This is a genomic window from Lysobacter sp. Root916, from assembly GCF_001429785.1.
GTDB lineage: Bacteria > Pseudomonadota > Gammaproteobacteria > Xanthomonadales > Xanthomonadaceae > Lysobacter.
This window is the reverse complement of sequence record NZ_LMJF01000001.1, coordinates 1,488,112-1,543,972: the sequence shown is the minus strand read 5'-3', so window position 1 is coordinate 1,543,972 and position 55,861 is coordinate 1,488,112. Positions and strand designations below refer to the sequence as shown.

Annotated in this window: 57 protein-coding genes, 1 tRNA gene and 1 pseudogene (1 of these 59 cut by a window edge); 42 read left to right on the top strand and 17 right to left on the bottom strand. The window is 68.6% G+C overall.

The annotated features are described in order from the left end of the window. The 8 genes from ASE35_RS06985 to ASE35_RS06950 all read right to left on the bottom strand — a co-directional run. Positions 1-229, bottom strand: the 5' end (the start) of a protein-coding gene (locus ASE35_RS06985) for a DUF969 domain-containing protein (protein ID WP_057163313.1). The gene continues 470 nt to the left of window position 1, outside the view; the window shows 229 of its 699 coding nt (coding positions 1-229); it begins with the start codon at positions 227-229; its stop codon lies off the left edge, out of view. 124 nt (positions 230-353) lie between these two features. Continuing rightward, positions 354-1,118, bottom strand: coding sequence for a 5-oxoprolinase subunit PxpA (locus tag ASE35_RS06980; RefSeq protein WP_200956994.1), 765 nt, complete (start codon positions 1,116-1,118; stop codon positions 354-356). A gap of 37 nt (positions 1,119-1,155) precedes the next feature. Then, entirely contained in the window at positions 1,156-1,338 is a 183-nt protein-coding gene (locus ASE35_RS06975; protein WP_056175562.1) for a DUF5668 domain-containing protein, read from the bottom strand. 92 nt (positions 1,339-1,430) lie between these two features. Continuing rightward, complete coding sequence (locus tag ASE35_RS06970; protein ID WP_057159540.1) at positions 1,431-3,257, bottom strand: DUF885 domain-containing protein; 1,827 nt, start codon at positions 3,255-3,257, stop codon at positions 1,431-1,433. Between the two features lie 275 nt (positions 3,258-3,532). Further along, the gene (locus ASE35_RS06965; RefSeq protein ID WP_057163312.1) at positions 3,533-4,498 is read right to left on the bottom strand and encodes a biotin-dependent carboxyltransferase family protein; all 966 of its coding nucleotides are present in this window, start codon (positions 4,496-4,498) and stop codon (positions 3,533-3,535) included. Next, entirely contained in the window at positions 4,495-5,205 is a 711-nt protein-coding gene (gene pxpB / locus ASE35_RS06960) for a 5-oxoprolinase subunit PxpB (RefSeq protein ID WP_057163311.1), read from the bottom strand. The genes ASE35_RS06965 and pxpB overlap by 4 nt, the downstream gene beginning before the upstream one ends. Further along, positions 5,202-5,612, bottom strand: coding sequence for an HIT family protein (locus ASE35_RS06955; RefSeq protein WP_057163310.1), 411 nt, complete (start codon positions 5,610-5,612; stop codon positions 5,202-5,204). Before ASE35_RS06955 ends, pxpB begins: the two co-directional genes overlap by 4 nt. Further along, entirely contained in the window at positions 5,609-6,271 is a 663-nt protein-coding gene (locus ASE35_RS06950; RefSeq protein WP_057163309.1) for a dienelactone hydrolase family protein, read from the bottom strand. The genes ASE35_RS06955 and ASE35_RS06950 overlap by 4 nt, the downstream gene beginning before the upstream one ends. 193 nt (positions 6,272-6,464) lie before the next feature. Here ASE35_RS06950 and rimO point away from each other — a divergent pair, with 193 nt between their 5' ends. Then, positions 6,465-7,838, top strand: a complete 1,374-nt coding sequence (gene rimO / locus ASE35_RS06945) for a 30S ribosomal protein S12 methylthiotransferase RimO (RefSeq protein WP_057163308.1) — start codon at positions 6,465-6,467, stop codon at positions 7,836-7,838. A gap of 6 nt (positions 7,839-7,844) precedes the next feature. Here rimO and ASE35_RS06940 read toward each other — a convergent pair whose 3' ends face one another. Beyond that, positions 7,845-9,080 carry a DUF4010 domain-containing protein gene (locus tag ASE35_RS06940; protein WP_162259026.1) on the bottom strand — a complete coding sequence of 412 codons (1,236 nt, stop codon included), beginning with the start codon at positions 9,078-9,080 and terminating at the stop codon, positions 7,845-7,847. A 160-nt stretch (positions 9,081-9,240) separates the two neighbouring features. On the opposite strand from ASE35_RS06940, the gene ASE35_RS06935 reads away from it, so the two are divergent. Beyond that, positions 9,241-9,909, top strand: a complete 669-nt coding sequence (locus ASE35_RS06935) for a hypothetical protein (RefSeq protein ID WP_157489302.1) — start codon at positions 9,241-9,243, stop codon at positions 9,907-9,909. 25 nt (positions 9,910-9,934) lie between these two features. Here the strand turns inward: ASE35_RS06935 and greB are convergent, their stop codons facing one another. From greB to ASE35_RS06920, 3 genes are all read right to left on the bottom strand, one after another. Beyond that, complete coding sequence (gene greB, locus ASE35_RS06930) at positions 9,935-10,438, bottom strand: transcription elongation factor GreB (RefSeq protein WP_056175529.1); 504 nt, start codon at positions 10,436-10,438, stop codon at positions 9,935-9,937. Positions 10,439-10,444: 6 nt separating this feature from the next. Next, positions 10,445-10,936 carry a copper resistance protein NlpE gene (locus ASE35_RS06925; protein ID WP_057163305.1) on the bottom strand — a complete coding sequence of 164 codons (492 nt, stop codon included), beginning with the start codon at positions 10,934-10,936 and terminating at the stop codon, positions 10,445-10,447. 111 nt (positions 10,937-11,047) lie between these two features. After that, positions 11,048-12,571, bottom strand: coding sequence for a helicase HerA-like domain-containing protein (locus ASE35_RS06920; protein WP_056175523.1), 1,524 nt, complete (start codon positions 12,569-12,571; stop codon positions 11,048-11,050). Positions 12,572-12,736: 165 nt separating this feature from the next. Between ASE35_RS06920 and ASE35_RS06915 the strand changes: the two genes are divergently transcribed. The 9 genes from ASE35_RS06915 (at position 12,737) to ASE35_RS06880 (ending at position 22,195) form a co-directional block, all read left to right on the top strand. Then, on the top strand, positions 12,737-14,290 hold the full coding sequence (locus tag ASE35_RS06915; protein WP_057163304.1) for a transglycosylase SLT domain-containing protein: 1,554 nt from the start codon (positions 12,737-12,739) through the stop codon (positions 14,288-14,290). Between the two features lie 11 nt (positions 14,291-14,301). Continuing rightward, positions 14,302-15,492 (top strand): M50 family metallopeptidase, encoded by a 1,191-nt coding sequence (locus tag ASE35_RS06910; RefSeq protein WP_057159531.1) that lies wholly within the window; start codon positions 14,302-14,304, stop codon positions 15,490-15,492. Between the two features lie 15 nt (positions 15,493-15,507). Next, on the top strand, positions 15,508-16,191 hold the full coding sequence (locus ASE35_RS06905) for a lysoplasmalogenase (protein ID WP_235570007.1): 684 nt from the start codon (positions 15,508-15,510) through the stop codon (positions 16,189-16,191). A gap of 203 nt (positions 16,192-16,394) precedes the next feature. Beyond that, a complete protein-coding gene (locus tag ASE35_RS06900) occupies positions 16,395-16,973 on the top strand; it encodes a TlpA disulfide reductase family protein (RefSeq protein WP_057163301.1) in 579 nt (192 codons plus the stop codon). Between the two features lie 84 nt (positions 16,974-17,057). Beyond that, entirely contained in the window at positions 17,058-17,258 is a 201-nt protein-coding gene (locus ASE35_RS21080) for a hypothetical protein (RefSeq protein ID WP_157489300.1), read from the top strand. 137 nt (positions 17,259-17,395) lie between these two features. Beyond that, entirely contained in the window at positions 17,396-18,070 is a 675-nt protein-coding gene (locus ASE35_RS06895) for a hypothetical protein (RefSeq protein ID WP_056175507.1), read from the top strand. Between the two features lie 221 nt (positions 18,071-18,291). Next, positions 18,292-18,885 (top strand): hypothetical protein, encoded by a 594-nt coding sequence (locus ASE35_RS06890; protein WP_157489299.1) that lies wholly within the window; start codon positions 18,292-18,294, stop codon positions 18,883-18,885. Between the two features lie 27 nt (positions 18,886-18,912). Further along, positions 18,913-20,523 carry an XVIPCD domain-containing protein gene (locus tag ASE35_RS06885; RefSeq protein WP_057163299.1) on the top strand — a complete coding sequence of 537 codons (1,611 nt, stop codon included), beginning with the start codon at positions 18,913-18,915 and terminating at the stop codon, positions 20,521-20,523. Positions 20,524-20,998: 475 nt separating this feature from the next. Next, on the top strand, positions 20,999-22,195 hold the full coding sequence (locus tag ASE35_RS06880; RefSeq protein ID WP_057163298.1) for a hypothetical protein: 1,197 nt from the start codon (positions 20,999-21,001) through the stop codon (positions 22,193-22,195). Positions 22,196-22,255: 60 nt separating this feature from the next. Here ASE35_RS06880 and asd read toward each other — a convergent pair whose 3' ends face one another. Together asd and ASE35_RS06870 are read right to left on the bottom strand one after the other, a co-directional pair. Next, positions 22,256-23,101 carry an archaetidylserine decarboxylase gene (gene asd, locus ASE35_RS06875; RefSeq protein ID WP_057163297.1) on the bottom strand — a complete coding sequence of 282 codons (846 nt, stop codon included), beginning with the start codon at positions 23,099-23,101 and terminating at the stop codon, positions 22,256-22,258. Next, the gene (locus tag ASE35_RS06870) at positions 23,098-23,742 is read right to left on the bottom strand and encodes an SCO family protein (protein ID WP_056175493.1); all 645 of its coding nucleotides are present in this window, start codon (positions 23,740-23,742) and stop codon (positions 23,098-23,100) included. The genes asd and ASE35_RS06870 overlap by 4 nt, the downstream gene beginning before the upstream one ends. Positions 23,743-24,226: 484 nt before the next feature. Here ASE35_RS06870 and ASE35_RS06865 point away from each other — a divergent pair, with 484 nt between their 5' ends. The 12 genes and pseudogenes from ASE35_RS06865 (at position 24,227) to ASE35_RS06815 (ending at position 36,077) form a co-directional block, all read left to right on the top strand. Then, positions 24,227-25,027: a DUF4141 domain-containing protein gene (locus ASE35_RS06865; RefSeq protein WP_235570006.1), complete on the top strand. Its 801-nt coding sequence runs from the start codon at positions 24,227-24,229 to the stop codon at positions 25,025-25,027. Between the two features lie 66 nt (positions 25,028-25,093). Continuing rightward, positions 25,094-26,215 (top strand): type IV secretion system protein, encoded by a 1,122-nt coding sequence (locus tag ASE35_RS06860; RefSeq protein WP_157489298.1) that lies wholly within the window; start codon positions 25,094-25,096, stop codon positions 26,213-26,215. Next, a complete protein-coding gene (locus ASE35_RS20650) occupies positions 26,212-26,718 on the top strand; it encodes a DUF4189 domain-containing protein (protein WP_082611144.1) in 507 nt (168 codons plus the stop codon). Before ASE35_RS06860 ends, ASE35_RS20650 begins: the two co-directional genes overlap by 4 nt. Positions 26,719-26,803: 85 nt before the next feature. Continuing rightward, positions 26,804-27,334 carry a hypothetical protein gene (locus ASE35_RS06855; protein WP_057163295.1) on the top strand — a complete coding sequence of 177 codons (531 nt, stop codon included), beginning with the start codon at positions 26,804-26,806 and terminating at the stop codon, positions 27,332-27,334. Between the two features lie 128 nt (positions 27,335-27,462). Then, positions 27,463-28,392 (top strand): 50S ribosomal protein L3 N(5)-glutamine methyltransferase, encoded by a 930-nt coding sequence (gene prmB / locus ASE35_RS06850; RefSeq protein ID WP_057159522.1) that lies wholly within the window; start codon positions 27,463-27,465, stop codon positions 28,390-28,392. 255 nt (positions 28,393-28,647) lie between these two features. After that, positions 28,648-29,238: pseudogene (locus ASE35_RS06845) on the top strand (hypothetical protein); the annotation flags it as partial. Positions 29,239-29,270: 32 nt separating this feature from the next. Then, the gene (gene aroC / locus ASE35_RS06840) at positions 29,271-30,377 is read left to right on the top strand and encodes a chorismate synthase (RefSeq protein ID WP_056175478.1); all 1,107 of its coding nucleotides are present in this window, start codon (positions 29,271-29,273) and stop codon (positions 30,375-30,377) included. Further along, positions 30,370-31,383 carry a D-glycerate dehydrogenase gene (locus ASE35_RS06835; protein WP_056175475.1) on the top strand — a complete coding sequence of 338 codons (1,014 nt, stop codon included), beginning with the start codon at positions 30,370-30,372 and terminating at the stop codon, positions 31,381-31,383. Before aroC ends, ASE35_RS06835 begins: the two co-directional genes overlap by 8 nt. 198 nt (positions 31,384-31,581) lie before the next feature. Continuing rightward, positions 31,582-32,622, top strand: coding sequence for an aspartate-semialdehyde dehydrogenase (locus ASE35_RS06830; protein ID WP_056175472.1), 1,041 nt, complete (start codon positions 31,582-31,584; stop codon positions 32,620-32,622). 141 nt (positions 32,623-32,763) lie between these two features. Continuing rightward, on the top strand, positions 32,764-34,563 hold the full coding sequence (locus ASE35_RS06825; RefSeq protein WP_235570005.1) for a FimV/HubP family polar landmark protein: 1,800 nt from the start codon (positions 32,764-32,766) through the stop codon (positions 34,561-34,563). 3 nt (positions 34,564-34,566) lie between these two features. Further along, positions 34,567-35,409: a tRNA pseudouridine(38-40) synthase TruA gene (truA, locus tag ASE35_RS06820; RefSeq protein ID WP_057163292.1), complete on the top strand. Its 843-nt coding sequence runs from the start codon at positions 34,567-34,569 to the stop codon at positions 35,407-35,409. Next, on the top strand, positions 35,406-36,077 hold the full coding sequence (locus tag ASE35_RS06815) for a phosphoribosylanthranilate isomerase (protein ID WP_057163291.1): 672 nt from the start codon (positions 35,406-35,408) through the stop codon (positions 36,075-36,077). The genes truA and ASE35_RS06815 overlap by 4 nt, the downstream gene beginning before the upstream one ends. Positions 36,078-36,399: 322 nt before the next feature. On the opposite strand, the gene ASE35_RS06810 is transcribed toward ASE35_RS06815, so the two are convergent. Next, on the bottom strand, positions 36,400-37,290 hold the full coding sequence (locus ASE35_RS06810; protein WP_057163290.1) for a LysR family transcriptional regulator: 891 nt from the start codon (positions 37,288-37,290) through the stop codon (positions 36,400-36,402). A 100-nt stretch (positions 37,291-37,390) separates the two neighbouring features. On the opposite strand from ASE35_RS06810, the gene trpB reads away from it, so the two are divergent. The 5 genes from trpB (at position 37,391) to ASE35_RS06785 (ending at position 42,902) form a co-directional block, all read left to right on the top strand. Next, a complete protein-coding gene (gene trpB, locus ASE35_RS06805; protein ID WP_057159515.1) occupies positions 37,391-38,602 on the top strand; it encodes a tryptophan synthase subunit beta in 1,212 nt (403 codons plus the stop codon). Positions 38,603-38,739: 137 nt separating this feature from the next. Further along, on the top strand, positions 38,740-39,579 hold the full coding sequence (gene trpA / locus ASE35_RS06800; protein WP_057163289.1) for a tryptophan synthase subunit alpha: 840 nt from the start codon (positions 38,740-38,742) through the stop codon (positions 39,577-39,579). Between the two features lie 127 nt (positions 39,580-39,706). Continuing rightward, entirely contained in the window at positions 39,707-40,606 is a 900-nt protein-coding gene (gene accD, locus ASE35_RS06795; RefSeq protein WP_057163288.1) for an acetyl-CoA carboxylase, carboxyltransferase subunit beta, read from the top strand. After that, positions 40,603-41,946, top strand: a complete 1,344-nt coding sequence (glmM, locus tag ASE35_RS06790; RefSeq protein WP_056175448.1) for a phosphoglucosamine mutase — start codon at positions 40,603-40,605, stop codon at positions 41,944-41,946. Before accD ends, glmM begins: the two co-directional genes overlap by 4 nt. A 17-nt stretch (positions 41,947-41,963) precedes the next feature. Then, entirely contained in the window at positions 41,964-42,902 is a 939-nt protein-coding gene (locus ASE35_RS06785; RefSeq protein ID WP_057159511.1) for a 2-oxoglutarate and iron-dependent oxygenase domain-containing protein, read from the top strand. 185 nt (positions 42,903-43,087) lie between these two features. Here the strand turns inward: ASE35_RS06785 and ASE35_RS06780 are convergent, their stop codons facing one another. After that, positions 43,088-43,615: a DNA-deoxyinosine glycosylase gene (locus tag ASE35_RS06780; RefSeq protein ID WP_057163287.1), complete on the bottom strand. Its 528-nt coding sequence runs from the start codon at positions 43,613-43,615 to the stop codon at positions 43,088-43,090. After that, positions 43,612-44,418, bottom strand: coding sequence for an SDR family oxidoreductase (locus tag ASE35_RS06775; RefSeq protein WP_057163286.1), 807 nt, complete (start codon positions 44,416-44,418; stop codon positions 43,612-43,614). The genes ASE35_RS06780 and ASE35_RS06775 overlap by 4 nt, the downstream gene beginning before the upstream one ends. Before the next feature lie 102 nt (positions 44,419-44,520). On the opposite strand from ASE35_RS06775, the gene tpiA reads away from it, so the two are divergent. The 14 genes from tpiA to nuoK all read left to right on the top strand — a co-directional run bounded on the left by tpiA (position 44,521) and on the right by nuoK (position 55,859). Further along, a complete protein-coding gene (gene tpiA, locus ASE35_RS06770) occupies positions 44,521-45,270 on the top strand; it encodes a triose-phosphate isomerase (RefSeq protein WP_056175437.1) in 750 nt (249 codons plus the stop codon). A 58-nt stretch (positions 45,271-45,328) separates the two neighbouring features. Further along, positions 45,329-45,826: a preprotein translocase subunit SecG gene (gene secG, locus ASE35_RS06765; protein WP_057163285.1), complete on the top strand. Its 498-nt coding sequence runs from the start codon at positions 45,329-45,331 to the stop codon at positions 45,824-45,826. A 127-nt stretch (positions 45,827-45,953) separates the two neighbouring features. Further along, a tRNA-Leu gene (locus tag ASE35_RS06760) sits at positions 45,954-46,038 on the top strand. A 146-nt stretch (positions 46,039-46,184) separates the two neighbouring features. Further along, positions 46,185-46,541 carry an NADH-quinone oxidoreductase subunit A gene (locus ASE35_RS06755; protein WP_056175431.1) on the top strand — a complete coding sequence of 119 codons (357 nt, stop codon included), beginning with the start codon at positions 46,185-46,187 and terminating at the stop codon, positions 46,539-46,541. Beyond that, positions 46,532-47,116, top strand: coding sequence for an NADH-quinone oxidoreductase subunit B (locus ASE35_RS06750; protein ID WP_055899751.1), 585 nt, complete (start codon positions 46,532-46,534; stop codon positions 47,114-47,116). The genes ASE35_RS06755 and ASE35_RS06750 overlap by 10 nt, the downstream gene beginning before the upstream one ends. A gap of 1 nt (position 47,117) precedes the next feature. Further along, the gene (locus ASE35_RS06745) at positions 47,118-47,846 is read left to right on the top strand and encodes an NADH-quinone oxidoreductase subunit C (RefSeq protein ID WP_056175428.1); all 729 of its coding nucleotides are present in this window, start codon (positions 47,118-47,120) and stop codon (positions 47,844-47,846) included. Then, a complete protein-coding gene (locus ASE35_RS06740; RefSeq protein ID WP_057163284.1) occupies positions 47,843-49,144 on the top strand; it encodes an NADH-quinone oxidoreductase subunit D in 1,302 nt (433 codons plus the stop codon). Before ASE35_RS06745 ends, ASE35_RS06740 begins: the two co-directional genes overlap by 4 nt. 28 nt (positions 49,145-49,172) lie before the next feature. Beyond that, the gene (gene nuoE, locus ASE35_RS06735; RefSeq protein ID WP_057163283.1) at positions 49,173-49,700 is read left to right on the top strand and encodes an NADH-quinone oxidoreductase subunit NuoE; all 528 of its coding nucleotides are present in this window, start codon (positions 49,173-49,175) and stop codon (positions 49,698-49,700) included. A gap of 11 nt (positions 49,701-49,711) precedes the next feature. Further along, positions 49,712-51,079: an NADH-quinone oxidoreductase subunit NuoF gene (nuoF, locus tag ASE35_RS06730; RefSeq protein ID WP_056175419.1), complete on the top strand. Its 1,368-nt coding sequence runs from the start codon at positions 49,712-49,714 to the stop codon at positions 51,077-51,079. Then, complete coding sequence (gene nuoG / locus ASE35_RS06725) at positions 51,076-53,307, top strand: NADH-quinone oxidoreductase subunit NuoG (protein ID WP_057163282.1); 2,232 nt, start codon at positions 51,076-51,078, stop codon at positions 53,305-53,307. Before nuoF ends, nuoG begins: the two co-directional genes overlap by 4 nt. 3 nt (positions 53,308-53,310) lie before the next feature. After that, positions 53,311-54,387 carry an NADH-quinone oxidoreductase subunit NuoH gene (nuoH, locus tag ASE35_RS06720; protein ID WP_056175415.1) on the top strand — a complete coding sequence of 359 codons (1,077 nt, stop codon included), beginning with the start codon at positions 53,311-53,313 and terminating at the stop codon, positions 54,385-54,387. Between the two features lie 15 nt (positions 54,388-54,402). Beyond that, positions 54,403-54,891, top strand: coding sequence for an NADH-quinone oxidoreductase subunit NuoI (gene nuoI, locus ASE35_RS06715; protein ID WP_056175410.1), 489 nt, complete (start codon positions 54,403-54,405; stop codon positions 54,889-54,891). Positions 54,892-54,900: 9 nt separating this feature from the next. Further along, positions 54,901-55,536 (top strand): NADH-quinone oxidoreductase subunit J, encoded by a 636-nt coding sequence (locus ASE35_RS06710; RefSeq protein WP_056175407.1) that lies wholly within the window; start codon positions 54,901-54,903, stop codon positions 55,534-55,536. Positions 55,537-55,562: 26 nt separating this feature from the next. Continuing rightward, the gene (gene nuoK, locus ASE35_RS06705) at positions 55,563-55,859 is read left to right on the top strand and encodes an NADH-quinone oxidoreductase subunit NuoK (protein WP_148649187.1); all 297 of its coding nucleotides are present in this window, start codon (positions 55,563-55,565) and stop codon (positions 55,857-55,859) included. Positions 55,860-55,861: the final 2 nt, after the last annotated feature.

The following is a 55,861-nucleotide window of genomic DNA, read 5'->3' as shown; positions in this document are numbered from 1 at the left end:
TGAGGCCGTGGCGTTCGAGCAGGCCGATCACCGGCAGGGTCAGCAGGAACAGCAGCAGGAAGCGCTTGTCGGTGAAGGCCTTGCCCAATACCTCGAGCACGTCCATCGGCGAGAGTTTCGCGGCCAGGCCGGTGACGAAACCGGCGACCACCACGACCAGGGCGGGATTCAGACGCAAGGCGAAGCCGAGCACGACGGCGGCCACGCCCAGCAAGGGCCAGTAATTCATGAGCGGATCCTGTCGGCAGCGGGGCTGCCGGCGGTGGGGACGTCCGTGTCGGGAGAGGCGGGCTGGGTGTCGCGACGCGATGGATGCGATGAGGAAACGGTGCGGGACGGGGCGGCCGCTACGGTCATGCGGCGTCGATCGCGAGGACACGGATGCCGTCGGCCTCGAGCGCGGCGCGTACCGCGCGCGCGAACTCGGGCGCGTCGGCGCGATCGCCGTGCAGGCACAGGGTGTCGGCGCGCAACGGCAGGCGGTGGCCGTCGGCGCACACGACTTCGCCGCGCGTGGCCAGGCTGTGCACCTGCGCGATCGCCTGCTCCAAGGTCTCCAGCACCGCGCCCGGCGTGCCGCGTGGCAGCAGGCGGCCGTTGCGGCCGTAGCCGCGCTCGGCGAACACTTCGTGCACGGCGCGCAGGCCGGCGGCTTCGGCGGCGGCGGTGAGTTCGGAGCCCGACAGGCCGAACACAGCCAGTTTGGGATCGAAGGCCGCGACCGAACCGACGATGGCGTCGGCGACGATGCGGTCGTCGGCGGCCAGGTTGTAGAGCGCGCCATGCGGTTTGACGTGGCTCAGGCGCAGGCCTTCGTCGTCGGCGATCGCGGCCAGGCGCGCGAGCTGGCTGAGGATCAGCATGCCGATCTCGTCGCGGTCCAGCGGCAGCACGCGGCGGCCGAAATGTTCGCGGTCTTCGTAGCCGGGGTGGGCACCGATCGCGACGCCGTGCTCGCGGCACAGGCGCAGGGTCGCGCGCATGGTGGCGTCGTCGCCGGCATGGCCGCCGCAGGCGATGTTGGCCGAGCTGACGTAGGGCAGGATCGCGGCGTCGTCGCCGCAACCTTCGCCGAGGTCGCAGTTGAAATCGATGCGTTTGCGGTTCGGAACGGTCACGCCGCGATTCTGCCTCAAAGCGGCGTCGCAGCGGACCTCAGTCGTCCTGGCGTTTGCGATGGGGCCTGAACAGCATGCCCAGGCCGACCACGATCAGGATCGCCGGCCACCCAGTCCGGATCAGGCGCCCCAGGCTGATGTCGGCCAGGCCCAGATTGTCGAGCAGGAACACGGTGCCGATCGCGATCAGCACGATCGCTGCGACGATATTCGGTCTCATGGATCGCCCCCCCGAGTGAGGGCCCAGGGCGCCACCAAGTCGGGTGTCGCGACCGCCTGCGCCGGGCCGCCGTAGCAGCCCGGCGCGTGGATTCAGGTGCCGGGCGCGGTCTGCGGCTTGTCGGCGCCAGCCGGCGCGGCCGCAGGAGCGGATGCCGCCGCCGGTGCCTGCCACAGCTTGGCCTCGGCCGGGCCGCCCATCATCTGCGCGCGCACCAGCGGCACCGGCGGGCCGCCGTAGCTCAGGAACTGGTCGTGGAAGGCCTTCCAGGCGCTGCGGCCGCCGCGGCTGGCGGTCCAGTCCTCGCGCAGCTGCATGATCATCAGCTTGCCCATGGTGTAGTTCAGATAGCCCGGGTCGTAGGTGCCGCGCGCGGCCTGCTGGCGCGCGTTGCCGGGATCCTGGAACGCCTTGTCCTTGAACATCTGCTCGGACTGGGCGACGGTCATGCCGCCGGTGTGCAGACCGATCGCGGAGATGAAACGCACGTCGCGCAGCAGGGCGTTGCTGAGCTGGCCGATATGGATCTCGGGCGTGGCGCCGCCGACGCCGGCGTCGTACATCATTTCCTCGGTGTAGTGCGCCCAACCCTCGGCGTAGGCGTAGCCCACGAACAACTGGGCGAACTTCCACTGCGAGCGGTTGGCGTGCAGGAACTGCAGGAAGTGGCCCGGCCAGACTTCGTGAGCGGACGTGAACAGCAGGTCGGCCTTGCCCGGCACGTAGGCGTCCTGCTCGGCCTTGGGCCACTTCGGGTCCGGCGGCGCGATGTAGTAGACCGAGGGCAGGTTCTTCTCGTACGGGCCCGGAATCTCGATGTAGGCGAAGTTGGTGCGGTTGAACGGCGGCGCTTCCTCGACGCGCGCCTCCTCGGTGCCGGGGATGGTCACCAGGTCCTTGTCGACCAGGAACTTGCGCAGGTCGACCAGTTGCGCGCGCGCGCCTTCGACCGCGCCGCCCTGCGGCTTGTCGGCGTTGACCTTCTCGATGCAGGCGTTGATGGTCTGGCCGGCGGCGTATTGGTCGCAGGCGGCTTTGAGCGCGGCCAGGTTGCGCGCCAGGTCGGCCTCGCCGATCGCCTTGAGCTGGTCCAGCGGCAAGTCGACGCGCTCGGTGGCCTTGAGCATCTTGGCGAAGCGCTCGGCGCCGATCGCATAGTCCTGGGTGGCCTGCGGTTTCTGCGCCGTCAGCCAGTCCGACAGGCCCTGCATGGCTTCGATGGCCTTGGCGTTGGAGGCCTTGAAGCGCGCCTGCAGCGCGGCGTCGGGCACTTCGGCGAAGGCCTTGGGCGCGTCGTTCTTGAAGAACTCGGCCAGTCCGCCGAACACGATGTTGCCGAACTCGATGTAGCTGGCCGGCAGCGGGCCCTTGAGGTTGGCGCGGATCTGTTCGGCGGCCTTGGGCAGGGCTTCCTGATAGCTGGCGAACGCGGCCATGCGCTGCGGCAGCGGCGCGTAGGGGCGGGTGAGGTACATGCTCGGCGAGAGGTCGCCGGCGTAGAAGGCGGGGTTCTTGTTGGGGAAACCGGAATCCTTCAGATAGAACAGCTGGCCGTCGATCACCGACAGGGCGTACTCGCGCTGGAAGCGCTGATCGGGGGCGAGCTTGTCGTCGCCGAACGCGGCCAGCTTGGCGCGTTGCTGCTCCAGCCAGGCGCCGGTGGTGGCCAGGGCTTCGGGCGACCAATCGGGCAGCTTGCCGTCGAATTCGTGCTTGCCGGCGCTGGCAGCGGCGGTCGGGTAGTGATTGAAGTAGCCTTCGATGAAGGCATCGATCGCGGGCTGCCAGTCGGTGTTGGCGGCGGCGGTGGCCGCGGCGGCCGGCGTAGCGGCGTCGGGGGCGGCGGGCGTCTGCGCTTTGCACGCGACCAGCGCGAGCACGATGCAGGCGGACAGAGACAGCAGACGGACGGGACGCATGCGAACTCTCCGGAGCGGGGTCGAACGGGCATGCTAAGCACGTAGCGCCAGCAGCAGCCAGTGCCCGAAGTCGTGTGCGGTGAGAGCGTGGTCGCGGTGCGGTGCTGTTGGATCGCCACGTCAGCTACTGTAGGAGCGGCGCAAGCCGCGACCGCGCTACAACGCTTGCGTCGCGGCTCGATGGACGCGAAGCGAATCACTGACATCGCAGCTTGAAATGACGCATTCGCGGCTTACGCCGCTCCCACACAGAGCGAGCCTCGCGGCTTGGCCGGTCACGTGGTGGCGGACAGAAATCGTGCCAGCGGGCGTTCTAGTGCCAAATACAAGCGCTGCAGCCGTACCCGCGCTTCGGCCGCGGCGGCTTGTGCCTGTGCGGCGGTGCAGGCTTGGAAGCGCAGCGTCGCATGCGGAGGCAGTTGCGCCAGTCGCGGCAGGTCGGCGGCGATGACGTGGCCCAGACGCGGATAACCGCCGACGGTCTGGGCGTCGGCCAGCAAGACGATGGGTTGGCCGTCGGGCGGCAGTTGCAGCGTGCCGGGCGCGACCGGTTCGGACAGGCCGCCCGCGCGCGCGCTGGTCAAGGGCGCGCCGTGCAGGCGCAGTCCCTGGCGGTTGCTGGCGGCGCTGACCTGCCAGGCCTGGCTGGCCAAGGCGGTCGCCGCCGCATCGTTGGAAGGCAAGTAGCGCACGGGCGCGTCGGGATGCTCGCCGAATTCCGGCTCGGCCCACCAGCCGGGAATGCGCGGCGTTTGAGTCACGAACATCGAACCGGGAACCAATGCGAGGCGGTCGCCCGCGCGCAAGGCCCGGCCCTCGTGGCCGCCGAAACCGCCGCGCAGGTCGGTACTGCGGCTGCCCAGCACGGGCGCCGCCGCGAAGCCGCCGTCGACGGCGAGCCAGGCGCGCGCGCCATCGCGTATCGCGCCCAGGCTGAGCGTGCCGGCAGGCAGGTCGATGGGGCGTCCCATCGGCAGCGCGATGCCGTCGAAACGCGCCACGGTGCTGCGGCCGATCAGGGCGATACGCACCGGCGCGTCGAAGCGCAGGGTCGGGCCCTGCAGAGTGAGTTCCAGCACCGCAGCGTCCGGCGCGTTGCCGACCAACCGGTTGCCCAGGCGCGCGGCATCCGGATCCAGCGCGCCGGCACGCGCCACGCCGAGATGACGCCAGCCGTCGCGGCCCAGATCCTGCAGCGTGCTCAGCAAACCGGGCGCCACGACCTCGAGCGTGCGTGTCATGCGCGCGCGTCCCGGATCGCCGCCGCGGCGGCGGCGTCTATGGCGCGAAAGCGCACGCGGTCGCCCGGCAGCAGGGCGGTCGGCGGCTCGCGCGCGGGATCGAACAGGCGCAGCGGCGTGCGCCCGAGGATGCGCCAGCCGCCGGGGCTGTCGCGCGGGTAGATGCCGGTCTGGGCGCCGCCGATGGCGACGCTGCCGGCGGCCACGCGCGTGCGTGGCGTGGCCAGGCGCGGCAGCGCCAGTGCGGGATCCAAGCCCGACAGATACGGGAAGCCGGGCGCGAAGCCGATCATCGCCACGGCGTACTCGCCCGCGGCATGGCGTTCGATCAAGCGCTGCGGCGTCAGACCCAGCTCGGCCGCGGCCGCTTCCAGGTCGGGCCCGTCCTCGCCGCCGTAGACGACCGGGATTTCGATCGTGCGCGCGGCGGCGATCCGCATCGTCGTATCGTCGGCGCCCAAACGGTCGTGCAGCCATGCGCGCACGCGCTCGGCGTCGATGGCGCCTGTGTCGAAGAACACCGCCAGGCTGGCGTAGGCCGGCACCAGATCGCGCAACCATGCCGGCGCGTGCTGGCGCAGGCGCGCCGCGTCGGCATGCACGCGCGCGTTGATCGCATCGTCGATGCCGGCGCCATCGCCCTCGGCGTAGCGCAGCAACCAGGCGTCGTCGGCCAGCGCCAGCGCCTGCGGCGCGCGCGCGCTCACGCCGCCAGCGCGTCCTGCAGGCGCCGGATGCGGCCGATCAGCGCTTCGGGCGAATACGGCTGCGCGGTCGCCATGCCCCAGACCGGACGCGGCCAGGCGATGTCCTCGCGGAAGCGCGCGATCACGTGCACGTGCAACTGCGGCACCAGGTTGCCCAGCGCGGCGACGTTGAGCTTGTGCGGCGAAAACGCCTTTTGCAGGGCCCGGCTGGCGACCGCGACTTCGCGCATCAGTTCGGTCTGCTGGGCCTCGTCCAGGTCGATGAGCTCGACCGCGTCCTCGACCCGCGGCACCAGGATCAACCAGGGATGATTGGCGTCGTCCATCAGGCGCAATTCGCACAGCTTGAACTGCGCCACCGGGTGGGTGTCGTCCGCCAGTTGCGGATGCAGGTGCCAGGGGTTCATTTCAGCGCGTCCGCAAAGAAGTCCAGGGTACGCCTCCAGGCCAGGTCCGCGCTGTCGGCGTGGTAATCCGGGCGCGGCTCGCAGTTGAAGCCGTGGCCGGCGTTGTAGAGGTAGATCGGCGCGTTCGGCAGGGCCGCGCGGTGGGCGTCGATGGCCTCAGGCGGGATGCTGGCGTCGCGTTCGCCGAAGTGGAACACAATGGGTGCGCGCGTCGGCTCGCCCAGGAACGGCACGGTGCGTGCGCCGTAATAGCTCACCGCCGGCAGGCCCAGACGGGTATTGCACAGGAAGGCCAGGCTACCGCCCCAGCAGTAGCCGACCGCGCCGGTGCGCAGGCCTTCGTCCTGCAGGCGGTGCGCGGCGGCGCCGGCGATCTCGACCGCGCGATCGAAGCCGACCGCGTTGCGCAGCTCGCCGCCGCGCGCGGCGTCCTCGCTGCCGTAGCCCAGCTCGATATGCGGTTGGACCGGGGCGAACAGGTCCGGCGCCAGAGTGGTGTAGCCCGCCTGGCCGAAACGGTCGGCGACGCTGCGGATGTGCTCGTTGACCCCGAAGATCTCCTGCAGCAGTACCAGCGCGCCGCGCGAGGGCCCGGTAGGCTCGGCGCGCCAGGCCGCAACCGGCCCGTGCGGGGTGTCCAGATCGGTCCACTGGCCCATGGCGGCCTCCGTTCAGCTGCGGGAATCGAGTCCAGTTTAGCGCCGGGGCTATAATTCGCGACCCCGGCGACGGTCCGCGCCGGCTCCGCCTCCGTTCCGCGCCTGCCCACCGGCATTCGCACCCCTTACTCAGCCAGTACGCCCCGGTTCCGCGCGCATGCGTGGCCGAGCGTCCCGCCAGGCCCTCGCACGCATGTCCTTAGCCAATCCCAAAGTCGGTTTCGTCAGCCTCGGTTGTCCCAAGGCCCTGGTCGATTCCGAACGCATCCTCACCCAGCTGCGCGTGGAGGGCTACGACATCGTCCAGAGCTACGACGCCGCCGACGTGGTGGTGGTCAACACCTGCGGCTTCATCGATTCGGCGGTGACCGAATCGCTGGATGCGATCGGCGAGGCCATCGCCGAGAACGGCAAGGTCATCGTTACCGGCTGCCTGGGCAAGCGCTCGGAGCTGATCCGCGAGACCCACCCCGATGTGCTGTCGATCAGCGGCCCGCAGGACTACGCCAGCGTGATGACCGCGGTGCACGCCGCGCTGCCGCCCAAGCACGATCCCTTCATCGACCTGGTGCCGCGCCGCGCGTTCGAGGCCGAGGAGGGCATCGGGGTCAAGCTCACGCCCAAGCACTACGCCTATCTGAAGATTTCCGAAGGCTGCAATCACCGCTGCAGCTTCTGCATCATCCCGTCCATGCGCGGCGATCTGGTCTCGCGCCCGGTCGATCAAGTGCTGCGCGAAGCCGAGAAGCTGGCCATGGGCGGCGTGCGCGAACTGCTGGTGATCTCGCAGGACACCTCGGCCTACGGCGTGGACGTGAAGTACGCCGAGCGCGAATGGCGCGGCAAGACCTACCAGACCCGCATGAAGGCGCTGTGCGAAGGCCTGGGCGAGCTCGGCCTGTGGACGCGTCTGCACTACGTCTATCCGTATCCGCACGTGGACGACATCATTCCGCTGATGGCGCAGACCGGCGCCAACGGCATGCCGATCCTGCTGCCGTACCTGGACATTCCGTTCCAGCACGCCAGCCCGCGCGTGCTCAAGCTGATGAAGCGTCCCGGCGCGGTCGACAAGACCCTGGAGCGCATCCAGCGCTGGCGCGGCATCGCGCCCGACATCACCATCCGCAGCACCTTCATCGTCGGCTTCCCGGGCGAGACCGAGGCCGAGTTCGAAGAGTTGCTGGATTTCCTCGACGAGGCCCAGCTCGACCGCGTCGGCGCGTTCGCCTATTCGCCGGTCAACGGCGCCCAGGCCAACGCGCTGCCCGATCCGCTGCCCGAAGAGGTCAAGCAGGAGCGTCTGGCGCGTTTCATGGAGCGCCAGGCCGAGATATCGGCGGCCAAGCTCGAAGCCAAGGTCGGCAGCGTGCAACGCTGCATCGTCGACGCGCTGGACGGCGAACTCGCGATCGCGCGCAGCATGGGCGATGCGCCGGACATCGACGGCCTGGTCCAGATCCAGAACGGCTTCGAGGCCGGCCTGCAGCCGGGCGAGTTCGTCGATGTGCAGATCCTGGGCAGCGACGAACACGACCTCTACGGCGAAGTCGCGTTCGAGGATTGAATTAGCTCAGGACGTCGCCCAGGTCGCCGCGGCGCTGGCCGCGGCCATGCCGATCAGGCCGGCCGCGACATGCAGGGCGTAGCGGCGATTGCCGCTGGCGAAGGCCAGCACGGTTTTGGCCGCCGCGCTGGCCGCGAGTAGGCCGACCACGCCCCAACGCGCGTGTTCCAGGCTCAGGTCGCCGGACTGGGTGAGCTGGGCGACGCTGGCCGCGGCCGCGTGCAGTTCGGCCAAGGCCACCAACACCGCGGTGACCAGCGCGCCGGTGTCGCCGAACAGGTGACGCATCCACGCCGACAACAGCAGCACCGCCGCGATCACCGCCGCCAGCACCAAGGCCTGGCTCAAGCGGAACGCGCGCGCGGCCGGCGCCTTCGGCAAGGCGTCGCTGCCGCCGCTGCGATGCAGGCCCAGCGCCGCGGCGATCGTCAGCGCCGCCGCCGCGGCCGCCAGCGGCCAGGCGCAGGCGCGCAGCAGACTGGGGGCGGCGGTGCCGATCACGCCGGCGAACAAGGCCAACGAGGCCAGGTTGGCGAGCAGGGCCGCGGCCGCGGACACCGAGGTCAGGCCGGGCTCGCTGCGGCTGCGTTCGCCGAAGCCGGCCACCGCCGCGGTCGACGAGGCGAAGCCGGAGAAAAAGCCGGCCACCGGCAGGCCCCAGCGCGCGCCCACGCTGCGCAGGGCGATATGGCCGAGCATGCCCACCGCCATCACCAGCACGACCAGGCGCCACAAGGCCGAGGGCACCAGCACGCCCCAGGGGTCGACCGCGGTGTCGGGCAGCAACGGCAGCACGATCAAGGCCGCCGCGGCCAGCAGCAGGGCGTCCTGCAGTTCGCGCTCGGACACCACCCGCCGCGCGAAGGCCTGCAGGGGCTGTTTGGCGAACAACAAGCCGGCGACGATCACGCCCAGGCCGGCGGCCAGGGCCGGCTCGCGCTGGGCGAAGGCCGCCAACAGTGCGGTGGCGGGCAGGGCGACCTCGCCGGTCAGGCCCGGGTCGTCGCTGCGGGTTTGCAGATAGCTGGCCAGGGACAGCGCGCCCACCACGATCACCAGCGCCGCCAGCACGACGGTGCCTAGCAGGGCTGCCGCCGCGGCCGCGATCGCGACCACCGCATGGGTGCGCACGCCCGCCACCGCGGTGCGCTCGCCGAGGTGGGCGCGCTCGCGCACCACCCCGATCAGCAGGCCGATCGCGATCGCGCTGAGCAGGCCGCGTAGTTGGGCGTCGAATTCCAAATTCCGTCTCCCGCCGTGGTCTGCGCCTGCGGCCATCTTAGGCGCGCTAGCCGGCGGCGGTCATCCCGGCAGCCTGTCCTGGCCGCCGGCGTTTTCGCGTGAACCTGGGGAGCGGCGCGAGGGTAGGATGCGCGCCAGGGATCGACACAGGGGACGGACGATGAAACGCAGCAGGACGATGTGGGTCGGGATCGGATTGGCGCTAGCGGTCGCCGGCACGGCGTGGGCGCAGGAGCCCAAGCTGGAGCCGATGACCGAAAGCATGCTGGTGGACTATCTCCCCGACGACTCGCGCGTCGAGACCCGTCTGGACGGCGACTTCAACGGCGACGGCATCGGCGACACCGCCTACGTCGGCGGCAACGACGAGAAGCGTCTGCTGAAGGTGATGCTGGGCTACCGGGACGAATTCGACCTGGGCCATACGCCCACGGGCGAAGCCGCGCTCGAGGTCGCGCCGCTGGGCTCGGCCTCGCTGTCGTTCAAGAAGGGCGTGCTGATTGTCGAGGACCTCACCGGCGGCACCACCGCCACCGCCACCACCTATCGCTATCGCTACGACCCTCAGACCAAGCGCATGCGCTTGATCGGTCTGGACGCCGAGCGTTACAGCCGCACCAACAGCCACGACACCCTGAAGCTGAGCTGGAACCTGCTGACCGGCGCGCGCATCGTCCAACGCGGCCGCGTCAACGACAGCGGCAAGGGCGACGAGGCCTACCGTTACGACCCGGAGCGCAAGCTCTCGAGCAAATCGGCGCCGGTGTACATGGACGAGACGCCCAGCCCGGACGCCTTGATCGACGCGCAGCTGGAGGCGGGGAGCTGAGGCTGCGGGCCGGCGCGCTGCGGGCTCAGCCTTCGTACTCCACCGCCACGATCGCGTAGCGTGTCGCACCGCCGGGCAGCGCCGCCTCGAACTCGTCGTCGACGCGCTTCTTCAGCATCGCCCGCGCCAGCGGCGAATCGATGCTGATGTGGCCCAGGCGCGCATCGGTCTCGTCCGGGCCGACGATGCGATAGCGCTGCAATTCGCCGTCGGCGACGTTCTCTACTTCGACCCAGGCCCCGAAATACACCGCGTCCGGGTCCGTGGGCGCGGTCTCGACCACGCGCAGCGCGGGCACGCGCTTGCTCAGATAGCGCACGCGACGGTCGATCTCGCCCAACTGCTTCTTGCGATAGATGTACTCGGCGTTTTCCGAGCGGTCGCCCTCGGCCGCCGCGGCGGCCAGGGCTTTCACCACTTCAGGACGGCGGACGCGCCATAGCTCGTCCAGCTCCTGCTTGAGCCGGGCGTGGCCCTCCCGCGTGATCAGGGCGGTGCTGTGCTCCGCGGGAGGTCGCCATCGGCCCATGCGTCGTTACAGCGCCGCGGCCTGGCGCTTGAGGCTGAGGTTGGCCTGGCTGTCGATCGCCTTGCCTTCCTTGTCCAGCGCGCGGATCTCGTCGGCCGACACCACCTGGTACAGGCTGTCTTCCACGGTCTTGCTGTTGGGATCCAGGCGAATGCGCTGGCCGGCTTCCTCGGCGGTCCAGGTGCCGTCGCCCTTGGTCTCGCTGTTCTTACGATCCTGGTAGCTGGTGGCGACGGCGTAAGTGCCGTCGGCCTTCAGCTCGAGCGTGGTGTTGATGCCCGGGCAGTCGGCGCAGGGCAGGGTGCCGCTGAAGGTGCCGGCGAAGGCCTTGGGGTCCAGCGCGGGCGCGACCGGCGGCGCCGGTTCCGGCGCGGCGGCGGGGGCGGCCGCGGCTTCGGCCTTGGGCGCATCGGCGGCGGGTTCGGTCGGCTTCTGCGGTTCGCAGCCGGCGAGGGCGATCAGGGCGACGCTGGCGAGCACGAGCAACTTCGGGTTCATACGGACACGCTCCTGGTTGATGGTCGAAACGGATATTCGCGATGCGAACGGGTGGAAAGTGGGCGCTGCCGGTGTGGGGCCGGCTTCGCGTCGGACGAAACCGGCTAAGCCTTACTTGCGCCCGCCGAAGATGCCGCCCAGCAGGCCGCGCAGGATCTGCCGGCCGATCTGGTTGCCGACGGTGCGCGCGGTTTGCTTGGCCATGGTCTCGACCATGCCCTGGCGACGCTTGGTGCCGAACACCGCGTCCTTGACCGCCTGGCCGAAACCGCCTTGCTCGGCCTCGTCCTGTTCGCGGGTCTTGGCCGGCGGCGCCTCGGCCTGGGTGGCCGCGGTTTCGGCGCGCTTGGCCAGCATTTCCGAGGCCGATTCGCGATCGATCGCGGTGTCGTACTTATGCCCCACCGGGCTGCCGGCGCGCACTTGCGCGCGTTCGGCCTCGGTGATCGCGCCCATGCGGCAGCGCGGCGGCGCGATCAGGGTGCGCTCCACCGGCATCGGTACGCCCTTGTCCTGCAGGGTCGAAACCAGTGCCTCGCCGGTGCCGAGCTTGGAGATCGCCTCGGCGACGTTCAGCGCGGGGTTCGGCACGAAGGTTTCGGCCGCGGTCTTGACCGCCTTCTGATCGCGCGGGGTGAACGCGCGCAGCGCGTGCTGCACGCGGTTGCCGAGCTGGCCGAGGATGTCGTCGGGCACGTCGTCGGGAAACTGCGAGCAGAAATACACGCCCACGCCCTTGGAGCGGATGATGCGCACCACCTGTTCCACGCGCTGTTGCAGGGCCGGCGGGGCGTCGTCGAACAGCAGATGCGCCTCGTCGAACACGAACACCAGCTTGGGCTTGTCGAGGTCGCCGACCTCGGGCAGGTTCTCGAACAGCTCCGACAGCAGCCACAGCAGGAAGCTCGAATACAGGCGCGGCTTCATGATCAGCTGGTCGGAGGCGAGGATGTTGATCAGGCCGCGGCCGTTGGGCGCGGTGCGCATCAGGTCGGTCAGCTCCAGCGCCGGCTCGCCGAAGAAGGCGTCGCCGCCTTCCTGTTCCAGGCGCAGCAGGGCGCGCTGGATCGCGCCCACCGACTGGGTGCTGACCAGGCCGTAGGAGGTCGAGATGTCCTTGCGCTCCTCCGCCACCAGTGCCAGCAGCGCGCGCAGGTCCTTGAGGTCGAGCAGCAGCAGGCCGCGGTCGTCGGCGAGCTTGAACACGATGTCGAGCACGCCCGACTGGGTGTCGTTGAGCTCCAGGATGCGCGCCAGCAGGGTCGGGCCCATTTCGCTGGCGGTGGTGCGCACCGGATGGCCGAGCTTGCCGAACAAGTCCCAGAACACGGTGGGGCTGGCTTCGGGCGTCCAATCGGGCACGCCCAGCTCGGCCACGCGCGCCAGCAGCTTGTCGTTGGCGGTACCGGCCACGGCCAGGCCGGCGACATCGCCCTTCACATCGGCCAGGAACACCGGCACGCCCAGGCGCGAAAAGCCTTCCGCGATCGTCATCAGGGTCACGGTCTTGCCGGTGCCGGTGGCGCCGGCGACCAGGCCGTGGCGGTTGCCCAGCTTGGCCTGCAGGTAGACCTGGCCGCTCTCGGGCGTGGTCACCGCCTTGCCCAGGAGGATGGCGTTCTGCGTCGAGTCCATATCCGCGTCCGTTGGAAGATCGGTCGATTCTAGCGGCAGCGTCGCATCGGCGTGTCGGTGTCCGCCCGCGCCAGATGAACCGGCAAGGTGCGCACGCTCACGCTTCCTTGCCCCGCATGGACCCCGCGGCTACCCTGCCTGGACCCTTCGCTGCCCTTGTCGTCCATGCCCCCATTTGCCCGTCTTTCCGGCGCCTTCGCGCCCGTCGCCGTCCTCGCGCTGGCCGCGCTGTCCTTCGATGCCTCGGCCCTGTCCAAGCGCGACCAGGCCGCCGTCGACGCCCTGAACCAGCGCATGCAGGCCGCCGAGGCCAAGTACCGCGCCGCCCTGGTGCAGATCCGCAACGCCGATCCGGAGGGCCAGAAGCTCAGCGACTCGGCGCTGGAGGACATGGAGGATGTGATCGCCGCCTGCAATAAGCAGAAGGGCTGCCAGCTGACCACCATGCTGACCAGCTACAAGCGCCTGCTCAAGGCCAATGCCGATGCCGAATCGCGCGCCGACGCCGGCGACGACGAGGACGACACCCTGCTGGACACCGACGGCTCGCTGGCCGCCGACGTGCCGCAGGCCGCGCGCGCCGCCGCCCTGCTCAACGCCGACGGCCAGCGCTTCGTGAAGATGGTGCAGTACAACCCGGCCGTGCAGGCGGGCATCCGCCGCTGGCTGACCGACATGCGCGGCTCGCTGATCCAGAGCCACGAGAACTACCAGTACATGCGCCAGATGATGTGGCCGCAGTACGAGCGCGCCGGCCTGCCCGAGGCGCTGCTGTTCGGCATCATGGCCAAGGAATCCAACGGCCGCGTGCACTCGACCTCGCGCGCCGGCGCGGCCGGCCCGATGCAGTTCATGTACGCGACCGGCAAGCGTTTCGGCCTGGGCGACGACGGCACCGGCTTCGACACCCGCTACGACGCGCGCGCCTCGGCCCAGGCCAGCGCCGAGTACCTCAACGAACGCATGGCCGCGCTCAACAACAGCATCGAGATGTCGTTGGCCGCCTACAACGGCGGCGAGGGCCGCGCCCAGCGCGTGTTCAACGCCAGCGGCGGCCGCAATTTCTGGGACGAGTCGGTCTACAACCAGTTCCCGCCCGAAACCCGCGACTACGTGCCGATGGTGATCGCCGCGGCCTGGCTGTTCCTGCACCCGAAGGAATACGGCCTGAGCTTCCCCAAGGTCGATCCCAAGCCGGCCAGCCTGCGCCTGAGCCAGCCCAGTTCGATCTACCAGCTCACCATCTGCCTGGGCAACGGCGGCACCCGCGACGGCTACATGCGCGTCCTGCGCAATCTCAATCCGCGCTACCAGGCCGACAGCTACCTGCCGACCGGCACCAGTCTCAACGCCACCACCAAGATCGTCGGCCTGTACAACCGCTGGTGCGTGCAGGGCGCGCGCGCCGATCTGGCCCGCACTCTGATGCTCAGCGATCCGACTACGGCGATCGTGCGCACCGGTCCGGTGACGATGGTGACCTCCACCGAGAGGGGCGAGGACGGTACCGTCGCGATCGCGCCGGCACCGCAGGACCCGCCCAAGGCCAAGGAAAAAGAAAAGCCCAAGAGCTATCGCGTGCAGCGCGGCGAAACCCTGACCTCGATCGCGCAGAAGTTCCAGTGCGACACCGGCAAGCTGGCCAAGCGTAACGGCCTGAAGGCGCCTCGTTATTCGATCCGCCCGGGCCAGACCTTGAAGGTCGACGACTGTAAGTAAGCGCCGTCGGCATGGACGCCGCTGACGAAAAGCATGCGGACCAGGGCGCGACGGCGCCCTGGTCTTGGTCGCCGCGGCTGAACCGGGTGATGGAGGCGCTGGCCGCTGCTCTGGCGGCGCTGAGCGTCCTCGGGGCCGCGCTGGCCTGCAGTTCCATCGTCGAGCCGCTCTCCGGATTCTGGGCGCTGTCGGCCGGCGTCCTGTTGTTCATGGCGCTGACCTACCTGGCGCTGGCGGTGCACGAGTTTGGCCACTACCTGGGCGCGCGCCTGCGCCGCATGATCGTGCTTGCCGTGGCGATCGGACCGGTCGAGTTCTACCCGGTGGTCGGCGGCTGGCGCCCGCGACCACGTGAGCGTCGGCATGTGCGCGAAGTCGGAGGCTACGTGGTCGCGTTCCCCGATCCCGATCGGCCGCCGCGCGGCGACTTCGCGGTGATGCTGCTGGGCGGGCCGCTGGCGAATCTGGTCCTCACCCTGTCGCTGGCGGCGTTGCTGGCGACGATGGAGGCCTCGCACTGGCAGTTGCTGTGCATCGCGCTCGCGCTGCTCAACTTCGCCGGCTTCGCCTGCAATCTCCTGCCTTATCAGACCAAGTCCCTGGCCACCGACGGATTGCAGTTGCTGCGGCTGCGGCACTGGCCTTCCGACATGCATACCGATCCCTGGCTGGTGTGGATGCGCTTGATGGGCCGTTCCTTGCGCGGCGTCACCGCCGACGAATTGCCCGAGCACGAGATGCGCGTGCTGGCCGAGCGCGCCGATGCGCTGCCCTTGCAGGACGAATGGTTCCAGCTCAAGGCGCTGCAGAACCGCGGTGACTGGCGACGGGTCGACGAGGTGGAGCGCGCCTTGAACCGTAGCGTGGCGGCGCTGGACGAAGCCTCGCTGGCTTCGATGAGCAGCGTCCTGCTGCTGATGCGCGCCGAGATCGCGTTCTGCCGGAGCATGGCCAGCGGCGACGCCGGCCACGTCGAAGCCGTCGGCCTCACGCCCGCGCTGCGGCGCGACGTACCCTATCTGATGCCGCGTCTGCAGGCCCTGGCCTCGGGGCTGCGCGGCGACGTCGAGCGCTCGGCGGCGGCGATGGAGCGATCGTGCGTCGGCGCCGAAACTTCGATAGACGTCGCAACCCGACGCTGCGAAGCGCGACTGCGCGGCTACATGCGGGCGATCATCGAACAGCGACGGGCCGCGTCGTAAATGGAGGGGCAGGGCGTGGGACGGACCGATGACATCGACAGCGCGAACTCCGGCGACGGCGGCGCGCGCTACTGGCTGCCCGCGATCGCGCTGGCGTCGGTGCTCGCGATCGTCGGTGCGATGGCGCCGCTACCCTGGCTGCACTACCTGACCAAACCCACCGCGACCTTGCTGGTGCTGGCAATGGTCTGGCGCCTGCCGGTGGGTCGCACGAAGTATCGGCCCGCGATCCTGGTTGGCCTGGCGTTGTCGACCTTGGGCGACGTATTCCTGATGCTGCCCGGCGACTGGTTCGTGTTCGGGCTGGGCAGCTTCCTGTGCGCGCATCTGGCCTATCTGATCGCGTTCACGCGCAGGGCGCGCGCATTCGCGACGCTGTGGCCGTTCCTGGCCTACGCTGCGCTCGCCGCCGCCGTGCTGGCGGTGTTGTGGTCGCATCTGCCGGGCGAGCTGCGCGTACCGGTCGTGATCTACGTGGCGGTGCTGGCGGCGATGGCTGCGCAGGCCGCGGCGGTGTGGTGGCGGCAGCGCACGCGCGCGACCGCGCTGGCGGCCTTGGGTGGCCTGAGTTTCGTGATCTCCGATGCCAGCCTGGCGATCGACCGCTTCGCCGCGCCGTTCGCGACCGCGAGCGTGGTGGTGCTGGCGACCTACTGGCTGGCGCAGACCTGGATCGGCCTGTCGGTGCGCGAGCGCTGAAGCACGTCAGCACGCAATCTGTGCCTTTTGTCTATAAGCAGTGCTTGCGATTGGCACCGCTGCCTATTCGACTCGGCGCAAACACGGGCCATTCGTCTTGTACGGCCTGCGGCCTCGCCCTATAAACGAGCGACACAGCGGCAATCGTCCGCCGCATCGAAGCGTCGTCGTCCAGGGCAGGGAGCGCCATGTCGAAACGGAGCATGCAAGGATCGATCGCGGACATGTTGTTGTACGTGCTGCTGATCGGCGCCGCGGGTTTTTCGCTCTGGTCCGCATACGGCCAGCGTCAGTTGCAGCAGCAGCTGCAGGAAACCCGGACCCAGCTCGGGCGCGCGCAAAGCGGCGACTACCTGCCGGTGATCGTGCGGCCGCTGGTGCAGAATCCCGAGCGCGTCGTGCGCCTGGGCGCGCCGGCGTCCGGCATGCAGTTCCTGTACGTGTTTTCGCCCGACTGCCGGTTCTGCGCGGCTTCAGCGCCCCACATCGAGCGCATCTATAGTCGCGCCGCCGCGAGCGGCAGCGAGTTCTACGGCGTTTCCCTGCGCGACGCCACGGCGACCGACGCCTTTCTCAAAAAGCACGGTTCCAAGATTCCGACCGTCGCCCTGACCGACGCGCGCACCCGCGCCCTGATGCGCGTGCGCACCGTGCCGGCGCTGCTCAGCGTCGAGCGCAACGGCCGCATCCGTTACGTGAAGTACGGCGTGCTCACCGAGAAGGACGTGCCGCGGGATCCGCCCGGCGCCGTCGCGCTGCCGCATCAGGCCACGCTGCCTTAGCGGCCGCCGCCTATCGACCGGCGGACTTCGGCGCCGCCGCCGGTTCGGCTGCAGTTCGGCGCCATCGAGGACAAGGAGAGGACCGTGTTCGAATCAAGGAAAGGCAAGACGAAATGGATCGCCATCGCTGCGGCATCGCTGCTGCTGGGTATGTCGGCGTTCATGCAGGTCACCGCATCGACCCCGAACGCGCCGCCGGGTTGCGATACCTGCTGGACCTGTCCCAACGGCTACGGCGGCATCGGCTCGGGTGGTTCGTGCATCGCCTGTTGCGATCCGCCCTGATCGCAGGCGTCTAGGCAGCGGCATCGCCGTTCTCTGCGGCGATGCCGTCTTTGTCCAGCGCCGATTCCGGATCTGGTGCAACAGGGCGTACAACGATGCGAATATGAGTACGACCCGCCACGGATCGCTCTCGCCTCATGATCGTACTTTCCGGCTTCTTCTACGCGCTCGCGCACCATCCGTTCTGGTCGTGGTTGGCGCTGGTCCTGCTGGCGCTGGCGGCGAGTCTGTTGATGGTGCGGTGGACCGGAAAGGCGCGCTGGATGCTGCTGTTGCTGGCGGCCTTCATCGGCGGCCAGCTCAACATCTTCACCGGTCATATTCTCAACGCATGGTTCCTGAATGCCTACGGCAGCCGCGGCACGGCGGTGATCGTGCACTCCGAGCTGACCAACTCGACCCTCAACGATCAGTACATTTCCGACTACTGGGCGGTGTTGCGCACCGCCGACGGGCGTGACGTCAAGATCGAGTTCGACACCATGTCGGCCAGCATCTACCCGATCCGCAACGAGATCCTGCTGCCGCCGCAGGGCCAGCGGTTCGTGGTCAAGTACGTGCCCGGCTTCGAGCGCAACGTCGCGATCATGAGCGACGAGTCGGACTACGGGCGCCGTTGGGTGGTCGCGCAGGCGCGCGGGCCGGTGGACAGGGCGGCCGCGCAACTGGCGGCGAGCCCCGACAACCCCGAGTTCGTCGAGGAGTACCGCAGCGAACTGCGGCGCTTTCTCGACCAGCACCGCAAGGACGCCGACCCGGCCCTGGTCGTGAGGTTCGAGCGCGAATTAGGCGAGTTGGAGCAGCGCCGATAACTGCGCCTGCTCGCATGGCCGGCGCCACGATCGCCACGACGGTAGCTCGATCCATGCTGGCGGCCGCGCGGGTCGCGCAGGCGCCGAACGCACGCAGTCGCGCAGGTATCGCCTCACTCGGGTGAGCCGTCGCGGCATGCTTTGTACGCCTCCGATCTGCCTTGTCGTCGGTCCGAGCCTCGTGCTACTACTGAGCCACCGACAGGAGCCTCGGTGGCCCCATGCTTACAGGACGTTGTTTCAGCGCTTTCGCCTTAGCCGCCTTGTTGGCGTTGCCGGCCTGCGCCGCCAAGTCGCCCAGCCCCGACAGCGCCGCCGTCGAGCCGGCCGAGGCGGCGACCCCCGATCGGACCGCCGCCGCGCCCGCGCCCGCCGCTGCACCAGCGCCCGCACCCGCGGTCGCACCCGTCGCGGCGGCGCCGAAGCAAGAATTCTCGGGTCAATGGGCTTATCGCCAGTCCTGCGGCTGGCAGCACAGCGCCCACCTGGAGTTGGCCGAGTCCGGCAGTGGCGTTAGCGGTCGTTGGGACGACGGCACCCGCGCGCGTGGCGACAGCGGCCAGTTGCAGGGCGAGCTGCGCGACGGCCGTCTGTATCTGCGCCTGTGCAGCGAAGGCGAAGCCGACGGCAAAATCCCCGCCTGCCCGAACTACGGCGAGGAATCGGCTTACCTGGCGCGCGAAGGCGCCGTGCTGGGCTGGTACCGCAAGTCCGGCGACGGCTACCGGCCTTACCTGAAACTGCACCCCGCCGGGGCCGGCCAAGCCGTGCCCGACGACAGCAGCGGCTGCGAAGAAGACGCCGAGCAAGACTGAGCGCGACCAAGCCAAGGAGGCGACGCGATGAACGTACCCGCAGACCAAGTAGCGCCCGCCGCCGCGCCGCGCCCGCTGACCGATGCCGAACTGCGCGCGGTGGCGTATTTCGCCATCGGCGTGGGCTCCGAAGGCAGCATCGGCGGGCGCGACGTGTCCACGCGCCTGTCCTTCGCCGGCAACCGCGATGCCGATACCGGACGCATGTCCCCGGTCGGCAACAGCGGTTATTCCATCGGCACCCTGCAGACCGATCTGGGACAGCACCCGGAAGTGATTCCGTCCCTGCTGAATGCCTACCAGGCCTGGGCCGCCACCCAGCCGGCCGGCACCGCGCTCAGCGCGGCCGAGCGTCGCCAGACCGCCGCCGACCTGGCCCGCAACGGCGACACCATCGACGCGCAGAACGGCCGGCCGATGGACGCGCGCATCGAACGCAACCTCAATACCTTCCTGCGCTCCGATGCCGGCGTCACCTACATCCACGATCGCGATGCGGCCCAGGTCGAGGAGTTGATGACCGGTACCCTGGCGCAGGTACGTCAGACCGCGCTGTTCCGCAATTCCACACCGGACGATCAGATCCGCCTGGCGGCCATGGTCGCCAAGGTCGAGAACCAGAGCGGCGATCGCTGGGCGCCGGGCCTGTTGCGCGACATGAACAACGGCACCCACGACAGCGTCGCGGACGTCAATCAGGCCATCGGCCGCATGCTGCGCGCCAACGGCGATTACATGGAGTCCGGCCGCGACGCCACCCTGGCCGGGGCCGAGGTGGTGGTCGCATTACGCAATGCCGATGCGCGCAGCCCCCTGCATACCGCGTGGCAAAGCGTGCTCGCCGATCCGCTGGCCAATCCTTCGCAATTGGGCCAGGACGCCACCCGTCCCAACCAGCGCGCCGAGTACACCACCATCAAGGAGCTGTTCCTGCAGAAGGAGCAGGCGCCGGCGTTCATCGATGCCCTGGACCGCGGCGCGGGCTATGCCTACGGCCGCCCGCAAGCCGAGGGCCGCAACCGCGCCACCGGCGGGCTGTACGCCCAGGGCGACGACTTCGTGCTTTGGAACCGCGACGGACCCGGCCGCGCCTACCTGGACGGGCAGTGGTCGGAGGTCGCGCGCAACGATCTCAGCCGCGTGCGCAACCGCGACGGCACCACCGACCTCAACCTGGCCCGCGATGGCAACGTCAGCCAACTGCTGCACGTGGACCCCCGCGCGCCCGGACTGCGCGCAAGCCTGGACGTGGATGCGCCAGTGGCGCCCGAGCGCGCGGACCATCCACTGTTGCGGCAGGCGCGCGATCAGGGCCGCGGCCTAGACGCTCAGCTGGGCGCGGTGAGCGGCGATGCGCGCGCATGCCTGGATCTCAACGTGGCTTGCCTGGCCGCGCAGCACCGTTTCGACCGCATCGACCACGTGATGCTGGGGCGCTCGCCGCCCGGGCAGGAGCCCAATGTGCTGGTAGTGCAGGGCGACCTGGGCGATCCCGGTCGCCGGATCGCATCGATGCCCCTGGCCGACGCGTTGCGCGGTCGCAGCGAAGAACTGCAACAGCGCCTGAGCGCCGCGCCCTCGCCGCAGAGCGAGCAGCAGGAGCAGCAGCAAAGCCAACGGACCGCGCGCTCGATGTAGCGCCCACCGGCGCGCGTCGCCGGCATCGCCGTTGACGATCGGCCGCCGATTCGCGATCGCCTGCGCCGCGGCCGGCGCTCACGGCGTTTCCGCCAGTGTCCGGCTATTGCCGTGGCACCGGCGTGCGCGCAGGCCGATTCATCGTAGCGAGCGTCGATCCGTGAGCCAGGTCGGTCGCTACATTGGATAACGATTCGATTCGATTCGATTCGATTCGATTCGATGTGGCCGCTCCAATCGACGTTCTACGCAGCGTCAATCCGCAGCCTGCGCACATCTTTCCGCTTCCGGACTGCGCGCGAAAATTCGCATGCGTCACGCGGTAGGAAGTCGTCCGAAAACGGCGAGTAATCGGCCGTAGCCCAGCGCATACAGACGCTGCGCCGCCGGCGCGCAATCGCATCACCGTCGATACATCCACGCCGATCGCGCTCGCGCATCGCGACGACCGCGCTCGGCCCGAAGGAGCCCCGTCATGAAGCTCTCGCTGCCCGTTTCGCTGTTGAGTCTGAGTCTGTTCGCCATCGGCACCGCCCAGGCCGCGCCACCGCGTTATCGCATCGATTACCTGCCGTCGCTGGGCGGTTCCAGCACCGCCACCAGCATCAATGATCTGGGCTGGGTCGCCGGCCGTTCGACGCTGACCGCGCCCGCGCCGTCGCATCGCCACGCCGTGCTCTGGCGCAACCAGCAGATCACCGACCTGGGCACATTGGGTAGCCCGGAGCGCCAGAGCGCCGTGGTCTGGCCGGTGAAGAACGTGCGCGGCATCGTCGCCGGCATCGCCGAAACCAACATGATCGACAGCGAGAACGAGGACTGGAGCTGCTCGTCGTTCCTGCTCGCGCGGCCGGCCGGTACGCCGCGCTATCAGTGCCTGGGCTTCGTCTGGGAAGACGGACGTATGCAGGCCCTGCCGACCTTCGGCGGCACCCACGGGTTCGCCACCGGCGCCAATAATTTCGGCCAGGTCGTGGGCTGGGCCGAGACCGCGGTGCGCGACCCGGTCGGCTGCACGCTGCCGCAGAAGTTCCAGTTCCGCGCCGCGCTGTGGGAGCCGCGCCGCAACCGCATCCAGGAGCTGCCGCCGGTGGTGGCGGCCGGCGATACGGTGAGCGCCGCCACCGCGATCAACGACCGCGGCCAGGTGGTCGGCATTTCCGGCATCTGCGACGACGCGGTCGGCAAGTTCAGCGCGATCCGCGCGGTACTGTGGGAGCGCGGCCGGGCGACGGTGTTGGGCGATATCGGCGGCGCGGCCTGGAACACGCCGATGGCGATCAACCCGCAAGGCGATGTGGTCGGCTTCGGCAACCAGTCGCTCACTGACGAAGGCGCGCCGGACTGGGGTGCCTTCCTGTGGACGCGCCATGGCGGCATGCGCGCGCTGCCGAAACTGGCTGGCCACCTCAATGCGCAGGCCAACGGCTTGAACCTGTGGCAGCACGCGGTGGGGCGTTCCTGCACGGATGCCAGCATGGCGGCCTGCGATGCGGTGCTGTGGCGCGACGGCGGCGTGCATCGCCTGCGCGATCTGATCGCGGATTTCCCCGCCGACGGCCCGCGCCTGACCACCGCGACCGACATCGACGATTTCGGCCGCATCAGCGGACAGGCGATCAATCCGCAGACCGGCGCCGGCATGGCCTATGTGGCTACGCCGATCTACTGAGCTACTTGGTGTTTGCCCAAACCCTCTCCGCAGTGGAGAGGGGTTGGCGCGCCGGCGTCTTCAGTCGGTCAGAGTGGCCAGCGCCTGCCCGAGCCGCACCGCCGTCTCCGCGGCCAGCGCCGGCGACAGCGCGGCCACGCCCGGCGGCAGCAACACGATCACGGTGGAGCCGTAATTGAAGCGCGCCATCTCGGCGAAACGGTCCAGCGCGATGTTGGCGCCGCGATAGTCCTTGACCGTGACGGTATCGGCGTAACGCGGAATCTCGACGCCGCTCCACACCGTTTCCACGCCCGAGACCAGCAGCGCGCCTACCATTACCACCGCCATCGGGCCGAAGTCGGTATCGAAGTGGCAGACCAGGCGTTCGTTGCGCGCGAACAGGCGCGGCACGTTGCGCACCGCGTCCGGACCGACCGAGAACAAACGCCCCGGCACGTGCACGGTTTCGCGCAGGGTGCCGGTCCAGGGCATGTGCACGCGGTGATAGTCCTTCGGCGACAGGTACACGGTCGCGTACACGCCGTTCTCGAACGGCTCGGCCGCCGCTTCGTCGCCCAGCAGCTCGGCGGCGGTGAAGGACTGGCCCTTGGCCTGGAAAATGTCGCCGTGCACGATCGGCCCGCATTGGCTGATGCGGCCGTCGGCCGGCATCAGCAGGCTGCGCGGATCGGGATCGGCCACGCGCGCGCCCGGCTTGAGCGCGCGGGTGAAGAAGGCGTTGAAGGTCGGGTAGGCGCGCGGATCGGATTCGGCGGCCTCGGACAGGTCGACGCCGAACTTGCGCGTGACCGTGTCGATCAGCCACTGCTTGACCGCCGGGCGGCTGGAGTAGGCCAGGGCGCGCGCGATCGACGACAGCGCGCGGTGCGGCAGGATGTAGGTGAAGGTGGTCAGCAGGCTCACGGCATGGCCTCGGTCAGGGCGGCCATGTCCGCGGCGATGGCCTTGGGATCCAGCGGCGGCTGGATCAAACCGGCCATGCGGCCTTGCGGGTCCAGCACCGCCATCGAGGCGCTGTGATCGACCGAGTACTGATTGGCCGGCACGCCCTCCGGCGGCGGCACCTTGGCGAACACCATGCTCAGCGATTTGGCGAAGCGCTCCAGCGCCGGCAGATCCGCGGTCGCGGCCAGGGTGTCCTTGTGGAAGGCATGCGCGTACTCGCCGATACGGTCGGGCGTGTCGCGTTCCGGATCGACCGACACGAACAGCACGCGCGGGCGCAGCGCTTCCGGGATCGAGGCCCACTGCTTCTGCGCTTGCGCCATCTCGCCCAGGGTGGTCGGGCAGATGTCGGGGCAATGAGTGAAGCCCAGGAACACCAGGGTCCAGTGGCCCTTGAGCTCGCCTGGCACCAAGGCGGTGCCATCGGACTGGCGCAGCGAGTAGGCCGGCAGCTCGCGCGGCGGCGAGAACAGGCGCACGGCCTGAGTCTGCGGCCACTGCGAGGGCGCGGCCGCACCGAAGTAGCGTTGCGCGGCCCACAGGCCGAGCGCAGCGGCCAGCGCGGCGACGAGGACGATGACGGTGGTGCGATTGAACATGGCCGGTCCGACAGGGGTATCCCCCGCATGATACCGGGCCGGCCGCGCAGGGCGGGTGCGGCATAGCGCCGCAGCGGGTGGGGGATCGGCCCGTCGTCGGAAGCCTGCGAGCAAGGAGGCTGGCGCTTGGGCGCCGATGGAACGGCTCGTACGCGCCGTTCCGTTCGCCATGAAGACAAAACTCGCCGTGTCCGCCCTTGCTTCGATTGTGAGTTTTATCGTGGGTATTTATTAGGCGGAATTTGGTGATTATTTGTGTGATATGGCACGAATTATCAGTTGATAATCATCGGGTCGCTGAATAGCACTTCGATCTAGTGGAAAACCCCTCTTGTGCTGGCGTCGTAAACTGGCGCTAATGTGATCAAGGTCGCGTTGTTGTTGGTTTTAGTCGCGATCTTACTGGATCAATAACTGTGTATTAATTCCACATTATTTTCTGTGCCAGGTCGGTCGCGAAATGAATCGCGAGAGGATGAATACGATGAAATGGAGCTTCCCGTCTTTGTCGCGCAAGCGCCGCTGCACCATCGCGCTACTGGCCGTTTGCGGCTTGGCGTCCGGGCCGGCGGCCGCGCAATGGATCGTCCAGGATCCCAGCCTGATCATGGGGCAGATCAGGCAGACCTTCGCCGACTCGCAAGAGTTCGCGCTGCAGGCGCAGCGCTGGGGCGAGACCTACAAGTCCTACAACGACACTTACAAGCACTATCAGCAGCAGTTGATACGTCTGCAGCGCCTGAACATGGGCGATCCGGAGATGGAGGACACCTTTCCCGAGCGCGATCTGAACTACGGGATGGCGGACAGCTGCCCCGCCAAGGGCAACGGCGAAGGCGGCGCGAGCAGCTTGCTGACCCGGGTGTTCACGGCGGCGCAGCCGAAGATGGACGGCAAAGTACTGGACGAGCAGCAGAAGATCTGCGAGCGCATGGTTCAGGCGGAGAACGCCAAGTACAACGAGTCCGTGCGCATGCTCAAGACGCTGATGAAGCGCAATCGAGAGTTCCAGGACGTGCAGCGGCAGCGCGACAACGTCGGGGATGAGCAAGGGGCGTTGGCGGCCAACGACAACGAGGTCCAGCGATTCGTGGCGCGCACCTCGATGGACCTCGACTACTGGCAGGCCCGCATGACCGCCTACCACAGCTATATCGAGTCTTTGAAATGGGATCAGACCCGCCTGGCTAAGCGTGCGATGCGCGGCAAGAAGGGACAGGGTGCTGACGCCATTATTGGGCAGGTGGTTCAGGCTGCGGCGCTTAAGGCTGCCTTGAAGCCCTGAATTGCTCGCAGCGCAGGTGTGTTGCCGTCTTAGTCAATTCGGGCTCCGCCCCGCAGGAAGCGAATGATGCAAGCAGTTTTGGAATGGCTCGGCGGTTTCGCTACCGGCTGGGACGCGCTATCGCCGCGTGCGGCCGGCATAGGCGATTTTGTCTTCTTCAAGTTGGTCAACGACTATCTGAACGCCAAGGTTGAAGCGTTCGGCATACAGACGCTGGGGAATTTCACCGATTTTGCGGTGGGCATTTCGCTGACCTTGTTCACGCTGTGGATCCTGCTCGCCGGCTATCGCATCGTTACCGGGCAGTCGCGCGAGTCCATGATAGCGCTGACCACCAATTCCATACGCATCGTGGCGATTCTTGTCGTGGCAGGCATTTGGTCGAACTACACCGATGGGACGTATAGATTGCTGGTGACGGATCTCGATGCCAAAGTGCACGGGCTACTTACAGGCGATAGTGGTCGCACTTCGGCAGACGCAATCGACGAGAACCTGGTCTACATGCAGGTAGCGCTGAATGCCATCGATGCGGTTCAGATCGTCGATGGCGACCAACAGATGCAGGACGAAAAAGCGCGGGCGCTGCTATTCGCAGGCTTCGGCACCGCCAGTCCGCCGATGACGGCGGGCGCGATGCTGTTGCTGTACAAGTTCACTATCGCGATGTTTATTGGCTTTGGACCACTGTTCATTCTTTGTTTGATGTTCGATCAGACCAAGGACCTGTTCCGAAAATGGTTGATGTACGGCATCGGTACGTTGTTCTCGATGGCGATGCTGAGCGTGGTGACTGCGATTGCTCTGGAACTGGCGGTGGATGTGGCCAAGGCATTGTGGATGGCCAAATTGGTCAACGGCATTCTGGGTACGGATACTGAAGGCTTGACATCTCAAGCGATGCAGCAGGGCGGTATCGGACTGTTGCTGACGGTGTTGATCGTTACGGTGCCGCCAGCGGCCGCGATGTTTTTTCAAGGGACGGTGGGGAATTTCGCAGTTACATCAGCGTTTGGTTTCGGCGCTGGGGCAGCTCAGGGAGCATCAGGCTCGAATGGATCCGTGCCGCCTGCTGCGCGCGCGCAATTGCCCTCAGGTGTGGAGACAGGGCCGACTGCATTTCCAGGTCTCGCAAATCGTACGCCAAGCGTTAACGCCGAGGCTCCGCCGAGGAGGGCTGCTTCATGAGTAATTGGATGGTGTACATCGCGGGAATAGCTCTAATGACCGCCAGCCTACGCGCAAAAGGTGAGGGTCAATGCCCTCCGGGCTATATACAATCCCCAGGGCCAGAGCAAGGAGTAGTGAATTGCGTGCCTTTACCTGGTTCGCAAGCTGGCGATACAGGTAATACGGGGCCGCGCTGGCAAAGTCGCTGGGGCGCCATTGCGTTCGATTTTGGCGAGACCAATGTAGGAATTGGGGTCTCAGTGGCTGCGAGCAGTAAGCGACGGGCGAAGAACGAAGCGATCGCTGATTGTCGCGCCAAGGGGGGGCGGAATTGCAGGATCAATCTGATTTATGACAACCAGTGCGCGGTGGTGATTGCAGGCTTCGGGTACTCGCGGTCTCAAGGTGGTCCAACTGTCGAGATTGCTGCTGATCATGGGATGCGCGAGTGCGAGAAGTCCGGCGCCAAGGACTGCCAGGTTTACTACAAGGCCTGCAGCTTGCCCGAACAGATTCAGTAGATTGGATGCTTGTAAGGGAATGCGGTTCTGGCGTTAAAGTGAACCGTCAGGTGTCTTAGCAGGGACGCAGGGTAGTAGGCAGGCCATGACCGAAAAAGACTCCGCCGGCAATACCAACCCGGACTTCGACTGGTCCGCCTCCGTGCGCATGGTCGAAGGCGGCGTGTTGGCCGGCTTCGCGGTCCTGTTGCTGGCGGTCGCGGTGGCGGTGCTGGGGATCAGCGGGACCAACCTGAACGTCGTCGAGTTGTCCAAGTGGGGCGCGATCACGGCCGGGATGCTGCAGATTCGGGCCTCCGTGCTAGCGACCTGTCTGGTGGCGCTGGCGGGCCGGCGCCTGCTGGATGGCTCGGGGCAGGGGGCGGCGGCGGGTGGGGCGCGGTCCTTGCGGGCGGCCAGGAAGCTGGTCGCGATCGCCTGGTTGCTGGGACTGGCCATGGTCAGTCTGCCGTTGATGATGGAACTGCCCCTGCATGTGCCCGAGACCGGGCTGGTGTTCGGCCTGCTGTTGCTGGCGGGGGCCGCGCAGGTCGCGGTCGGGGCTATGGTCTACCGGTCGCTGGTGTCGGCGGTGGCCGCGCAGGCTGATGCTGCAGCCTACGAATTGAGTCTTTAAGCGCCGCCGGCGGGGTGCGGCTGGCCGGGTGATCCGGTCCGCGAGTCCCGCCGCGCCCGGAGCGCGGCAGCCGTGGCCGGGCGGCGGGCCGCTATAATGCGCGGCCCTGTTACGTTTCCGGATCCGCCGTGCCCTCCGCCACCTTCGAGCAACTGACTGTCATCGACCTGATCCGCTACGGCGCCAGTCGCTTCAATGGGGCCGGGCTGACCTTCGGTCACAGCTACGACAACGCCCTGGACGAGGCCACCCAACTGGTCCTGCATGCGCTGCATCTGCCGCACGATCTGAGCCCGGTTTACGGCGCGGCCAAGGTCACCACGGACGAAAAGGACGCGGTGCTGGCGCTGTTCGAGCGCCGCATCGGCGAGCGCATCCCGGCCGCCTATCTGACCGGCGAGGCCTGGTTCGCGGGCCTGAGCTTCAAGAGCGACCGCCGCGCCCTGGTGCCGCGTTCGCCGATCGCCGAGCTGATCGAGTCGGGTTTCGAGCCCTGGCTGGGCGGCCGTCAGGTCGAGCGCGCGCTGGACCTGTGCACCGGTTCGGGCTGCATCGCGATCGCGACCGCGCACTACCACCCCGATTGGCTGGTGCACGGCGCCGACATCAACGACGACGCGTTGGCGCTGGCGGCCGAGAACAAGGCCCGCCTGCACGCCGACAACGTCGAGCTGCGCAAGTCGGACCTGTTCGACGGCCTGCAGGGCGAGGTTTACGACCTGATCGTGACCAATCCGCCCTACGTCACCAACGACGAAACCGACGCGCTGCCCAAGGAGTACTCCTACGAGCCCGAGCTGGGCCTGCGCGCGGGCGACGACGGTCTGGACCTGGCCCTGCGCATCCTGCGCGACGCCCCGGACCATCTGAGCGAGCACGGGCTGCTGATCTGCGAAGTCGGCGAGGCCGAGCGTGCCCTGGTCGAGCTGCTGCCCGAGCTGCCGCTGGCCTGGGTCGAGTTCAAGGTCGGGCAGATGGGCATCTTCGTCGCCGAGCGCGGCGATCTGGTCGAGCACCACGCCCGCATCGCCGAGCTCGCGAGCCAGCGCGGCGGCTGATCCGGGCCGGCATGGACAGGAAGGCGCGCATACTGGCTCCGCTGGATGCGCGAAGCCGTGGTCTGGAGATCGGCCCCTCGCACAATCCCGTCGCGCCCAGGCGCGAGGGCTACGACGTCGAGGTGCTGGACCACGCCGATCGCGCGGCGCTGGTGCACCAGTACCGCGATCGCGGCGTCGACTTGGACGCGATCGAAGAGGTCGACTTCGTCTGGAAGGGCGGCCGCTATGCCGAACTGACCGGCGCGGAGCGCGCACTACGATGGGGTCATCGCCTCGCATGTGATCGAGCACGTGCCCGATCTGGTCGGCTTCCTCAACGACTGCGACACGCTGCTGCGCGAGGGCGGGGTGCTGTCATTGGCGGTGCCCGACCAGCGTTACTGCTTCGACCGCTTGCGCGCCCTGACCGGGCTGTCGCAGCTGATCGACGCGCACCTGCAAGGCCGGCGCAATCACAGTCCGGGCCAGGTCGCCGACTACTTCCTCAACGTGGTCAAGCTGGACGGGCGGATCGCCTGGGACGCGGCCTTGGCGGCGGGGCGCTCGCTGAGTTCGGTCGAGTTCGTGCACACTGTCCAGGACGCGAATACGGGCATGGACGCGGTGCGCAAGCACGATGCCTATCTGGATATCCACGCCTGGTGCTTCACCCCGAGCTGGTTCCGCCTGCTGCTGGACGATCTGAATCGGCTGGGCCTGGTGGCGTTGCGCGAGCGGTCGTTCAGTGCCACCCAGGGCCACGAGTTCTACATCGCGCTGTCCCGCGACGGCGCAGGCCCGGACCGCGACCGCCTGGCGCTGATGCGCGAGGCCGAAACCGAAATGGCGGCATGCGCGCTGTGAAACGCGCGCGCCGCGGCTGACGAGAGAGACGCATGTCGAACAACACCTTCGGCCGCCTGTTGCGGGTCACCACCTTCGGCGAGAGCCACGGCCCGGCGATCGGCTGCGTGGTCGACGGCTGCCCGCCGGGGCTGGCGATCGCGCCGGAGGAGTTCCGCCACGATCTGGACCGCCGCGCCACCGGCAAGACCCGCCACACCTCGGCGCGGCGCGAGGCCGACGAGATCGAGATCCTCAGCGGCGTGTACGAGGGACGCACCACCGGTACCCCGATCGCGCTGCTGATCCGCAACACCGATGCGCGCAGCAAGGACTATGGCTCGATCGCCGAGCAGTTCCGTCCCGGCCACGCCGACTACAGCTATTGGCAGAAGTACGGCCTGCGCGATCCGCGCGGCGGCGGGCGGTCCTCGGCGCGCGAGACCACCATGCGCGTGGCCGCGGGCGTGATCGCCAAGAAGTGGCTGGCCGAGCGTCATGGGGTGCGGGTGCGCGGCTTCATGTCGCAGATCGGCGAGATCTTCCCCAACGGCTACGACCTCGGCGTGGTCGAGGACAATCCCTTCTTCTGGCCCGACGCGGCCCAGGTCGCCGAGCTGGAGGCCTTCATGGACGCGCTGCGCAAGTCCGGCGACTCGGTCGGCGCGCGCGTGGACGTGATCGCCGACAACGTGCCGCCGGGCTGGGGCGAGCCGATCTACGGCAAGCTCGACGGCGAACTGGCGGCGGCGTTGATGAGCATCAACGCGGTCAAGGGCGTGGAGATCGGCGACGGTTTCGCCGCGGTGGCCGCGCGCGGCAGCGAGCATCGCGACGAGATGTCGCGTACCGGTTTCGCCTCCAACCACGCCGGCGGCATCCTCGGCGGCATCAGCACCGGCCAGCAACTGCATTGCTCGACCGCGTTCAAGCCGACCTCCAGCCTGCGCCTGCCCGGGCGCGGCCTGGACGTGCACGGCAACGAGGTCGAAGTGATCACCACCGGTCGTCACGACCCCTGCGTCGGCATCCGCGCCACCCCGATCTGCGAGGCCATGGTCGCGCTGGTGCTGATGGACCAGGCCCTGCGCCACCGCGCCCAGTGCGGCGACGTGGGCGAAGTGACGCCGCGCATTCCGGCCGGCGACGCCGATGGCTGAGCGTCCACGCGTCTGGGTCTCGCAACCGCTGTTCGCCGACATCATCGGGCGGCTGGACGAGCACTTCGACGTGGTCGGCACCGCCGCGGTCACCCAGCACAGCCCGGACGCGGTCGCCGCGGCCCTGCGCCAGGCCGACGGCGCCCTGGTCACCCTCAACGACGCGATCGGCGCGGCCCAGGTGGCCGGCGCCTCGCGCCTGCGCGCGATCGCCAATGTCGGCGTGGGCTACAACAACCTCGACCTGGCGGCGCTGAGCGCGGCCGGAATCCTGGCCACCAATACCCCGGACGTGCTGACCGAGACCACCGCCGACTTCGGTTTCGCCCTGATGATGGCGACCGCACGGCGGATCACCGAGGCCGAGCGCTGGCTGCGCGACGGCCACTGGCGGCAATGGAGTTTCGAATCGCTGCTGGGTGGCGACATCCACGGCGCCACCCTGGGCATCCTCGGCATGGGCAGGATCGGCCGCGGCATCGCCCGGCGCGCGTCCGGCTTCGGCATGCGCGTGCTGTACCACAACCGCAGCCGCCTGCCCGACGCGGTGGAACGCGAGCACGCCGCCGAGTACGTCGGCTTCGAAGCGCTGTTCGAGCGCGCCGATCACCTGGTCCTGGTGCTGCCGTATTCGCCGGCCAATCATCACCTGGTCGACGCGGCCGCGCTGGCGCGGCTGCGCCCGCACGCCACCCTCACGAACATCGCGCGCGGCGGCCTGATCGACGAAGCGGCGCTGGCCGACGCGCTGGCGGCCGGGCGCCTGGCCGCGGCCGGCCTGGACGTGTTCGAGGGCGAGCCGGCGGTCAATCCGCGCCTGCTGGCGCTGCGCAACGTGGTCCTGACCCCGCATATCGCCAGCGCCAGCCTGGCCACGCGCCGCGCCATGGTCGCGCTGGCGGTGGCCAATCTGATCGCCGCGCTGGACCGCGGCCCCGACGCCGGGCGTCCGCCGTCGCCGCTCAATGCCGAGGCCCTGGCCGGCGGCGGAAAACGCAGCGCCTGAACCCCGCGCGCGCGTTGCGCGCGAATGGAACGCCGATTCGCGCATTGGCGCCGCGCTTAGCCGATAATCGAGGAGCCGGGATTCGAGATTGGGGATTCGGGATTGGTAGAGGCGGGGCCGCGTCTGGGCCGCTTTGACGAATCCCGAATCCCGAATCCCCAATCTCCGCTTTTTAACAAGCCAGGTAAATCGAGACTGATGAACGCCAAGACGTCCTGCAATGTCGCCGTGGTCGGTGCTACCGGAGCGGTCGGTGAAACCATGCTGAAAGTCCTCGCCGAGCGGAAATTCCCGATCGGCAAACTGCATGTGTTGGCGAGCGAACGCTCGGCGGGCGAGAAACTTCAGTTCGAAGGCAAAACCCTGGTGATCGAGGACCTGGCCACGTTCGACCCGTCCGGCGTCGACATCGCCCTGTTCTCGGCCGGCGGTTCGGTGTCCAAGGAATACGCGCCCAAGTTCGCCGCCGCCGGCGCGGTGGTGATCGACAACTCCTCGGCCTTCCGCTACGACGACGACATCCCGCTGGTGATCAGCGAGGTCAATCCGGAGCAGATCGCCAACCGTCCGCGCGGCATCATCGCCAACCCGAACTGCTCGACCATGCAGATGCTGGTCGCGCTGGCGCCGATCCATCGCAAGGTCGGCATCGAGCGCATCAACGTCGCCACCTACCAATCGGTGTCCGGCACCGGCCGGCGCGCGCTGGAGGAATTGGGCCGGCAGACCGCGGGCCTGCTGAATTTCCAGGAGACCAAGGCCGAGGTGTATCCGGTGCAGATCGCGTTCAACGTGATCCCGCACGGCGGCGACTTCCTCGACAACGGCTACACCAGCGAGGAGATGAAGCTGGTCTGGGAGACCCGCAAGATCCTCGGCGACGACTCGATCGGCGTGAACGCCACCGTGGTGCGGGTGCCGGTGTTCTACGCCCACTCCGAGGCGGTGCACATCGAGACCCGCGAGAAGCTCAGCGCAGCCGATGCGCGCAAGCTGCTGGAAGACGCGCCGGGCCTGGAAGTGGTGGACGAGGCGGTCGGCGGCGGCTATCCCACCCCGGTCACCCATGCTTCCGGCCACGACGCGGTCTACGTGGGCCGCATCCGCGACGACATCTCGCATCCGCGCGGCCTGTCGATGTGGGTGGTGGCCGACAACATCCGCAAGGGCGCGGCGCTCAACGCGGTGCAGCTGGCCGAGTTGGTCTGGGCCGAGCAGCGCGCGCAGCACGCCGCTTGAGCGCGGCGCATAAGTCGGCCGGGCCGCATTGGGCCGCCTAAAACGCGGCGCAGGGCGTAATGTGACCGTATTGCGGCCGCATTGCGTATTAACCGTGGCGGCGGCTAGAGTCGCCGCCAGGGGACAGGGAGTGGGACCAGAGTGAAGCATCGTTTCGCGCGTACCGTGTTGGCATTGGCGCTGGCCTTGGCCAGCGGCGGCGCCTGCGCGCTCGGTCTGGGCCAGATCGAGGTCAAGTCGCGTTCCGACCAGCCGCTGCTGGCGGAGATCCCGATCGTCTCCAGCGATCCGGCCGAGTTGGAACAACTGCAGGCACGCCTGGCGTCGCCGGAGACCTTCGCCCGCATCGGCCTGATGCCACCGCAGGGCATCGTCTCCGACCTGCAATTCCAGGTCGCCCTGGACGCGCGCGGTAACCCGGTGATCCGGGTCACCAGCGAGCAGCCGGTGAACCAGCCGCTGGTGACCTTCCTGCTGGAAGTGGACTGGGGCCAGGGCCGTCTGGTGCGCGAGTACTCGGCGCTGATCGACACCCCCAAGACCGTATCGGCGCCGCTGCAGCCGCCGATCGAGGCGCCGGTGTCGGCGCCGTCCAATCTGATCGAACGCCCGATCGATCCGGCCGCGGTGATCGCCAGCGACACGCCGACCGATCCGGCCGCAGTGGTGCCGGACCCGGCCTCCGTCGACTCGGTGCCGGCCGCGCCTGCCAACGCCTTCCCCGAACAACCCACCGCGATCGCGATCGCGCCGCCGGCGCCGACTCCGGCGCCGCCGCTGAACGCCGCGCCGGCGAATCCGGGCGACGCGGCGATCGAAGTCAAACGCGGCGACGCCTTGTCGCGCATCGCCAGCGGGCTGGAACTGGGCGAGGGCGCCAGCCTGGACCAGACCATGGTCGCGCTGCTGCGCGCCAACCCCGACGCCTTCATCGGCGGCGACGTCAATCGCCTCAAGCAGGGCGCGGTGCTGCGCGTGCCCAGCGGCAACGAAGTGGCCAGCATCGACGCAGGCGAAGCCAGCGCGCTGGTGCGCGGGCAGATCCAACAGTGGCGCCAGGCGCGCCGCCCGGCGCCGCAGCCGGCGGTGGAGCCGGTGCCGCTGGCGACGGCGCCGCGCGCGGCCGGCAACAGCGCCGGCGCTGCGACGGACGCGACGGCCTCGGCCGGCGCGCGTCTGGAAATCGTCCCGCCCGGCGCCAGTCGCGCCGCGCGGGCGGGTACACAGTCCGGCATCAATGCCGGAGGCGAGGGCCAGATGCTGCGACAGGAACTGCAAGAATCCAAGGAATCGCTGGCCGCACGCGAGGCCGAACTCAGCGACCTCAAGGGCCGCGTCGCCGAGTTGGAGCAACTGCAGAAGCAGCAGCAACAGCTGATCCAGCTCAAGGACACCGAACTGGCCGCGGCGCAGCAGCGCCTGGCCGAGTCCAACCAGAAACAGGCCGCCGAGCAGGGCGGCGCGATGCTGCCGTGGGCGATCACCGGCGCGGTCCTGCTGCTGGCCGCGTTCGGCGCGTGGTTCCTGCGTCGGCGTCCGTCCAAGCCGGTGTTCCGCGCGCCGGTCGCGGCCGCCGCCGCCGGCCCGTCGATCGCCGACGCCTTCGCCGAACCCGCGGTCGAGCCGGTGGAGGCCGAAGCGCCCGTCGCGACGCCCGCCGCCGCCGCGCAGGCCGCGCCGTTCTGGACCACGCCGCAGTCGGCGCCCGGTACCGAGCGCAAGGTGCCGGCGTGGCACGTGGCCGCGGTCGGCAACGGCGAGCAGCCGGTGCAGGAGCCCTTGCTGGCCGCGCAACCGGGCCAGGAGCGCCTGGAACTGGCGCGCGCCTACATGGACCTGGGCGATCACGAAAGCGCGCGTCAGCTATTGGGCGAAGTCGCGGTCAACGGCGATCTGGCCGCGCGCCAGCAGGCCGCGCGGATGTTGCGCGAACTGGAGTAATGCGTGGCGTCTGAGGTTCCGGCGGCGTCCGCCGCGGCGGAGTCGGCCGCGACGCGACGCTACGCCCTGGGCATCGAATACGACGGCGGCGAGTTCTCCGGCTGGCAGCGTCTGAGCCGGCCGGGCGAACCCGACTTGCGCGGCGAACCCACCGTGCAAGGCGCGGTCGAGGCGGCGCTGTCCTTCGTCGCCGGCCGCCAGATCGACGTGACCTGCGCCGGTCGTACCGATGCCGGCGTGCATGCGTCCTGCCAGGTGGTGCATTTCGACGGCCCGGCGACGCGCGAGCCGCGCGGCTGGGTGCTGGGCACCACCTCGCGCCTGCCGCCGTCGGTGTGCGTGCGCTGGTGCGTGCCGGTCGCCGACGACTTCCATGCCCGTTTCTCGGCGCGCGCGCGCCGCTACCGCTATCGCATTCTCAACCGGCCGGTGCGTCCAGCCCTGCAGCGCCAGTACCTGAGCTGGGAGCGGCGTCCGCTCGACGCCGACGCCATGCATCGCGCGGCCCAGGCGCTGCTGGGCGAGAACGACTTCTCGGCTTTCCGTACCGTGCATTGCCAGGCGCCGCACGCGCGCCGCGACCTGCAATACATCGCCGTGCGCCGCGACGGCGACATCGTCGAGATGGAAGTGCAGGCCAACGCCTTCCTGCATCACATGGTCCGCAACATCGTCGGCAGCCTGCTGCCGGTCGGGCGCGGCGAACAACCCGAAGCATGGATCGCGCAGCTGCTGGCCGGACGCGACCGCGCCAAAGCCGGGCCGACCGCGCCCTCGGCCGGGCTGGTGTTCGTCGGTCCGCGTTACCCTGCGGACTGGCCACTGCCGGCGGAGGTATTGCTGTGACCCACGCGCCCAAGACCCTGTTCCGTACCCGTATCAAGTTCTGCGGCTTCACCCGCCCCGGCGACGTGCGCCTGGCCTGCGAGCTCGGCGCCGATGCGATCGGTTTCGTGTTCGCCGAATCCAGCAAGCGCCGTGTCGAGGCCGAAGAGGCGCGCGCGATGCGTCAGGCCTTGGCGCCGCTGGTGGATGCGGTGGCCTTGTTCATGGACAACCCGGCCGAACAGGTGCGCGAAGTGGTGCGCCAGGTCCGGCCCAGCCTGCTGCAGTTCCACGGCGACGAGAACGACGCCTTCTGTCGCTCCTTCGGCGTGCCGTATCTGAAAGCGGTGGCGATGGGCGAGGGCGCCGATCCGACGGTGCCGCAGGGCCTGGCTCTGCACGCGCGCTACCCGGCCGCGGCCGGCTTCCTACTCGACAGCCACGTCGCCGGCGGCAGCGGCGGCAGCGGCAAGACCTTCGACTGGTCGCGCATCCCAGCCGCCATGCACAAGCCCTTCCTGCTCGCCGGCGGGCTGGTGCCCGATAACGTGTTCGACGCCATCCAGGCCACCCGGCCCTGGGGTGTGGACGTGTCCAGCGGTATCGAGAGCGCGCCGGGCCGCAAGGACGGCGATTTGATGCGACGCTTCGTCGAAGAAGTGAGACGCGCGGATTGCCACGCCGATTGAGCCGCAAAGCACGGCTTGCTTTGGGGTAGGAACGGCGTAAGCGATCTGCGGCCGACGGCGTAAGGCGTGGGGTGTGGTGAGCCAAAGGCGAACCGCACCATCGCCAGCCACCGCATGCCCGCGACGGTGCGGTTGCCACCGCAGCCTACGGTTCGCTGTCTGTGGGAGCGACGTGAGTCGCGATGCGTGGCGGCAGAGGACGGCGGAGTTGGAGAGCTGGATGCTCCGATCGCGACTCACGTCGCTCCCACAGAAAGCGCGTGGGACCGGTTCTGATCGAACCGCGAAGCGCACGCGTGCCCTCAAGGGCCAACAGCCACGCTCAATCCCGCGCCAAGGCCTCGCGCAACCACGTCGCCAATTCCGCCACCCGCGCATCCTCGCGGCGCTTCGGCGCGCACAACACCCAGCGCGCGTCGGTGTCGACGAACCCCCAGGGCGCGAGCAGGCGGCCGGCGGCCAGATCCTCGGCCACCAACGGCTGCGGCGCGATCGCCACGCCCAGCCCTGCGTTGGCCGCTTCCAACAAGTAATACAGATGAGCGAAGGCGGTGCCCGGACGCAGCGCGGCCGGGTCCAAGCCGACCCGCGCGGCCCAGTCGCGCCAGGCCTGCGGGCGCGAGGCGGTGTGCAGCAATTCCAGCCCGCACAGCGCGTCCGGCGGCGCCCCGAGCAATGCGGCCGCGCCCGGCCAACGCGGGCTCAGCACCGGGCCGATGCGCTCCACCGCCAGCTCGCGCACCGTCCAATCCGACGGCCAGGGCGGCGCCGCGATCAGCAGCGCCGCGTCCAGACCGGCCAGCGCCGCGTCGGGCGCGGTGTCGTTGGCGGCCAGATGCAGGCGCAGCGCCGGGCGCTCGCGCGCCAGCCGGTCCAGGCGCGGAATCATCCAGCGCGCCAGCACGCTGCCGGGGCAGCCCAGCACCAGCGGGGTCTGTTCCGGCCGTCGCTGCAGTTCGGCCCAGGCCGCGCGCAGCGGCGCGAAGCCGTCGCTGGCGGCCTCGTACAGACGCTGTCCGGCCGGCGTCAGCGCCAGTCCGCGCCCCTCGCGCTGGAACAAAGCGCTGCCCAGTGCCTCTTCCAGCAAGCGCAACTGGCGGCTGACCGCGCCATGGGTCACGTGCAGTTCGGCCGCGGCGCGGCCGACGCCGTCCAGCCGCGCCACCGCCTCGAAGGCGCGCAGGGCGTTGAGCGGGGGCAGGGCACGGCTCATGGTATTAGGTGAGTTTTACTGACGGGTCAGGCCTATTTTATGCGTTATCGGCGGGTCTTGCTTGCGATAAAGTGGCGGGACTCTACTCCTCAGCCGCGCCGTGACCGCCATTACCGATTACCACGCCTACCCGGACGCCTCCGGCCATTTCGGTCGCTACGGCGGTCGCTTCGTCGCCGAGACCCTGATCGGCCCGCTGGAGGAACTGGCCGCGGCCTACGACGCCGCGCGCGTCGATCCGGCCTTCATCGAGGCTTTCGACCGCGACCTGGCGCACTACGTAGGCCGGCCCAGCCCGATCTATCACGCCCAGCGCCTGAGCGACGAAGTCGGCGGCGCGCGCATCCTGCTCAAGCGCGAGGACCTGAACCACACCGGCGCGCATAAGATCAACAACACCATCGGCCAGGCCCTGCTGGCCAGCCGCATGGGCAAGACCCGGATCATCGCCGAGACCGGCGCCGGCCAGCACGGCGTCGCCAGCGCCACCGTGGCCGCGCGCCTGGGCCTGGAATGCGTGGTCTACATGGGCGCGACCGACATCGAGCGCCAGAAGATCAACGTCTACCGCATGAAGCTGCTGGGCGCGACCGTGGTGCCGGTGACCAGCGGTTCGGCCACGCTCAAGGACGCGCTCAACGAGGCCATGCGCGACTGGGTCACCAACGTGCGCGACACCTTCTACATCATCGGCACGGTCGCCGGCCCGGACCCGTACCCGCGCATGGTGCGCGACTTCAACGCCATCGTCGGGCGCGAAGCGCGCGCGCAGATGCTGGCCGAGTACGGCCGCCTGCCGGATGCGATCACCGCCTGCGTCGGCGGCGGCAGCAACGCGATCGGCCTGTTCCACGCCTTTCTCAACGACGCTTCGGTGCGCATCGTCGGCGCCGAGGCGGCGGGCGAGGGCATCGCCAGCGGCCACCACGCCGCCTCGCTGGCCGCCGGCCGCCCCGGCGTGCTGCACGGCAACCGCACCTATGTGTTGTGCGACGACGAGGGTCAGATCATCGAGACCCATTCGGTCTCCGCCGGCCTGGATTACCCCGGCGTCGGCCCCGAGCACGCCTTCCTTAAGGACGCCGGCCGCGCCGAGTACGTGGGCGTGAGCGACGACGAGGCCCTGGCCGCCTTCCATCAGCTCGCACGCACCGAGGGCATCCTGGCCGCCTTGGAATCCAGCCATGCCATCGCCCAGGCGGTGAAGCTGGCGCGCACCATGCCCAAGGACCAGATCGTGCTGTGCAATCTGTCGGGGCGCGGCGATAAGGATGTGCATACGATCGCTGGGCGCGAGGGGATCGTGTTTTGAAACAGGAGTGAGCGCAGAGGAGCGAGAGGGGAGCGAGGAGCGCGCGATCAATCCGCCAGCCTGCTTCCCGCTGTTTCTCCACCCTTGCGCTCTCGCTCTAACTCACTCATCACTCCTCTAAGCCCACTCCTGCCCTCATGAACCGCATCGACACCCGCTTCGCCGCGCTCAAGGCGCACAGCCGCAAGGCCCTGGTCCCCTTTATCACCGCCGGCGATCCGTCGCTGGCGGCGACCGTGCCGGTGATGCATGCGCTGGCCGCCGCCGGCGCCGACGTGATCGAGCTCGGGGTGCCGTTCTCCGATCCGATGGCCGACGGCCCAACCATTCAGCGCAGCTCCGAGCGCGCGATCGCGCGTGGCGCGGGCCTGTCGTACGCGCTGCGCTGCGTGGCGGAGTTTCGGCAGCGCGACGCCGATACGCCGGTGGTGTTGATGGGCTACCTCAATCCGATCGAGATCCGCGGCTCGGCGCGCTTCGCCGCCGAAGCGGTCGCGGCCGGCGTCGACGGCGTGCTGCTGGTCGATCTGCCGCCCGAGGAAGCCGCCGAACTGCGCGCGGATTTCGCGGCCGCGGGCCTGCAGCTGATCCTGCTGGCGTCGCCGACCACCACCGACGCGCGTCTGGCGCTGCTCTGCGACGACGCCCAGGGCTACCTCTACTACGTGAGTTTTGCCGGCGTGACCGGCGCCGACCGCCTCGACGCGGTCGCCGCCAACGAGCGCCTGCGCGAAATCCGCCTGCGCAGCCGGGTGCCGGTGGTGGCCGGTTTCGGCATCAAGGACGCCGCCAGCGCCAGCGCGATGGCGCGCGAGGCCGAGGGCGTGGTGGTGGGCAGCGCCTTGGTCGCGGCGCTAGCCGAGACCCAAGCCCAGCCTGCCGTCGCGGCGAGCGCCGAGACCGACGCCGCCGCTGCGGTCGCGGCCGCCACCGCGTTCCTGACGCCGCTGCGGCAAGCGCTGGACGCCCCGACCTAAGTTCCGGCGGTTGCAGGCGCCCCTGCCTGGCCCAAACCTGGCTGCGCTAAACTGACCCGCTAGGCCGGGTTCCGCCACGGACCGTGGACCGGCACCCTTAGCAGCCTGAACGGGAAAAACGCACCGCATGTCCTGGCTCAAAAAACTCATGCCCGGCAGCCGCACCGGCATCCGCACCGACTCCGCCGGCGCCAAGCGCCGTAGCGTGCCCGAAGGGCTGTGGGAGAAGTGCGACCGCTGCGGCGCCGTGCTTTACCGGCCCGAGCTCGAGGAAAACCTCGAGGTCTGCCCCAAGTGCAGCTTCCACATGCCGATCCGCGGCCGGGTCCGCCTGAACGCGCTGTTCGACCCCGGCAGCACCAGCGAGATCGGGGCCGAGCTGGGCCCGACCGACGTGCTCAAGTTCAAGGACCAGAAGAAGTACTCCGACCGCATCAAGGCCGCGCAGAAAGCCACCGGCGAGCGCGACGCCCTGATCGCGATGCGCGGCACCCTCAAGCAGCGCCCGCTGGTCGCGTGCTCGTTCGACTTCGCCTATATGGGCGGTTCGATGGGTTCGGTGGTCGGCGAGCGCTTCGCGCGCGCGGCCGAGGCTGCGCTGGAGATCGGCTGCCCCTTCGTGTGCTTCTCCGCCAGCGGCGGCGCGCGCATGCAGGAAAGCCTGTTCTCGCTGATGCAGATGGCCAAGACCTCGGCCGCGCTCGGCCGCCTGCGCGAGGCCGGTCTGCCGTACATCTCGGTGATGACCCATCCGACCACGGGTGGCGTCTCGGCTTCGTTCGCGATGCTGGGCGACATCAATATGGCCGAACCCGAGGCCCTGATCGGCTTCGCCGGCCCGCGCGTGATCGAGCAGACCGTGCGCGAGAAGCTGCCCGAAGGCTTCCAGCGCAGCGAGTTCCTGGTCGCCCACGGCGCCATCGACCAGATCTGCGACCGTCGCGAACTGCGCGAACGCCTGGCCCATCTGCTGGCCCTGCTGATGAAGCAGCCGCAGCCAGAAGACGACGCGGAGGCTGCCGCTTGAGCCGCAAGTATTTCGGCACCGACGGCATCCGCGGTCGGGTGGGCGAGGGCGCCATCTCGGCCGATTTCGTGCTCCGCCTGGGCAACGCCTACGGCCACGCCCTGGCGCGCCGCGACTGGCGCAAGCCGGTGGTGATCATCGGCAAGGACACCCGCATTTCGAACTACATGTTCGAGGCCGCGCTCGAGGCAGGCCTGGTCGCCGCTGGCGTCGACGTGCAGCTGATGGGTCCGATGCCGACCCCGGCGGTCGCGCACCTGACCCACTCGATGCGCGCCGACGGCGGCATCGTGATCTCGGCCTCGCACAATCCGCATTACGACAACGGCATCAAGTTCTTCTCGGCCGAGGGCGAGAAGCTCGACGACGCCACCGAATTGGCGATCGAGGCCGCGCTGGAACAGCCGTTCCGCACCGTGCCCTCCGAAGAGCTGGGCAAGGCGGTGCGCACGCGCGATGCGCTGGGCCGCTACATCGAGGCCTGCAAGGGCTCGGTGCCCAAGGGCTTCGACCTGGGCGGCATGCGCATCGCCATGGACTGCGCCAACGGCGCGACCTATCAGCTCGGCCCGCTGGTGCTGCGCGAGTTGGGCGCGCGCGTGGATGCGATCGGCATCGACCCCAACGGCCTCAACATCAACGACGGCGTCGGCTCGACCCACCCGGAGACCCTGGCCGAACGCGTCAGGGCCAGCGGCGCCGATCTGGGCATCGCCTTCGACGGCGACGGCGACCGCGTGCTGTTCGTCGACGGCGACGGCACGGTGCGCGACGGCGACGACCTGCTGTACGTGCTGGCCTGCGACTGGCAGGACAGCGGCCGCCTGCGGGGCCCGGTGGTCGGCACCCTGATGACCAACTACGCCCTGGAACGTGCGTTTCAACAGCGCGGCATCGGCTTCCTGCGCGCCAAGGTCGGCGACCGCTACGTGCACCAGCAGCTGATCGCCCACGACGCCGTGCTCGGCGGCGAGGCCTCCGGTCACTTGCTGTGTCTGGACCGCGCCAGCACCGGCGACGGCATCGTCAGCGCGCTGCAGGTGCTGGAGGTGCTGCGCCGCCGCGGCGTCAGCCTGTCCCAGGCCCTGCAGGGCTTCGTCAAAGTGCCGCAGAAAACCGTCAACGTGCGTTACGAAGGCAGCGCCAAGCCGGCCGACGCGCCGGCGGTGCAGGCCGCGCTGGCGCAGGCGCAGACCGCCGTGGCCGGCCGCGGCCGCGCCTTCCTGCGGCCTTCCGGCACCGAGCCGGTGGTGCGCGTGACCGTCGAGGCGGATGATCGGCAACTGATGTTGGACACGCTGCAGCGCCTGGCCGATGCCGTGCGCGCGGCGGCGCAATGAACCCACGAGACCCAGACATGACTTCTCAGATTCCGACCCTGGACATCCGCCGCTACGACACCGACCGCGACGCTTTCGTGGCCGAGCTCGGCGCGGCCTACCGCGAATGGGGCTTCGCCGGCATCCGCGGCCACGGCATCCCGGCCGAGCAAATCGACCAGTCCTACGACTTGTTCAAGCGGTTCTTCGCTCTGCCGGAAGAAACCAAGCGCAAATACCACGTGCCCGGCAGCGGCGGCGCGCGCGGCTACACCCCGTTCGGCGTGGAGACCGCCAAGGACTCCAAGCACTTCGACCTCAAGGAGTTCTGGCACGTCGGCCGCGAGATTCCGCGCGATTCCCAATACGCCGAGGCGATGCCGGCCAACCTGTGGCCGGACGAGATTCCCGAGTTCCGCGACCAGGCCTACGGCCTGTACCAGGCGCTCGACCATCTGGGTTCGCGCGTGCTCAGCGCGCTGGCCCTGCACATCGGCCTGCCGGAGAACTACTTCGCCGACAAGACCGACTCGGGCAATTCGATCCTGCGCCCGATCCACTACCCGCCGATCACCGCCGACAACATTCCCAACGAGCGCGCCGGCGCGCACGAGGACATCAACCTGATCACCCTGCTGGTCGGCGCGAGTTCGGAAGGCCTGGAAGTGAAGTCGCGCAAGGGCGAGTGGGTGCCGTTCACCGCCGATGCCGACACCATCGTGGTCAACATCGGCGACATGCTGCAGCGCCTGACCAACCACGTGTATCCCTCGACCACCCATCGCGTGGTCAATCCGCCGGGCGAAAAGGCGCGCCAGCCGCGCTACTCGACCCCGTTCTTCCTGCACCCGAATCCGGATTTCCTGATCGACGTGCTGCCCTCGACGATCACCGCGGACAATCCCAAGCGCTATCCGGAGCCGATCACCGCGCAGGGCTATCTGGAAGAGCGCTTGCGCGAAATCAAGCTGAAGTAAGGTTCGTTACGCCCTGGCTCATGAGCCCCTCTCCCGCTCGCGGGAGAGGGGTTGGGGTGAGGGCCCGCGCAGCATCAAGCCCGCGCCGCCGCTCCCATTTCGCGCGCCCTATCCGGCGCTACGCGCCACCTACTCAGCCCTTCCTACGCTCGCCGCCAGCGGGATTAGGGCCTCGCGCCACGATGTCAGGCGGGGGTCAGGGCAATGCCCGCGTCCGACAAGGCCTCTCGCCAAGCCGCCAGCTTCGCCTCCGGCCGCTGTCCGGCATTCGCCGGACTCGTCGACGGCAACCGCCGCAGCATCGGCAGCGGCGCGGCCAGCCCCGGCAGCACCAGGCGTCGAAAGCTCGTTTCCGCCTGTGCCCCGTTGAACAGCACCGTCGCCACCCGCGGATGCGCGGCGAAGAAGCCCGCGAAGTCGTTGGCCTGCGGCGCCCGGATCGCCGTGTCCAGGCTGCCGACGCGCTCGCAGCTGGCCAGCACGTCCCATAGCGCGATCCCCGCGTCGAGCAGCCGCTGCAGGCGCTGCTCGTAGGGCAGGGCAGGCGTGGCGCCGACCAGCGCGCCCATGATCGGCCAGAACCGATTCTGCGGATGCGCGTAATAGCGCGTGGCCGCCAGCGAGGCCTCGCCGGGCATGCTGCCCAGCACCAGCACGCGCGCGTCGGCGGTCGCCACCGGCGCGAAGCTGCTGAGCCTTGCGCCGCCGCTCATTCGGCGTCGCGGAAATCGCTGGCCCGGCGCGCGACCAGAGCGGTGGCGACGCGGTCGGGCAGGTACTTGGCCAGGCCGGCGACGATCTTGTTGGCGGTGCCGGTGATGCAGCGCGCGTCGCCGCGCTCGACCGCGTCCACGCCCAGGCGCGCGACCGTGTCGGCGTCCAGCCACAGCCATTTCGGCAGGCGCGAGATGCGCTCGCGCATGCCGTTGACGTCGTGGAACTCGGTATAGGTGAAGCCCGGGCATAGTGCGGTCACATGCACGCCGCGCGGCCGGCTTTCCAGCGCCAGCGATTGGCTGAAGCGAATCACGAAGCTCTTGGCCGCGCCATACAGGGTGTGCCCGGCCGAGGGCGGCGCCAGCCCGGCCAGCGAGGCGATGTTGAGGATGCGGCCGTGGCCGCGCTGCTCCATCTCGGGCAGGTAGCGGTAACTGAGTTCGGCGACCGCGGTCACCATCACCTGCAGGAAGTCGGCATGGACCTTCCAGTCGTCGGCCAGGTAGCGCCCAGGCACGCCGTAGCCGGCGTTGTTGACCAGATGGCCGATCGCCAGGCCGCGGCGGCGGGTTTCGGCCTGCAGCCGCGCGGGCGCGGCCGGGTCGGCGAGGTCGGCGGCGATCACTTCCACCGCGACGCGGTCGCGCAGCTCGGCGGCCAGGGCCTGCAGGCGGTCCTCGCGGCGCGCGGTCAGCACCAGCGGCACGCCGCGGCGCGCGTACTCGCGGGCGAGGGCGGCGCCGATGCCGGCCGAGGCGCCCGTGATCAGGGCGTAGGGGGTGTTTGCGGTTTCGGGCATGGAGGCCTTCGTTGCCGGTCGTGTCGGGGTTCCTCGCCGCGCGCGGTCCGTGCGCGGGCGGGGCTGCGGTAAACTTGCGTCCTTTCGTACCACGGAGTGGCCATGCGCCGCAGGATCGTCGCCGGAAACTGGAAGCTGCATGGCAGCCGCGAGTTCGCCTTCGGGTTGCTGGATCAGGTCGCCGCGCAGGCGCCGGCCGGGGTCGAGCGCATCATCCTGCCGCCGCTGCCCTACCTGGGCGAGCTGATCGAGCACTACCTCGGCCGCGGTCTGGACTTCGGCGCGCAGGACGTGAGCAGCAACGAGAAGGGCGCCTACACCGGCGAAGTCTCGGCGGCGATGCTCAAGGACGTGGGCGCGGGCTATGGCCTGGTCGGCCATTCCGAGCGCCGCCAGTACCACGCCGAGAGCAGCGAGCTGGTCGCGCGCAAGTTCGCCGCCGCCAAGGCCGCCGGCCTGGTGCCGATCCTGTGCGTGGGCGAGACCCTGAGCGAGCGCGAGGACGGCCAGACCGAGTACCGCCTGCAGGAGCAGCTGAGCCCGGTGCTGGAACTGCTGGGCGTGGCGGCGCTGGAGGGCGCGATCCTGGCCTACGAGCCGGTCTGGGCCATCGGCACCGGCAAGACCGCCAGCCCGGAGCAGGCGCAGGCCGTGCACGCATTCATTCGTAGCGAAATCGCCGGACACGATGCTAGAATTGCTGGCTCGCTACCCATTCTGTACGGCGGTAGCGTGAAGGCCGACAACGCCGCCGCGCTGTTTTCCCAGCCGGACGTCGACGGCGGCCTGATCGGTGGGGCCTCCCTGGTCGCCGCCGATTTCAACGCCATCGCAGCCGCGGCGGCACCCTGACGAACTTTCGGGCCCGCCCGGCGGTCGTCACAACGTAGCCAAAGAAAAGAATTCGACGATGCTGTTGTTCCTCAACGTCATCTATGTGTTGATCGCGATCGCCATGGTCGCGCTGATCCTGATGCAACGCGGCGCAGGCGCGCAGGCGGGCTCGGGCTTCGGCGGCGGCGCTTCGGCGACCGTGTTCGGCGCCCGCGGTTCCTCCAACTTCCTGTCCAAGGCCACCAAGTGGCTGGCCATCGCGTTCTTCGCGATCAGCCTGTTCATGGCCTGGCAGGCCTCGCGCGGCGCCGCTGGCGGCGCTGCTCCGGCCTCGCAGGACGTCGGCTTGGCCGCGGACATCGCCAACACCCAGGCCAAGCCCGCTACCCCGGCCCCCGGCAGCACGGTTCCGAGCGCTCCGGCGCAGACGGCTCCGGCGGCTCCGGCTTCGACCGTGCCCAGCGCGCCGGCGACCACCGCGCCGCAGGCGCCGGCCGCCAGCGGGACCACGGTCCCGGCCGCTCCGGCCCCGCAGCAGGCCCCGCCGCAGTCGCAACCGGCTTCGGGCGGCTGACAAAGCGCGGTAATATAGAGCTTGTGATTCAAGCGGCCCGGAACGGACGACCGGGGCGCGGTCAGCGATGACCGAACGGCTTCGCGCGGTACTGACGGAGTCAGGGCCAGGATGGCCAGGTTTGATTGCCCAGATGGCGGAATTGGTAGACGCACTACCTTGAGGTGGTAGCGACGTAAGTCGTGGGGGTTCGAGTCCCCCTTTGGGCACCACACCGAATCAGCTACACCACGCACCAACTACCCGAGGTGCGGCACGCACGGCGGGCCGCGCCACTGGCCTGATCGGCATTCCGAACAGGACCATACCGCCGAGCCAAGGCTGCGGAAACGCGGCCAAGTAGCCGAGAGAACACCGAGTGCTGGCCGAATACCTGCCGACCCTGCTGTTCCTGATCGTCGCCAGCGTCATTGGCGTCGCCCTGTTGGTGGTAGGCAACACGCTCGGGCCCAAGCGCCCGACTGTGGAGAAGCTATCTCCCTACGAATGCGGCTTCGAGGCCTTCGAGGCCGCGCGCATGCAATTCGACGTGCGCTACTACCTCATCGCCATCCAGTTCATCATTTTCGATCTGGAAATCATCTTCATCGTGCCCTGGGCCACCGTGTTCCGCGAACTCGGTCCGATCGGCCTGATCGAGATGGGCATCTTCGCCAGCATGCTCCTGCTCGGCTTCGTCTACGTCTGGAAGAAGGGAGCGCTCGAATGGGAGTGATCCAAACCGTCAGCGACACCGTCTCGGGTCTGATGCACAACCCGATCCCGGAAGGCCGCCTCGACGACATCCTGCGCCCGGAAGGCGAGAACCCGCTGTTGCAGCAGGGTTTCGTCACCACCAATCTGGACACGCTCTGGAACTGGGCGCGTACCGGCTCGATGTGGCCGATGACCTTCGGCCTGGCCTGCTGCGCGGTCGAAATGATGCACGCCGGCGCCTCGCGCCTGGACCTGGACCGCTACGGCGTGGTGTTCCGCCCGTCGCCGCGCCAGTCCGACGTGATGATCGTGGCCGGCACCCTGGTCAACAAGATGGCCCCGGCGCTGCGCAAGGTCTACGACCAGATGCCCGACCCCAAGTGGGTGATCTCGATGGGCAGCTGCGCCAACGGCGGCGGCTACTACCACTATTCCTACGCGGTGGTGCGCGGTTGCGACCGCGTGGTGCCGGTCGACGTGTACGTGCCGGGCTGCCCGCCGACCGCCGAAGCGCTGGTCTACGGCATCCTGCAGCTGCAGCGCAAGATCCGCCGCGGCACCAACTTCGGCGAGCACAAGCAGGGCATGCGCTGACATGACCGAAACCGTGAACGCTTTCGCCGATCGCCTGCGCGCCCGTTTCCCGGGCGCCGCCGTCGTGGTCGCCCAGCCGCGCGGCGAAGTGACGCTGGAAACCAGCGCCGCCGATTGGCTGGACGCCGCGCGCGCGCTGCGCGACGAGTTCGGCTTCGAACAATGCGTCGACGTCAGCGGCGTCGACTACCTCAGCTACGGCAGCGACGAGTGGGACACCGACGTGTCCTCGGAAGGCTTCTCGCGCGGCGTGGAAGGCAAGAGCGCCGGTCGTTTCGTCTGGGGCGAGTCGCCCAACGGCGTGCCGACCCTGCCTGCGCGCCGCTATGCCGCGGTCGCGCATCTGCTGTCGTACCAGCACAACCGCCGCCTGCGCCTGCGCGCGTTCGCCGACAACGACGATCTGCCGACCGTGGCCTCGCTGACCTCGATCTGGCCGGGCGTGAACTGGTTCGAACGCGAAGCCTTCGACCTGTTCGGCATCATCTTCGAAGGCCACCCGGACCTGCGCCGCATCCTCACCGACTACGGTTTCGTCGGTCATCCGTTCCGCAAGGACTTCCCGCTGATCGGCAACGTCGAAGTGCGTTACGACCCCGACAAGCGCCGCGTGGTCTACGAACCGGTGTCGATCGAGCCGCGCGTCGGCGTGCCGCGCGTGATCCGCGACGACGCCCGCTACCAGACCGCCGTCGGCGAAGCCGCGCAGCGCTCGGAGGTGAAGAAGTGAGCGCTCAACTGCCGGGCAAGGCCAGCGCGACCTCGGGCCTGAACAACGCCGAGATCCGCAACTACACCCTCAACTTCGGTCCCCAGCATCCGGCCGCGCACGGCGTGCTGCGCCTGATCCTGGAAATGGACGGCGAAGTCGTGCAGCGCGCCGACCCGCATATCGGTCTGCTCCACCGCGGCACCGAGAAGCTGGCCGAGTCCAAGCCCTTCAACCAGTCGATCGGCTACATGGATCGCCTGGACTACGTGTCGATGATGTGCAACGAGCACGCTTACGTGCGCGCGATCGAGACCCTGCTGGGGATCGAGGCGCCCGAGCGCGCGCAGTACATCCGCACCATGTTCGACGAGATCACCCGCATCCTGAACCACCTGATGTGGGTAGGTTCGAACGCGCTCGACCTGGGCGCGATGGCGGTGTTCCTGTACGCGTTCCGCGAGCGCGAAGAGCTGATGGACTGCTACGAAGCGGTCAGCGGCGCGCGCATGCACGCGGCCTACTACCGTCCGGGCGGCGTCTACCGCGACCTGCCGGACCGCATGCCCAAGTACCGCGAATCGCCGTGGAAGAAGGGCGGCAGCCTCAAGCGCTTCAACGAATGGCGCGAAGGTTCGCTGCTGGACTACCTGGACGCGTTCACCGACGACTTCCCCAAGCGCGTCGACGAGTACGAGACCCTGCTCACCGACAACCGCATCTGGAAGCAGCGCACCGTCGGCGTGGGCGTGGTCTCGCCGGAACAGGCGCTGGCCTTGGGCATGACCGGGCCGATGATCCGCGGCTCCGGCATCGCTTGGGACCTGCGCAAGAAGCAGCCCTACGCCAAGTACGCGGAGGTCGATTTCGACATTCCGGTCGGCGTGAACGGCGACTGCTACGACCGCTACCTGGTCCGGATCGCGGAAATGCGCGAGTCCAACCGCATCATCAAGCAGAGCGTGAAGTGGCTGAAGGCCAACCCGGGCCCCGTCATCGTCGACAACTTCAAGGTCGCGCCGCCCAAGCGCGAGGAAATGAAGGACGACATGGAAGCCCTGATCCACCACTTCAAGCTGTTCTCCGAAGGCTATTGCGTGCCCGCCGGCGAAACCTACGCCGCGGTCGAGGCGCCCAAGGGCGAGTTCGGCTGCTACCTGGTCTCCGACGGCGCCAACAAGCCGTTCCGCTGCAAGCTGCGTGCGCCGGGTTTCGCGCACCTGTCTTCGATGGACGAGATCGTGAAGGGTCACATGCTGGCCGACGTGGTGGCCATGATCGGCACCTACGACGTCGTGTTCGGCGAGATCGACCGCTGATCGCGGCGATCACTGAGGAATAGAGCGAATGAAGGCGACTGGCAATTTCGAAACCGCGCAGCATGTCGATCCGATGGCGGCGCTGTCGGACAAGACGCGCGCGCATATCGATCACTGGCTGAGCAAGTTTCCGCCGGATCGCAAGCGTTCGGCCGTACTGCAGGGCCTGCACGCCGCGCAGGAACAGAACGGCGGCTGGCTGACCGACGAGCTGATCGCCGCGGTCGCCAAGTACCTGGGCCTGCCGCCGGTGTGGGCCTACGAGGTCGCGAGCTTCTATTCGATGTTCGAGACCGAGAAGGTCGGCCGCCATAACGTCGCCTTCTGCACCAACATCAGCTGCTGGCTCAACGGCGCCGAGGACCTGGTCCGCCACGCCGAGAAGAAGCTGGGCTGCAAGCTCGGCGAGTCCACCGCCGACGGCCGCATCTTCCTCAAGCGCGAGGAAGAGTGCCTGGCCGCGTGCTGCGGCGCGCCGGTGGTCGTCGTCAACGGTCATTACCGCGAGAAGCTCGACACCGCCAAGGTGGACGAGATTCTCGACGGTTTGAAGTGAGGCAGGGCCAGATGGCGCATCACGATCACCACGACTATTCCCAGGGCTACGGTCCGGTCGGCCCGGCGCCGCAAGAGCATCAGGTCGTCTACACGACCCTGCACTTCGACACCCCCTGGTCGTACGAGAACTACCTCAAGACCGGCGGCTACGCGGCGCTGCGCAAGATCCTGAGCGAGAAGATGGATCCGGCCGCGGTGGTCGACATGGTCAAGGGTTCGGGCTTGCGCGGCCGCGGCGGCGCGGGCTTCCCGACCGGTCTGAAGTGGAGCTTCATGCCCAAGGGCAGCGGCACCCAGAAATACATCCTGTGCAACTCGGACGAATCCGAGCCGGGCACCGCCAAGGACCGCGACATCCTGCGCTACAACCCGCATGCGGTGGTGGAGGGCATGGCGATCGCCTGCTACGCCACCGGTTCGACCGTGGCCTACAACTACCTGCGCGGCGAGTTCCATCACGAGCCGTTCGAGCATTTCGAGCAGGCGCTGAAGGAAGCCTACGAGCACGGCTGGCTGGGCAAGAACGTGCTGGGCAGCGGCATCGACATCGACATCTACGGCGCGCTCGGCGCCGGCGCCTACATCTGCGGCGAAGAAACCGCGCTGATGGAGTCGCTGGAGGGCAAGAAGGGCCAGCCGCGCTACAAGCCGCCGTTCCCGGCCAATTTCGGCCTGTTCGGCAAGCCGACCACGATCAACAACACCGAGACCTACGCCTCGGTGCCGGCGATCATCCGCAACGGCGCCGAGTGGTTCCTCAACCTCGGCAAGCCCAACAACGGCGGTCCCAAGATCTTCTCGGTGTCCGGCCACGTCGCCAACCCGGGCAACTTCGAAATCCGTCTGGGCACGCCGTTCGCCGAGCTGCTGGAGATGGCCGGCGGCATGCGCGACGGCCGCAAGCTCAAGGCGGTGATTCCGGGCGGTTCCTCGATGCCGGTGTTGCCGGGCGAGACCATGATGGGTCTGACCATGGATTACGACGCGATCCAGAAGGCCGGTTCCGGCCTGGGTTCCGGCGCCGTGATCGTGATGGACGAGACCACCTGCATGGTCCGCGCCTGCCAGCGCATCGCGCGTTTCTATTTCAAGGAAAGCTGCGGCCAGTGCACGCCCTGCCGCGAAGGCACCGGCTGGATGTACCGCATGCTGACCCGCATCGTCGAGAAGCAGGCCACGCTGGAAGACCTGCAGATGCTGCGCGCCGCCGCCGGCCAGATCGAAGGCCACACCATCTGCGCGTTCGGCGAAGCCGCGGCGTGGCCGGTGCAGGGCTTCCTGCGCCACTACTGGAACGAGTTCGAGTACGCGATCGTGAACAAGCGGTTCCTCGTCGACGATCAGGCCGCCGGCACGGTCGAGAAGGTGGCCGCATGAGCGCCCAGTCGGTAAATCCGAACCTGCCGCCGGATCACGTCACCGTCTTCATCGACGGCGTCGAGATGGCCGCGCCCAAGGGTTCGATGATCATCCAGGCCGCCGACAAGGCCGGCATTCCGATTCCGCGTTTCTGCTACCACGACAAGCTCAGCATCGCGGCCAACTGCCGCATGTGCCTGGTCGAAGTCGAGAAGATGCCCAAGCCCGCGCCGGCCTGCGCCACGCCGGTGATGGACGGCATGAAGGTGGTCACGCGCAGCGAGAAGGCGCTGAAGTCGCAGCGCAACGTGATGGAGTTCCTGCTGGTCAATCACCCGCTGGACTGCCCGATCTGCGATCAGGGCGGCGAATGCGAGTTGCAGGACCTGTCGATGGGCTACGGCCGCTCGGTCAGCCGTTTCGCCGAGCGCAAGCGCGTGGTGCCCGACGAAGACATGGGCCCGCTGGTCGCCACCGAGATGACCCGCTGCATCCAGTGCACGCGCTGCGTGCGCTTCACCGCGGAAGTCGCCGGCACTTACGAGCTCGGCGGCATGTACCGCGGCGAGAATCTGCAGATCGGCACCTACGACGGCAAGCCGCTGACCACCGAGCTGTCCGGCAACGTGATCGACGTCTGCCCGGTCGGCGCGCTGACCAACAAGGTGTTCCAGTTCCAGGCCCGTCCCTGGGAGCTGACCGCGCGCGAGTCGCTGGGCTACCACGACGCCCTGGGCAGCAACCTGTTCCTGCACGTGCGCCGCGGCGACGTGCTGCGCAGCGTCCCGCGCGACAACGAAGCCGTCAACGAGTGCTGGCTGTCGGACCGCGACCGTTACTCGCACCAGGGGCTGTACGCCGAAGACCGCGCCACCGCGCCGATGGTCAAGGACGGCGGCGAATGGCGTGAGACGACGTGGGAAGACGCGATCTCGCGCGCCGCCAGGATCCTGCGCGACAACGGCGCCGACGCGCTGGGCGTGCTCGCCCATCCGGCGACCTCGAACGAAGAGGGCGCGCTGCTGGCGCGCCTGGCCGGGGCCTTGGGCACCGGCAACCTCGATCACCGCATCGCTCAACACGACTTGTCCGACGCCGCCGTCGCCGAAGCCTTCGCGATGCCGGTCGCCGACCTCTCGCAGGCCGACGTGATCGTGATCGTGGGCAGCAACCTGCGCCACGAACTGCCGCTCGCGCACCAGCGCGTGCGCAAGGCCTGGACCCGCGGCGCCAAGGTGCACGCGGTCAATCCGGTCGACTTCGACTTCACCTTCGACCTGGCCGGCAAGCACATCGTCGCGCCGTCGCAGCTGGCCGCGACGCTCGCCGATGCCGGCCTGCGCGAGGCCGCCAAGGCCGGCACCCGTTGCGCGATCGTGCTCGGCGCGCTGGCCGAGAACGGCCCGCATGCGGCCGCGATCCGCGCCGCGGCGGCCGATTTCGCCGCCGCCACCGGCGCCGCGCTGTGCCGCATCCCGCAGGGCGCCAATGCGCTGGGCCTGAGCCGCCACGGCGTGCTGCCCAGCGCGCGCGACGCCCAGGGCATGCTCGCCGACGCGCGCGGCGCCTACCTGATCTACGGCATCGAGCCGGGTCTGGATTTCGCCGACACCGCCACCGCGTTGAAAGCCTTGGGCCAGGCCCAGGTCGTGGCCTTCAGCCATTACGCCTGCCGCTCGACCCGCGCCGTCGCCGACGTGATCCTGCCGATCGGCTTGCTGCCCGAGATCGACGCCACCCTGACCAACCTCGACGGTCGCGACCAGAGCGCGAGCGCCGGCGGCAAGCTGCCGGGCGAGGCGCGCGCGGGTTGGCGAGTGCTGCGCGCACTGGGCGGCGAGCTCGGCGCGGCCGGTTTCGACTTCACCGACCTGGCCGGTCTGCGCGCCGGAATCCAACCTGTCTCGGTCAAGCCGGCTGCCGGCAAGGCCGCGAACACGGCGGGCGAGGGCTTCGAGGTAGCGGCCAGCATCGCGATCTACCGCAGCGACGCCACCGTGCGCCGCGCGGCCGCGCTGCAGTCGCACCCGCTCAACCTCGAACCGCGCGCCGTGTTGCATCCGCTCGACGCGCAGGCCGCTGGTCTGGCCGACGGCACGGTCGGCAAGTTCACCGCCGCCGCCGGCACCGCGACCCTGCCGGTCGCGACCAGCGACAAGGTTGCGCGCGGCACGGTCTGGATCGAAAGCGGCCACGGCGCCACCGCGCCGCTCGGCGCCGGTCGCGTCCAGGCGGGGAGGGCATAAGCCATGACGGACGGTATGTTCACTAGCCAACTGGTCGACCCGACCCGCGAATGGTTCCTGTCGTTCGGCAACGCCGGCGCGGTGGCCTGGATCGTGCTGAAGATCCTGCTGATCGCGATGCCGGTGATCATCACGGTCGCGTTCTACGTGGTCTGGGAACGCAAGCTGATCGGCTGGATGCACGTGCGCCGCGGTCCGATGTACGTCGGCATGGGCATCCTTCAGGCCTTCGCCGACGTGTTCAAGCTGCTGTTCAAGGAAGTGATCCAGCCGGCCCGCGCCGAGCCCTTCCTGTACAAGCTCGCGCCGCTGCTGACCCTGGCGCCCGCATTCGCGGCTTGGGCGGTGGTGCCGTTCGACACCCAGCTGGTGTTGTCCAACGCCAACGCCGGCCTGCTGTACCTGCTGGCGATGACCTCGCTGGGCGTGTACGGCATCATCCTGGCCGGCTGGGCCTCGAACTCGAAGTACGCCTTCCTCGGCGCGATGCGCGCCGCGGCCCAGGTGGTGTCCTACGAGATCGCGATGGGCTTCGCCATGGTCGGCGTGATGGTCGGCGCCGGCAGCCTCAACCTCACCGAAATCGTGATGGCGCAGTCCGGCAACGCCGGCGCGCTGGAATGGTTCGTGGTGCCGATGCTGCCGCTGTTCGTGGTGTATTTCATCTCCGGCGTGGCCGAGACCAACCGCGCGCCGTTCGACGTGGTCGAAGGCGAGTCGGAAATCGTCGCCGGCCACATGGTCGAGTATTCGGGTTCGGCGTTCGCGCTGTTCTTCCTGGCCGAATACGCGAACATGATCCTGATCAGCTTCCTGACCTCGATCTTCTTCCTCGGCGGCTGGCTGAGCCCGTTCCAGGGCCTGGGCATTCCGTTCCTCTCGGTCGATGGCTGGTGGTGGCTGTTCGCGAAGGTGTTCTTCTTCGCCAGCTGCTTCATCTGGTTCCGCGCTTCGTTCCCGCGCTACCGCTACGACCAAATCATGCGTCTGGGCTGGAAGGTGTTCATTCCGCTCACGATCGCCTGGATCTGCGTGGTCGCCGTCATGGCGTACTACAAAGTGTTCCTGCCGGGCGTGTAAGGACAGGCTCAAGACATGAATCGCATCGTTTCCTACTTCAAGAGCCTGCTCCTGATCGAGCTCGCGCAGGGCCTTGGGCTGACGCTCAAGTACCTGTTCAAGCCCAAGTACACGCTGATGTACCCGATGGAGAAGACGCCGCAATCGCCGCGCTTCCGCGGCGTGCACGCGCTGCGCCGCTACCCCAACGGGGAAGAGCGCTGCATCGCCTGCAAGCTGTGCGAGGCCGTGTGCCCGGCGCTGGCGATCACCATCGACTCGACCAAGCGCGAGGACGGCACCCGCCGCACCACGCGTTACGACATCGACCTGTTCAAGTGCATCTTCTGCGGATTCTGCGAGGAGTCCTGCCCGGTCGACTCCATCGTCGAGACCCACATCCACGAATACCACTTCGACCAGCGCGGACAGAACATCGTCACCAAACAGCAGCTGCTGGCGATCGGCGACCGTCTCGAGCCCGAGATCGCCGAGCGCCGCGCCGCCGACGCCGCCTTCCGCTGAGTGCCTGATATGGATCTCGCCCAGATCGCTTTCTATGTCTTCGCCTTCGCGGCCACCGCAGCCGCGGTGGCGGTGATCAGCGTCAAGAACCCGGTGCACGCCGCGCTCAGCCTGGTGCTGACCTTCTTCTCGGTCGCCTGCGTGTGGATCATCGCCGGCGCCGAGTTCCTCGGCGTGGCCCTGATCCTGGTCTACGTCGGCGCGGTGATGGTGCTGTTCCTGTTCGTGGTGATGATGCTCGACATCGACGTCGCGCCCCTGCGCGAAGGTTATGTGCGCTATCTGCCGGTCGGCCTGCTGGTGGCGGTGGTGATGCTGGTCGAGATGCTGACCCTGATCGGGGTCAAGGCCAATGTCGCCACGCCGCTAACCGCCGACCCGTCCGGCGGCGAGAACACCAAGTGGCTGGCGCGCGCGCTGTTCACCGATTTCCTGCTGCCGTTCGAGGTCGCCGCGGTGATCCTGACCGTGGCGGTGATCGCCGCGGTGATGCTGACCCTGCGCCGCCGTCCGGGCGCCAAGCACCAGAACCCGTCGGAGCAGGCGCGCGTGCGCGCCAGCGACCGTCTGCGCATGGTCAAGATGGACGCGGTCAAGCCGCTGCCGCCCGAACCCGAAGCGCCCGTCGAGGAGGCCAAGCCGTGAGCGAATTCTTCGGAGCCGGTCTGGCCCTGGGCCACTATCTCGCGCTGGGCGCGGTGCTGTTCTGCATCAGCGTCGCCGGCATCTTCCTCAACCGCAAGAACGTGATCGTGCTGCTGATGTCGATCGAGCTGATGCTGCTCGCCGTCAACATCAACTTCGTCGCGTTCTCGCGCCAGCTGGCCGACCCGGCCGGTCAGGTGTTCGTGTTCTTCATCCTGACCGTCGCCGCCGCCGAGGCCGCCATCGGCCTGGCGATCCTGGTCACGCTGTTCCGCAACCGGCGCACGATCAACGTCGCTGAAATCGACACGATGAAGGGCTGACC

Bases quoted from the DNA above. Each gene is read 5' to 3' on its own strand.
- ASE35_RS06890 (WP_157489299.1), top strand. From the start codon at position 18,292: ATGCTTACAGGACGTTGTTTCAGCGCTTTCGCCTTAGCCGCCTTGTTG.
- rimO (WP_057163308.1), top strand. From the start codon at position 6,465: ATGTCCTTAGCCAATCCCAAAGTCGGTTTCGTCAGCCTCGGTTGTCCC.
- secG (WP_057163285.1), top strand. From the start codon at position 45,329: ATGCTGTTGTTCCTCAACGTCATCTATGTGTTGATCGCGATCGCCATG.
- ASE35_RS06865 (WP_235570006.1), top strand. From the start codon at position 24,227: ATGAAATGGAGCTTCCCGTCTTTGTCGCGCAAGCGCCGCTGCACCATC.
- ASE35_RS06910 (WP_057159531.1), top strand. From the start codon at position 14,302: ATGGACGCCGCTGACGAAAAGCATGCGGACCAGGGCGCGACGGCGCCC.
- ASE35_RS06925 (WP_057163305.1), bottom strand. From the start codon at position 10,936: ATGAACCCGAAGTTGCTCGTGCTCGCCAGCGTCGCCCTGATCGCCCTC.
- tpiA (WP_056175437.1), top strand. From the start codon at position 44,521: ATGCGCCGCAGGATCGTCGCCGGAAACTGGAAGCTGCATGGCAGCCGC.
- ASE35_RS06935 (WP_157489302.1), top strand. From the start codon at position 9,241: ATGAAACGCAGCAGGACGATGTGGGTCGGGATCGGATTGGCGCTAGCG.
- ASE35_RS06750 (WP_055899751.1), top strand. From the start codon at position 46,532: ATGGGAGTGATCCAAACCGTCAGCGACACCGTCTCGGGTCTGATGCAC.
- greB (WP_056175529.1), bottom strand. From the start codon at position 10,438: ATGGGCCGATGGCGACCTCCCGCGGAGCACAGCACCGCCCTGATCACG.
- ASE35_RS06710 (WP_056175407.1), top strand. From the start codon at position 54,901: ATGGATCTCGCCCAGATCGCTTTCTATGTCTTCGCCTTCGCGGCCACC.
- nuoI (WP_056175410.1), top strand. From the start codon at position 54,403: ATGAATCGCATCGTTTCCTACTTCAAGAGCCTGCTCCTGATCGAGCTC.
- ASE35_RS06880 (WP_057163298.1), top strand. From the start codon at position 20,999: ATGAAGCTCTCGCTGCCCGTTTCGCTGTTGAGTCTGAGTCTGTTCGCC.
- ASE35_RS06860 (WP_157489298.1), top strand. From the start codon at position 25,094: ATGCAAGCAGTTTTGGAATGGCTCGGCGGTTTCGCTACCGGCTGGGAC.
- ASE35_RS20650 (WP_082611144.1), top strand. From the start codon at position 26,212: ATGAGTAATTGGATGGTGTACATCGCGGGAATAGCTCTAATGACCGCC.
- nuoG (WP_057163282.1), top strand. From the start codon at position 51,076: ATGAGCGCCCAGTCGGTAAATCCGAACCTGCCGCCGGATCACGTCACC.
- nuoE (WP_057163283.1), top strand. From the start codon at position 49,173: ATGAAGGCGACTGGCAATTTCGAAACCGCGCAGCATGTCGATCCGATG.
- ASE35_RS06835 (WP_056175475.1), top strand. From the start codon at position 30,370: ATGGCTGAGCGTCCACGCGTCTGGGTCTCGCAACCGCTGTTCGCCGAC.
- ASE35_RS06950 (WP_057163309.1), bottom strand. From the start codon at position 6,271: ATGGGCCAGTGGACCGATCTGGACACCCCGCACGGGCCGGTTGCGGCC.
- ASE35_RS06870 (WP_056175493.1), bottom strand. From the start codon at position 23,742: ATGTTCAATCGCACCACCGTCATCGTCCTCGTCGCCGCGCTGGCCGCT.
- accD (WP_057163288.1), top strand. From the start codon at position 39,707: ATGTCCTGGCTCAAAAAACTCATGCCCGGCAGCCGCACCGGCATCCGC.
- ASE35_RS06775 (WP_057163286.1), bottom strand. From the start codon at position 44,418: ATGCCCGAAACCGCAAACACCCCCTACGCCCTGATCACGGGCGCCTCG.
- ASE35_RS06895 (WP_056175507.1), top strand. From the start codon at position 17,396: ATGATCGTACTTTCCGGCTTCTTCTACGCGCTCGCGCACCATCCGTTC.
- ASE35_RS06885 (WP_057163299.1), top strand. From the start codon at position 18,913: ATGAACGTACCCGCAGACCAAGTAGCGCCCGCCGCCGCGCCGCGCCCG.
- nuoH (WP_056175415.1), top strand. From the start codon at position 53,311: ATGACGGACGGTATGTTCACTAGCCAACTGGTCGACCCGACCCGCGAA.
- ASE35_RS06965 (WP_057163312.1), bottom strand. From the start codon at position 4,498: ATGACACGCACGCTCGAGGTCGTGGCGCCCGGTTTGCTGAGCACGCTG.
- nuoF (WP_056175419.1), top strand. From the start codon at position 49,712: ATGGCGCATCACGATCACCACGACTATTCCCAGGGCTACGGTCCGGTC.
- ASE35_RS06900 (WP_057163301.1), top strand. From the start codon at position 16,395: ATGCAAGGATCGATCGCGGACATGTTGTTGTACGTGCTGCTGATCGGC.
- aroC (WP_056175478.1), top strand. From the start codon at position 29,271: ATGTCGAACAACACCTTCGGCCGCCTGTTGCGGGTCACCACCTTCGGC.
- ASE35_RS06745 (WP_056175428.1), top strand. From the start codon at position 47,118: ATGACCGAAACCGTGAACGCTTTCGCCGATCGCCTGCGCGCCCGTTTC.
- ASE35_RS06810 (WP_057163290.1), bottom strand. From the start codon at position 37,290: ATGAGCCGTGCCCTGCCCCCGCTCAACGCCCTGCGCGCCTTCGAGGCG.
- ASE35_RS06920 (WP_056175523.1), bottom strand. From the start codon at position 12,571: ATGGACTCGACGCAGAACGCCATCCTCCTGGGCAAGGCGGTGACCACG.
- ASE35_RS06785 (WP_057159511.1), top strand. From the start codon at position 41,964: ATGACTTCTCAGATTCCGACCCTGGACATCCGCCGCTACGACACCGAC.
- ASE35_RS06955 (WP_057163310.1), bottom strand. From the start codon at position 5,612: ATGAACCCCTGGCACCTGCATCCGCAACTGGCGGACGACACCCACCCG.
- ASE35_RS06855 (WP_057163295.1), top strand. From the start codon at position 26,804: ATGACCGAAAAAGACTCCGCCGGCAATACCAACCCGGACTTCGACTGG.
- ASE35_RS06975 (WP_056175562.1), bottom strand. From the start codon at position 1,338: ATGAGACCGAATATCGTCGCAGCGATCGTGCTGATCGCGATCGGCACC.
- ASE35_RS06780 (WP_057163287.1), bottom strand. From the start codon at position 43,615: ATGAGCGGCGGCGCAAGGCTCAGCAGCTTCGCGCCGGTGGCGACCGCC.
- ASE35_RS06970 (WP_057159540.1), bottom strand. From the start codon at position 3,257: ATGCGTCCCGTCCGTCTGCTGTCTCTGTCCGCCTGCATCGTGCTCGCG.
- trpA (WP_057163289.1), top strand. From the start codon at position 38,740: ATGAACCGCATCGACACCCGCTTCGCCGCGCTCAAGGCGCACAGCCGC.
- ASE35_RS06830 (WP_056175472.1), top strand. From the start codon at position 31,582: ATGAACGCCAAGACGTCCTGCAATGTCGCCGTGGTCGGTGCTACCGGA.
- ASE35_RS06915 (WP_057163304.1), top strand. From the start codon at position 12,737: ATGCCCCCATTTGCCCGTCTTTCCGGCGCCTTCGCGCCCGTCGCCGTC.